This window comes from Paenarthrobacter sp. NPDC058040, assembly GCF_042885775.1.
Taxonomy (GTDB): domain Bacteria; phylum Actinomycetota; class Actinomycetes; order Actinomycetales; family Micrococcaceae; genus Arthrobacter.
Genome location: NZ_JBHVRN010000021.1, coordinates 1 through 57,195, shown reverse-complemented (window position 1 = coordinate 57,195; position 57,195 = coordinate 1). Strand labels below are relative to the sequence as shown.

General features: G+C 64.2%; 49 protein-coding genes (1 of these 49 only partly in view). 21 read left to right on the top strand and 28 right to left on the bottom strand.

The genetic code is table 11. The features are described 5' to 3' along the window. On the top strand, positions 1-860 hold the 3' end of the coding sequence (locus ACFVSJ_RS22755) for a SulP family inorganic anion transporter (RefSeq protein ID WP_387439388.1). Its footprint begins 1,441 nt before the window's first position; only the last 860 of its 2,301 coding nucleotides appear in the window; its start codon lies beyond the left edge, outside the window; its stop codon occupies positions 858-860. Positions 861-990: 130 nt separating this feature from the next. Here ACFVSJ_RS22755 and ACFVSJ_RS22750 read toward each other — a convergent pair whose 3' ends face one another. Genes ACFVSJ_RS22750 through ACFVSJ_RS22740 form a run of 3 tightly spaced genes read right to left on the bottom strand, consistent with a single transcriptional unit; the run spans position 991 to position 4,219 of the window. After that, complete coding sequence (locus ACFVSJ_RS22750; RefSeq protein ID WP_387439387.1) at positions 991-1,809, bottom strand: glycosyltransferase; 819 nt, start codon at positions 1,807-1,809, stop codon at positions 991-993. After that, a complete protein-coding gene (locus ACFVSJ_RS22745) occupies positions 1,806-3,170 on the bottom strand; it encodes a PIG-L family deacetylase (protein ID WP_387439386.1) in 1,365 nt (454 codons plus the stop codon). The genes ACFVSJ_RS22750 and ACFVSJ_RS22745 overlap by 4 nt, the downstream gene beginning before the upstream one ends. Continuing rightward, the gene (locus ACFVSJ_RS22740; protein ID WP_387439385.1) at positions 3,164-4,219 is read right to left on the bottom strand and encodes an acyl-CoA dehydrogenase family protein; all 1,056 of its coding nucleotides are present in this window, start codon (positions 4,217-4,219) and stop codon (positions 3,164-3,166) included. Before ACFVSJ_RS22740 ends, ACFVSJ_RS22745 begins: the two co-directional genes overlap by 7 nt. A 185-nt stretch (positions 4,220-4,404) precedes the next feature. Here ACFVSJ_RS22740 and ACFVSJ_RS22735 point away from each other — a divergent pair, with 185 nt between their 5' ends. Together ACFVSJ_RS22735 and ACFVSJ_RS22730 are read left to right on the top strand one after the other, a co-directional pair. Further along, the gene (locus ACFVSJ_RS22735; RefSeq protein ID WP_387439384.1) at positions 4,405-6,741 is read left to right on the top strand and encodes a SulP family inorganic anion transporter; all 2,337 of its coding nucleotides are present in this window, start codon (positions 4,405-4,407) and stop codon (positions 6,739-6,741) included. A gap of 173 nt (positions 6,742-6,914) precedes the next feature. After that, on the top strand, positions 6,915-7,529 hold the full coding sequence (locus ACFVSJ_RS22730; protein WP_387439383.1) for a DUF1992 domain-containing protein: 615 nt from the start codon (positions 6,915-6,917) through the stop codon (positions 7,527-7,529). Between the two features lie 122 nt (positions 7,530-7,651). Here ACFVSJ_RS22730 and ACFVSJ_RS22725 read toward each other — a convergent pair whose 3' ends face one another. Continuing rightward, complete coding sequence (locus tag ACFVSJ_RS22725) at positions 7,652-8,983, bottom strand: ammonium transporter (protein WP_387439382.1); 1,332 nt, start codon at positions 8,981-8,983, stop codon at positions 7,652-7,654. Between the two features lie 171 nt (positions 8,984-9,154). Continuing rightward, a complete protein-coding gene (locus ACFVSJ_RS22720) occupies positions 9,155-10,363 on the bottom strand; it encodes an MFS transporter (protein ID WP_387439397.1) in 1,209 nt (402 codons plus the stop codon). Positions 10,364-10,561: 198 nt separating this feature from the next. Here ACFVSJ_RS22720 and ACFVSJ_RS22715 point away from each other — a divergent pair, with 198 nt between their 5' ends. Further along, positions 10,562-11,293 (top strand): glutamine amidotransferase, encoded by a 732-nt coding sequence (locus ACFVSJ_RS22715; RefSeq protein ID WP_387439381.1) that lies wholly within the window; start codon positions 10,562-10,564, stop codon positions 11,291-11,293. Between the two features lie 207 nt (positions 11,294-11,500). Here ACFVSJ_RS22715 and ACFVSJ_RS22710 read toward each other — a convergent pair whose 3' ends face one another. The 8 genes from ACFVSJ_RS22710 to ACFVSJ_RS22675 form a co-directional block, all read right to left on the bottom strand. Then, positions 11,501-13,696: a transglycosylase domain-containing protein gene (locus tag ACFVSJ_RS22710; RefSeq protein WP_387439380.1), complete on the bottom strand. Its 2,196-nt coding sequence runs from the start codon at positions 13,694-13,696 to the stop codon at positions 11,501-11,503. A gap of 107 nt (positions 13,697-13,803) precedes the next feature. Continuing rightward, a complete protein-coding gene (locus tag ACFVSJ_RS22705) occupies positions 13,804-14,277 on the bottom strand; it encodes a sensor histidine kinase (protein ID WP_387439379.1) in 474 nt (157 codons plus the stop codon). Positions 14,278-14,513: 236 nt separating this feature from the next. Then, on the bottom strand, positions 14,514-16,073 hold the full coding sequence (locus tag ACFVSJ_RS22700; RefSeq protein WP_387439378.1) for a carbohydrate-binding domain-containing protein: 1,560 nt from the start codon (positions 16,071-16,073) through the stop codon (positions 14,514-14,516). A gap of 25 nt (positions 16,074-16,098) precedes the next feature. Beyond that, positions 16,099-16,887, bottom strand: coding sequence for a polyphosphate polymerase domain-containing protein (locus ACFVSJ_RS22695; protein ID WP_387439377.1), 789 nt, complete (start codon positions 16,885-16,887; stop codon positions 16,099-16,101). Next, complete coding sequence (locus ACFVSJ_RS22690; protein ID WP_387439376.1) at positions 16,884-17,564, bottom strand: DUF4956 domain-containing protein; 681 nt, start codon at positions 17,562-17,564, stop codon at positions 16,884-16,886. The genes ACFVSJ_RS22695 and ACFVSJ_RS22690 overlap by 4 nt, the downstream gene beginning before the upstream one ends. Further along, positions 17,561-18,727: a GtrA family protein gene (locus tag ACFVSJ_RS22685; RefSeq protein WP_387439375.1), complete on the bottom strand. Its 1,167-nt coding sequence runs from the start codon at positions 18,725-18,727 to the stop codon at positions 17,561-17,563. Before ACFVSJ_RS22685 ends, ACFVSJ_RS22690 begins: the two co-directional genes overlap by 4 nt. 2 nt (positions 18,728-18,729) lie before the next feature. After that, positions 18,730-19,692, bottom strand: a complete 963-nt coding sequence (locus ACFVSJ_RS22680; RefSeq protein WP_387439374.1) for a phosphodiester glycosidase family protein — start codon at positions 19,690-19,692, stop codon at positions 18,730-18,732. A gap of 101 nt (positions 19,693-19,793) precedes the next feature. Beyond that, entirely contained in the window at positions 19,794-20,378 is a 585-nt protein-coding gene (locus ACFVSJ_RS22675; RefSeq protein ID WP_387439373.1) for a DinB family protein, read from the bottom strand. Positions 20,379-20,541: 163 nt separating this feature from the next. On the opposite strand from ACFVSJ_RS22675, the gene ACFVSJ_RS22670 reads away from it, so the two are divergent. After that, positions 20,542-22,914, top strand: a complete 2,373-nt coding sequence (locus ACFVSJ_RS22670; RefSeq protein ID WP_387439372.1) for a polysaccharide lyase 8 family protein — start codon at positions 20,542-20,544, stop codon at positions 22,912-22,914. 136 nt (positions 22,915-23,050) lie between these two features. On the opposite strand, the gene ACFVSJ_RS22665 is transcribed toward ACFVSJ_RS22670, so the two are convergent. Then, positions 23,051-24,235, bottom strand: a complete 1,185-nt coding sequence (locus tag ACFVSJ_RS22665) for a substrate-binding domain-containing protein (RefSeq protein ID WP_387439371.1) — start codon at positions 24,233-24,235, stop codon at positions 23,051-23,053. Positions 24,236-24,367: 132 nt separating this feature from the next. Between ACFVSJ_RS22665 and ACFVSJ_RS22660 the strand changes: the two genes are divergently transcribed. Beyond that, positions 24,368-25,858, top strand: a complete 1,491-nt coding sequence (locus ACFVSJ_RS22660) for a sulfatase-like hydrolase/transferase (protein WP_387439370.1) — start codon at positions 24,368-24,370, stop codon at positions 25,856-25,858. A 53-nt stretch (positions 25,859-25,911) separates the two neighbouring features. On the opposite strand, the gene ACFVSJ_RS22655 is transcribed toward ACFVSJ_RS22660, so the two are convergent. Next, complete coding sequence (locus ACFVSJ_RS22655) at positions 25,912-26,952, bottom strand: Gfo/Idh/MocA family protein (RefSeq protein ID WP_387439369.1); 1,041 nt, start codon at positions 26,950-26,952, stop codon at positions 25,912-25,914. 252 nt (positions 26,953-27,204) lie between these two features. Here ACFVSJ_RS22655 and ACFVSJ_RS22650 point away from each other — a divergent pair, with 252 nt between their 5' ends. From ACFVSJ_RS22650 to ACFVSJ_RS22640, 3 genes are read left to right on the top strand one after another with little or no spacing between them, the layout of a single operon-like run. Then, complete coding sequence (locus ACFVSJ_RS22650; protein WP_387439368.1) at positions 27,205-28,542, top strand: ABC transporter substrate-binding protein; 1,338 nt, start codon at positions 27,205-27,207, stop codon at positions 28,540-28,542. Then, positions 28,542-29,540, top strand: a complete 999-nt coding sequence (locus ACFVSJ_RS22645) for a carbohydrate ABC transporter permease (RefSeq protein WP_387439367.1) — start codon at positions 28,542-28,544, stop codon at positions 29,538-29,540. Before ACFVSJ_RS22650 ends, ACFVSJ_RS22645 begins: the two co-directional genes overlap by 1 nt. Before the next feature lie 8 nt (positions 29,541-29,548). Continuing rightward, a complete protein-coding gene (locus tag ACFVSJ_RS22640) occupies positions 29,549-30,457 on the top strand; it encodes a carbohydrate ABC transporter permease (protein WP_387439366.1) in 909 nt (302 codons plus the stop codon). Positions 30,458-31,305: 848 nt separating this feature from the next. Here ACFVSJ_RS22640 and ACFVSJ_RS22635 read toward each other — a convergent pair. Next, a complete protein-coding gene (locus ACFVSJ_RS22635) occupies positions 31,306-31,665 on the bottom strand; it encodes a VOC family protein (RefSeq protein ID WP_387439365.1) in 360 nt (119 codons plus the stop codon). A 52-nt stretch (positions 31,666-31,717) separates the two neighbouring features. Here ACFVSJ_RS22635 and ACFVSJ_RS22630 point away from each other — a divergent pair, with 52 nt between their 5' ends. Next, positions 31,718-32,038, top strand: coding sequence for an MmcQ/YjbR family DNA-binding protein (locus tag ACFVSJ_RS22630; protein ID WP_387439364.1), 321 nt, complete (start codon positions 31,718-31,720; stop codon positions 32,036-32,038). Between the two features lie 83 nt (positions 32,039-32,121). After that, positions 32,122-32,418, top strand: a complete 297-nt coding sequence (locus ACFVSJ_RS22625) for a hypothetical protein (RefSeq protein WP_387439363.1) — start codon at positions 32,122-32,124, stop codon at positions 32,416-32,418. Between the two features lie 99 nt (positions 32,419-32,517). On the opposite strand, the gene ACFVSJ_RS22620 is transcribed toward ACFVSJ_RS22625, so the two are convergent. From ACFVSJ_RS22620 to ACFVSJ_RS22605, 4 genes are read right to left on the bottom strand one after another with little or no spacing between them, the layout of a single operon-like run. Next, positions 32,518-33,330, bottom strand: coding sequence for a bifunctional allantoicase/(S)-ureidoglycine aminohydrolase (locus ACFVSJ_RS22620; protein WP_387439362.1), 813 nt, complete (start codon positions 33,328-33,330; stop codon positions 32,518-32,520). 16 nt (positions 33,331-33,346) lie between these two features. After that, positions 33,347-34,609: a DUF6986 family protein gene (locus tag ACFVSJ_RS22615; RefSeq protein WP_387439361.1), complete on the bottom strand. Its 1,263-nt coding sequence runs from the start codon at positions 34,607-34,609 to the stop codon at positions 33,347-33,349. Then, positions 34,609-36,207, bottom strand: coding sequence for a malate synthase A (gene aceB, locus ACFVSJ_RS22610; protein ID WP_387439360.1), 1,599 nt, complete (start codon positions 36,205-36,207; stop codon positions 34,609-34,611). The genes ACFVSJ_RS22615 and aceB overlap by 1 nt, the downstream gene beginning before the upstream one ends. A gap of 34 nt (positions 36,208-36,241) precedes the next feature. Continuing rightward, positions 36,242-37,636: an NAD-dependent malic enzyme gene (locus ACFVSJ_RS22605; RefSeq protein ID WP_387439359.1), complete on the bottom strand. Its 1,395-nt coding sequence runs from the start codon at positions 37,634-37,636 to the stop codon at positions 36,242-36,244. A 220-nt stretch (positions 37,637-37,856) separates the two neighbouring features. Here ACFVSJ_RS22605 and ACFVSJ_RS22600 point away from each other — a divergent pair, with 220 nt between their 5' ends. Then, positions 37,857-38,612 carry an IclR family transcriptional regulator gene (locus tag ACFVSJ_RS22600; protein WP_387439358.1) on the top strand — a complete coding sequence of 252 codons (756 nt, stop codon included), beginning with the start codon at positions 37,857-37,859 and terminating at the stop codon, positions 38,610-38,612. Between the two features lie 113 nt (positions 38,613-38,725). Here ACFVSJ_RS22600 and ACFVSJ_RS22595 read toward each other — a convergent pair whose 3' ends face one another. The 3 genes from ACFVSJ_RS22595 to pucL form a co-directional block, all read right to left on the bottom strand. Continuing rightward, a complete protein-coding gene (locus tag ACFVSJ_RS22595) occupies positions 38,726-39,190 on the bottom strand; it encodes a DUF2867 domain-containing protein (protein ID WP_387439357.1) in 465 nt (154 codons plus the stop codon). A 138-nt stretch (positions 39,191-39,328) separates the two neighbouring features. Continuing rightward, positions 39,329-40,837, bottom strand: a complete 1,509-nt coding sequence (locus ACFVSJ_RS22590) for a nucleobase:cation symporter-2 family protein (RefSeq protein WP_387439356.1) — start codon at positions 40,835-40,837, stop codon at positions 39,329-39,331. A gap of 201 nt (positions 40,838-41,038) precedes the next feature. Next, positions 41,039-41,953, bottom strand: a complete 915-nt coding sequence (pucL, locus tag ACFVSJ_RS22585; protein WP_387439355.1) for a factor-independent urate hydroxylase — start codon at positions 41,951-41,953, stop codon at positions 41,039-41,041. 370 nt (positions 41,954-42,323) lie between these two features. On the opposite strand from pucL, the gene ACFVSJ_RS22580 reads away from it, so the two are divergent. Both ACFVSJ_RS22580 and ACFVSJ_RS22575 read left to right on the top strand, forming a co-directional pair. Continuing rightward, positions 42,324-42,500: a hypothetical protein gene (locus ACFVSJ_RS22580; RefSeq protein ID WP_014922716.1), complete on the top strand. Its 177-nt coding sequence runs from the start codon at positions 42,324-42,326 to the stop codon at positions 42,498-42,500. A 1,350-nt stretch (positions 42,501-43,850) separates the two neighbouring features. Then, complete coding sequence (locus ACFVSJ_RS22575) at positions 43,851-44,039, top strand: hypothetical protein (RefSeq protein WP_387439354.1); 189 nt, start codon at positions 43,851-43,853, stop codon at positions 44,037-44,039. 372 nt (positions 44,040-44,411) lie between these two features. Here ACFVSJ_RS22575 and ACFVSJ_RS22570 read toward each other — a convergent pair whose 3' ends face one another. Then, the gene (locus ACFVSJ_RS22570) at positions 44,412-44,990 is read right to left on the bottom strand and encodes a hypothetical protein (protein ID WP_387439353.1); all 579 of its coding nucleotides are present in this window, start codon (positions 44,988-44,990) and stop codon (positions 44,412-44,414) included. Positions 44,991-45,126: 136 nt separating this feature from the next. Between ACFVSJ_RS22570 and ACFVSJ_RS22565 the strand changes: the two genes are divergently transcribed. Beyond that, on the top strand, positions 45,127-46,086 hold the full coding sequence (locus ACFVSJ_RS22565) for a hypothetical protein (RefSeq protein ID WP_387439352.1): 960 nt from the start codon (positions 45,127-45,129) through the stop codon (positions 46,084-46,086). Between the two features lie 135 nt (positions 46,087-46,221). On the opposite strand, the gene ACFVSJ_RS22560 is transcribed toward ACFVSJ_RS22565, so the two are convergent. Continuing rightward, the gene (locus ACFVSJ_RS22560; RefSeq protein WP_387439351.1) at positions 46,222-47,559 is read right to left on the bottom strand and encodes an 8-oxoguanine deaminase; all 1,338 of its coding nucleotides are present in this window, start codon (positions 47,557-47,559) and stop codon (positions 46,222-46,224) included. 421 nt (positions 47,560-47,980) lie between these two features. On the opposite strand from ACFVSJ_RS22560, the gene ACFVSJ_RS22555 reads away from it, so the two are divergent. The 5 genes from ACFVSJ_RS22555 to ACFVSJ_RS22535 all read left to right on the top strand — a co-directional run bounded on the left by ACFVSJ_RS22555 (position 47,981) and on the right by ACFVSJ_RS22535 (position 55,359). Beyond that, positions 47,981-48,475, top strand: coding sequence for a nucleoside deaminase (locus ACFVSJ_RS22555; protein WP_387439350.1), 495 nt, complete (start codon positions 47,981-47,983; stop codon positions 48,473-48,475). A 6-nt stretch (positions 48,476-48,481) separates the two neighbouring features. Further along, positions 48,482-50,062, top strand: a complete 1,581-nt coding sequence (locus ACFVSJ_RS22550; protein ID WP_387439349.1) for an NCS2 family permease — start codon at positions 48,482-48,484, stop codon at positions 50,060-50,062. 317 nt (positions 50,063-50,379) lie between these two features. Then, on the top strand, positions 50,380-51,633 hold the full coding sequence (locus tag ACFVSJ_RS22545; protein ID WP_387439348.1) for an XdhC family protein: 1,254 nt from the start codon (positions 50,380-50,382) through the stop codon (positions 51,631-51,633). Continuing rightward, the gene (locus ACFVSJ_RS22540) at positions 51,624-52,559 is read left to right on the top strand and encodes an FAD binding domain-containing protein (RefSeq protein WP_387439347.1); all 936 of its coding nucleotides are present in this window, start codon (positions 51,624-51,626) and stop codon (positions 52,557-52,559) included. Before ACFVSJ_RS22545 ends, ACFVSJ_RS22540 begins: the two co-directional genes overlap by 10 nt. After that, positions 52,549-55,359, top strand: coding sequence for a molybdopterin-dependent oxidoreductase (locus ACFVSJ_RS22535; protein WP_387439346.1), 2,811 nt, complete (start codon positions 52,549-52,551; stop codon positions 55,357-55,359). Before ACFVSJ_RS22540 ends, ACFVSJ_RS22535 begins: the two co-directional genes overlap by 11 nt. A 75-nt stretch (positions 55,360-55,434) precedes the next feature. On the opposite strand, the gene ACFVSJ_RS22530 is transcribed toward ACFVSJ_RS22535, so the two are convergent. Further along, entirely contained in the window at positions 55,435-55,896 is a 462-nt protein-coding gene (locus ACFVSJ_RS22530; protein ID WP_387439345.1) for a GNAT family N-acetyltransferase, read from the bottom strand. 9 nt (positions 55,897-55,905) lie between these two features. After that, positions 55,906-56,544, bottom strand: a complete 639-nt coding sequence (nboR, locus tag ACFVSJ_RS22525) for a nicotine blue oxidoreductase (RefSeq protein WP_387439344.1) — start codon at positions 56,542-56,544, stop codon at positions 55,906-55,908. Between the two features lie 156 nt (positions 56,545-56,700). Here nboR and ACFVSJ_RS22520 point away from each other — a divergent pair, with 156 nt between their 5' ends. Then, positions 56,701-56,892: a DUF1508 domain-containing protein gene (locus ACFVSJ_RS22520; RefSeq protein ID WP_347108406.1), complete on the top strand. Its 192-nt coding sequence runs from the start codon at positions 56,701-56,703 to the stop codon at positions 56,890-56,892. 72 nt (positions 56,893-56,964) lie between these two features. On the opposite strand, the gene ACFVSJ_RS22515 is transcribed toward ACFVSJ_RS22520, so the two are convergent. Next, on the bottom strand, positions 56,965-57,195 hold a 231-nt coding region (locus ACFVSJ_RS22515), incomplete at its 5' end, for a hypothetical protein (protein ID WP_387439343.1).

The following is a 57,195-nucleotide window of genomic DNA, read 5'->3' as shown; positions in this document are numbered from 1 at the left end:
ATGCCTTCCGTGAAGCCTTGGTGGCGTGGCGGGCGCAGCGGGAGAACGCCGGCGCCGCAGTGACCTTCGAGGAGCATGGAACCACGGCTTTCGCGGATGCTGCCCACAGTGCTCCGCAGCGGCAGGATCCGCGGGAATTCCCGCTACCGCCGCGCACGTCCTGGCAGTCGTTGGAAGCCGCCGGGCAAACGGACGACGACGGTCAGCCGCCCTTGCGTTCGATCCTCCTGGGCATCGACAAGTACCACCGTCGCCACGCCGACAAGGTCCGGCCCTTGGTGCAGGATCTGACGGATGGCCAGAATCCCGACACGTTGTTTGTTGCCTGCGTGGACTCGCGGGTCAATCCGAACCTCATCACCAGCAGCGGTCCCGGTGACCTGCTGACGCTGCGGAATATCGGCAACGTGGTGTGCAGCGATGACCGCGATGCGTCCATCGATTCGACCCTGACGTTCGCGGTGAAGGCCTTGTCCGTGGATTCGATCGTGGTTTGCGGGCACTCCAATTGCGGCGCGATGAAGGCCGTGCTGGCAGATGCCGAGGGTTCGGCGCCGGCTTTGGGTTCGGGTTTCGATACCTGGCTGGAGCACGCCCGGCCCAGCTACCAAGCGCTGCAGGCCGATCACCCGGTGGGCCTGGCGGCTGCCGCAGCAGGGTTCAGCCGGCTGGACCAGCTCAGCATGGTCAACGTCGCCCTCCAGTTGGCCAAGCTGGAAGAGCACCATGCCACCGGGCCGGCTTTGGTTTCGGGGGACGTGCAGGCAACAGGCTTGTTCTTCGACATCTGCACGGCGCGGGTGGTCCTGGTGACGCCGGAGGGGATTGAACAGCTGGATCCGAGCATGGCCCTGCGCTGACCGCGTGCCGCTGCCACCCACTTTGGGGCGAACAGGCCCCGACACTCCGTGAGCTTCGGCGTGTCGGGGCCTTGGCTTGCCCAAAGTAGGTCGTGGCGGCACGCAGGCCGGGGCTCCGAGGGCCATGCCGTCAGGCCGGCTCGGCCACCACAGGGACGTCGTGGGCCAGCGAACGGAGGTACGCGGCGAATCCTTGTGGCGCCCGGGCGTGTGTCCGGCCCGAGGTGATCACGCGGATCGAGTCCGTGGCCAGGACGTTGTGTCCGAGCCGCCTCAGCCGCTCGGCCAGGAGACGGTCCTCATGGGCGCGAACGGCGGGGAAGCCCCCGGCCTGGAGGTACGCCGAGGCCCGGACTCCGAAGTTGGCGCCGTAGATGTGCGGGTGGTCTTCGTGAAAGGGATGCAATTCGCGCCACCGGCGCAGGATGTTCGGGTCCACATCTCCGGGGTCGGGCTCGACGGTTCCCAGGATGGCGTCGGCACCCTTGTTGGCAAGCTCCATCTGCCGGAGGAGCCAGCTTGCCGGGACTGTCGAGTCGGCGTCCGTATTGGCAAGCCATACGGTTTCGCGTTCCAAAGGTGCTTGTTCGAGGGCTGTTGCGATGCCAATTGCCCGGCTTGCCCCCGTGCTGCGCAGCCGGACCTCGACCACGGAGAACCTCGGATCCGCCGCCGTGAATGCAGCCGCGATCCGGGCCGAGCCGTCAGTGCAGCTGTCCAGCATCACCGTGACACTAGCGGCCACTCCGGGCAGATGGCGCTGAAGCACGTCGACGGCATGTCGAAGCGAAGCGACCGCGCGTCCCAAGTGCTGCTCTTCATTGTGCGCTGGAACAACCACGGCCACGTGACGGATTGCGGCTGGGCCGGGCATGTTCCCGGGGACGCAGCGATCATGGCCCACGCCCTGCTGCCGGCCCATGGTTTGCTGGCCACACCGGTCCGTCATGCTGGGCCATCCGGTGCGACGAGAACTTCAAGCAGGAAGTCCTTCTCGCGATACAAGCCCCGGCTCGGCCAGTCGAGTTGCTCTCGGGCCATCGCGTGGACCGTCTCGCCATCCAGTTGCCAGCCCGAGATCGGATGCCGCCAGTGGCACAGGAGCAGTGTTCCCCCGGGGTTGGTGGTGGCTTTGACATGTTGCAGGAGCCCGGCCAGTTCTTCCGGGGCCACGTAATAGCCCATCTCCGAGACCACCACCAGGTCGAAGCTGCCCTCCGGCCATTCCACCGGGACGGTCATCTGCTGGGTTCGGGCGTGCGGCGAGCCGGCAAGGCGTTCCACGGCGTGGGCCAGGGCTTTGCTGCTGGCATCGACGGCGAGGAAGCGCTCGCAACGGCCGGCCAGCTCTACGCTGAGGGTCCCGATGGAACAGCCGATTTCCAAGCAGGAGCCGTAGTTTTCCTCCGGAAGCGCAGCAAGGGTCAAGGCCCGCTTCCGGCGCTCGTACCAACTGGTGGCGTAATTCCAGGGGTCATCCTCGCGCGCATGCACCGCGTCGAAGATCTTTTCGGCGTCGCCGGCCTTGTTGGGCCCGGCAAGCGGTGGATGCCAGGCGAACGTCTCCCAAGACCGCGAAAAGTGTTCAAGGAACGTCTCCGAGAGAAGGGTTTCGTCTCCCGGCTGCGCGGAGAGTGGCTCCACTTGCGAAGCGTGCGCCAACATCGCCTGGGCCTTGGCTTCCCCTTCGGCCGGCGTCAGGGATACGCGGGTCCATGAAGTCCAGGCGGCGTCGTCCGGGCCAGCCCACAGCCAGTACCAGATGGGGTATTCCAGCAGGCCATGGCCATCCTCGGCGGCAACGTCGGCCGCTACGGATCCCAAGGCGTCGTGGTCCGTGTGCCCATCGGCACGGTACGGCGCAACAATTACCACGCGCCCAGCCGAAGCCCCGGATTCCTCGATCGCCTCCCGCACACCCTCGGCGATTCGCTCCCGCTGTGCAGCCAACTGACCGTCGGCCAGTTCCAAAAACCGCCACGTCGCAGCAGGAGCCAGCCCGGACACGGCCGTCCCGAACTCTGCGAGCCGGACAGCGGCAAGCCGTTCCGCCGTCGTCGTGGGTGAATCCGGGTGCGACGCCTCGCCGGCCGTGCACAACAGCACGTGTATCGATGCGCCCGCAGCGTGCAGTTTGGCCAGGAGGCCGCCGGCGCCGAGCGATTCGTCGTCGGGATGTGCGGCCAGCACCACGAACGTCATGGCAGCGAGCTCGTCGGCGCCGAGCGGGAGTTCGGGGAGCGTGCGCAGGCCGCTGGTCGCCCACGCAGCCTCGGACGTGCCGGTGTCCGTGTGGGAGAAGGTCACCATTCGCGGTCTCCCTTCAGTGCCAGGGAACCGAGCTGGGCATCGTCGCGCATCGCGTGATGCTGCCGGACGTAGAGGGCCAAATCCGCCATCCGCTTTGCGTAGCCTTCGTCGAAGGCCAGAGGTCCGGGCCCCAGGTTCTGGGTCACCAGGGCCTGGATACGTTCGACGGCGGCCGCTACCGTTCCGCGGGTCCGCTGGGCTTCGCTCCACGCACTTGGGCTTTCGCTGGATGGGTCGGCGTCGATCCGTTCCGCGGTCCGGGCAAGGAGCGCGGTGGCCGACGCGATGAGCCGATCGATTTCGCCGAGGTGGGCCAGCGCAATCTGGTCGGTTTCCCGGCCGTTGTCCGCAGCCTTGGCCAGCGAATCTGTGAAATGCCGGGCCAACGAGATGGCGCCACCCAGCCAGCAGGCCGCTACTCCGATGCCGCCCCACGCGAAACCGGGCCGTTGGTGGTACCAACCGGGGCCTTGCAGGATCGTCGCGGGGACGTGGTTGAAGTGGACGGTCCCGCTGGGGATTTCCCGGAGGCCTCGGCTGGTCCATTCCGGTGCCTCGCACGTGACGCCGTGCTGTTGCAGGTTGACGGCGAACGCTGCCCGCCCTTGCTCCGCCGGAAGGTGCGCCGTGATGACCGCGCCGTCCAGGAGTCCCGCGAGCGAGCACCATGGTTTGGAGCCATGGAGCACGTAGTTTCCGGCGTCGTCACGGGTGGCCTCCAACCTCGTTCCGGGGCCTTCTGCCGCGAAAACTCCCCATGCTCCCTCAGGCTCGGAGTGTCCGGCCTGGGCAAGGATGTGTGTGGCATCGACGTGGGGTTCCAGGATCCGTGCCGCTGCCACATCCACGGCGGCGACGGATGCGAGGAGTTCCCAGAGTTTGACCGTACTGCCTTGGCCGGGGTGGGGTGCTGTCTGGCCAATGTCCTTGGCGATTTCGAGGAGCGCAGGAACGTCGCCAACCAGTTCGCCCACCGCTTCGAGGACGGGATGGAGAGCTTGAAGCTGGGCCGGCTCCGAGCTGATGCGGACGGGCTGGATATCGCCCATGGACTGCCTCCAAACTGTCGATCCGTTTGGCTCCAACCTACCCTAAGTAGCCTTAGCTTTTGTTCGCAGTGAATTCGTGGACACCACTAACGATCCGCACCCCCGGGAAAGTTCCCCTTTATCGCCATGTGAAGCGGCCTATTCACAACTTTTGTCAAACGTGTCACATGCACTTGTCACTGAGTATGACAACTTTTCTACGCTGGGGGAGTCCACCTTTCCGAGCCAAGGAGAATCCCGTGCCCCAGGCATCCAAGACAGCGAACGACGCCCACAGCCCGCCCAGCACCAAGCCAAGCCACAAGCCAACCACGCCCAGCTTCCTCAGCAACCTCGGGGCGGACCTCCCCGCATCGTTGGTCGTCTTCCTCGTAGCCCTCCCGCTTTCCCTGGGCATCGCCGCCGCGTCGGGGGCTCCCATCATGGCCGGCCTCATCGCTGCCGCAGTCGGCGGCATCGTGGCCGGCACCCTTGGGGGATCCGTCCTCCAGGTGAGCGGCCCCGCGGCCGGCCTGACCGTCGTCGTCGCCGGTCTGGTTGCCGAGTTCGGCTGGCAGGTGACGTGCGCGATTACCGCTGCTGCCGGCGTCGTGCAGTTGTTGCTTGGCCTGAGCCGCGTGGGGAGGGCCGCGCTGGCAGTGTCGCCGGTGGTGGTCAAGGCCATGCTTGCCGGCATCGGCATCACGATCATCCTGCAGCAGGTTCACGTGTTGCTGGGTGGGCAGGCGGCTGGTTCTGCCGTCGAGAACCTTGCCGGGCTGCCTGCTGCCATCACGAATGTCGAGCTGCATTCCGCCCTGCTTGGAATCTCGGTGGTCGCCATCCTGCTTGGCTGGAAGTACCTTCCCTCAGCCGTGCGTAAGATTCCCGGCCCGCTGGCCGCCGTCGTGGCTGTGACGGCTGCGTCCGTGGCGGTTGCTCCCGGTGTTGAGCGCATCAGCTTCAGCGGATCGATTTTCGATGCCATTGCGTTGCCGAGCCTTCCCGAAGGCAACTGGCGTGGTGCCGTCATGGCCGTGATCACCGTGGCCCTGATTGCGAGCATCGAGTCGTTGCTCTCCGCCGTTGCCGTAGACAAGATGCACACGGGTACGCGGACCAACCTCAACCGCGAACTGGTGGGCCAGGGTTCGGCCAATGTGGTGTCCGGGATGCTCGGGGGCCTGCCGGTGACCGGCGTAATCGTCCGCAGCGCCACCAACGTGGAGGCCGGCGCCAAGAGCCGATCGTCCGCGATCCTGCATGGTGTGTGGGTGCTGGTGTTCTCCGCTTTGTTCGCCGGGCTCATCCAGTTGATTCCGCTGTCCGTGCTGGCCGGCTTGCTCCTGGTGATCGGTGCGAAGCTGGTGAAGATTGCGGATATCAAGACCAGTCTGCGCACCGGGGACTTCCTGGTCTATGGCGTGACGTTGGTCTGCGTGGTGGTGCTGGACCTGCTCGAGGGCGTGATCATCGGCCTTGCGCTGGCCGCCGTGTGCGTGCTGTGGCGGGTACTGCGCGCTCAAATTCAGGTGCATTCGCCGGGTCTGGCCGGGACGCCATGGCGGGTCACGGTGGCGGGGTCTTGCAGTTTCTTCGCCTTGCCGCGGCTCAACCGGGTGCTTCACGCAGTCCCCGAAAGCCAGGACGTAGTGGTGGAGCTCAACGCCGACTACCTGGATCACGCGTTCCGCGAAGCCCTTGTTGCCTGGCAAACCCAGCACCGGACCACGGGGGCAACCGTCACCATCGAGGAACACGGAACCACCGCCTTCACCGACGCTGCCAACAACGCGCCTCAGCGGCAGGATCTCCGGGAGTTCCCGCTGCCGCCCCGGGCCTCATGGCATTCGGCTTTCGAGGAAGCGGACGACGACGGCGACGGTCACCCGCCGCTGCGGTCCATCCTCCTGGGCATCGACAAGTACCATCGCCGCCACGCGGACAAGGTCCGGCCCCTGGTCCAGGACCTCACGGACGGACAGAACCCGGACACCCTCTTTGTGGCGTGCGTTGATTCCAGGGTGAACCCGAACCTGATCACCAGCAGCGGACCTGGGGACCTTTTGACACTGCGGAACATCGGCAATGTGGTGTGCAGTGATGACCATGATGCCTCGATCGATTCGACGCTGACTTTTGCGGTAAAAGCGCTCTCGGTTGACTCGATCGTGGTGTGCGGGCACTCCAATTGCGGGGCGATGAAGGCTGTCCTGGCCGATGCCGAGGGAACTGCTCCGGCCTTGGGTTCCGGCTTCGATACGTGGCTGGAGCACGCCCGGCCCAGCTACCGGGCGTTATTGGACAACCATCCCGTGGCCTTGGCTGCGGCGGCTGCCGGTTTCAGCCGCCTGGACCAGCTCAGCATGGTCAACGTCGCCGTCCAGCTTGGGAAGCTTGGGGAGCACCCCGTGACAGGACCTGCGATGACCCGCGGCGAGGTCCAGGCGACCGGGCTGTTCTACGACATCTGCACGGCCCGGGTGGTCCTGGTGACCCCCGAGGGGATTGAGCAACTGGATCCAAGCATGGCCGTTCGCTAAGCCGGCGTACCGCCACCACCCACTTTCAACAAAGGAAGGCCCCGACACGCCGTCCACCCCGGCGTGTCGGGGCCTTCCTCTGCCCAAAGCAGGTGGTGGCGGCACGGGTGTTTGGTGGCAGCGCCTTGGGGAATACTGGAAAGAAGGCCACGATTCCGGCAAAAGGACGATTCGTGAGAGGCGGTGGAGCCGTGGACAACGAGGGCAGCAGGCGTCGTTTGGAACGCGCCGCCGAACTTCGGGCCGGCCGCAGTACCGCCAGCAGCGCCCAGGAACGCGCCGAGCTCGACGCCGATGATGCACTCCGTGAGAAGCGCCGAAAGGTCAACGAGGCCGCCCGCGCCGACTACCTCGTCCGCGAAGCCATGGCCCAGGGCAAGTTCGACAACCTCGAATACGCAGGCAAACCCATTCCCGGCCTCGGCAAGGGCTACGATCCCGACTGGTGGGTCAAAGGGCTGATCCAGCGCGAACAGATTAGTGGCTTGGGACCACCGGCTATCCTCCTGCGCATCGAGGACGCCGAGCTGGACTCAAAGCTGGACCAGTACATCATGGAGAAACAGGTCCGCGAGACGCTCGAGGATTTCAACAAGCGGGTAATCGAGGCACGCCGCCAGTTGCAGGGCGGCCCGCCGGTCATCACCAAGCGCCGGGACGTGGACGCTGAGATCACCCGTTGGCGGGAACGGCGGGCTGCGGCCGCCCCGCCTGAAACCGAGCCCGAACCGCCGTCGAAACGCAATTGGTGGCAGCGCCTCTGGAACGGCGACGGCCCAACTAAGTAGCAGCAGAGCGCGTTTAGACCTCTCTAAACGCGCTCAGCTGCGACCTACTTGGGTGGGGACCGCAAAACAGCGGACGACGGCGGCACTTGAGTACCGCCGTCGTCGGCTGTTTTGTGGGGAGGCTAAGCGAAGCTGTCTTCCTTCGCAGGCCCGGCGGCGGGGGCAGCCTCGGGCTTCCGCTTGATGAGCGAGGACAAGTGCGCCTGCTGCTGGCGGAAGTGTCCGTGCGCGGTGAGGCCGAATTCGTAGGCGGACTCCGCGTGCTGGGTGAGGTCGACGCCGGTGACCTCGTGTTCGTGGGTGACGCGGAAGCCGATGGTCTTGTGGATTGCCCGGCCGATCACCAGTGTGCCCAAACCGGAAAGCAGGATCGTGACCACCACTGCGACGATCTGTGCGATCAGCTGCTGGGGTCCGCCGCCGTAGAGGAGGCCGCCGCCAACGCCGTCCTGGGGGAGGGCGATGAAGCCGAGGGACAGGGTGCCGATGACGCCGGCGCCGAAGTGCACTCCCACGACGTCGAGGGAGTCGTCGAATCCGAACTTGTACTTGAGGTCAACGAACACTGCGCAAGCGGCGCCGGCCACCAAGCCAAGGCAGAGTGCGGCGAGCGGGCTGATGTTCGCGCAGGAGGGCGTGATGGCCACCAATCCGGCAACGACGCCGGACGCGGCACCCAGGGAGGTGGGGTGGCCGTGGCGGATTTTCTCGGTAACCAACCAGCTGAGCATGGCCGCCGCGGGCGTAACCAGGGTGTTGATCCAGATGAGGCCGGCCTGCGCCGCGGTGGTTGCTGCGCCGCCGTTGAAACCGAACCAGCCGAACCACAGGATAGCCGCGCCGATCATGATGAACGGGACGTTGTGCGGGCGGTGGTTGGGGTCCTTGGCGAATCCGTGACGCTTTCCCACGATCAATGCGAGGACAAAAGCTGCGGTTCCGGAACTGACCTCAACCACTGCACCGCCGGCGAAGTCGATCACCTGGCCGAAGATGTCCGTCAGGGCGCCGCCCGCGCTCATCAGGCCGCCACCCCAGATCATGTAGGCGAGTGGGCAGTACACCACGGTGACCCAGATCGGCACGAAGACTGCCCAGGCGCCGAACTTGGCGCGGTCGGCGATGGCTCCGCTGATGAGGGCCACGGTGATGATGGCGAACGTCGCGGCGAAGCCGGCCTTGATGAGGTCGGGGGTGCCCACCAGATCCTGCAGGCCGACGTGCGCGAATGGGTTGCCGAACAGGCCGAGGATGCCGTCGCCCGTGGTCATCGAGTAGCCCCAGAGGACCCACACCACGCCGACGATGCCGGCCGAGATGAAGCTCATCATGATCATGTTCAGGGCCGCCTTGGCACGGGTCATGCCCCCGTAGAACAGGCCGAGGCCCGGGGTCATGAAAAGCACCATTGCCGATGACAACATCAGCCAGACGTTTTGCGCAGAGATCTCCACCTGCGTTTCCCTTCTGATCAAGCCTGTCCGTGACGGGCCTGTAGTCGGCCCTCGCATCCCCTCGATCAATACTCGGTGAGCTATGTTTCCGACTCAGAAGGGCTAAGTTGCAGGAAAGTTACAGAAATCGGGCGTGCGTGAAGATCGCGTGACTGGCATGTTTCGGCGATGTTAACGGCGCTTCTCGCGACCCCCTGCCGGGTATCCACCACGGCGGCTGGCGACGATGATGGCCAGGGCCACCGCCGTGGCAAGGGCAGCAGCCAGCGGCACCAACTGGGCGCCGAGCACGGTGAGCGCCAGCGCCCCGTACACGGCACCCACGGCGATGCCCACTTGGATGGTCACCACAGTGAGTCCGTTGGCAGCGTCCTTGTGCTCGCCGCCGGCCCGGAGGATCGCGGCCTGGTTGTAAATGCCCATGGCCCCAAAGGACACGCCCCACAGGACCATGAGTGCGAACATGCCCACCGTCGTGGTGCCCAGCACCGGCAACAGCGCGAACGCCAGGAGCAGAAGTCCGACGGCGGCAATCACCGAACGCCGCGGGTGGGAATCGGCAGTCAGGCCCGCAATCCAGATGCCCAGCAAACCGGAAACTCCTACCACGGACAGGGACACACCCGTGAGGGTTTCTGGCAATCCGGAGGCAAGCAGGAATGGGGCAATGTAGGTGAACAACGTGAAATGAGCCAGCAACAACAAAGGCCAGGCCGTGGCTACGGCGATGACCCCGGGCAACTTCAAAGCTGCACGGATGGAGGGTGCCTTGTGGTTTCCGGGATCGTGGGCGCCGGGGAGCAGCCACAGGGCGAGGAGCGCGAGCAGCACGCCCACTCCGGCCAGGACCACAAACGATGCCCGCCAGGTCATAAGCGTCCCCATCAGTGTGCCGATCGGGGCGCCGACGGCCAAGGCAATGCTGGTGCCACTGAACACGACGGCCATGGACTTGCCCACGGAATGCGCAGGGACGATGCGGGCCACGTAGGGTGCCATGCTGGACCAGAGCATGCCGTGGGCGATTCCGCCCAGCAACCGCGCCACGATGGCCACAGGCAAGGTGGGGCTTAGTGCCAGCAGGACGTTGCTGAGCGCGAAGGCCAGCACCGTCCCGATCAGGAGGGTCTTCCGGGGTACGCGTCCACCCAGGAGCCGGGACAAGGGCAGTGCAGTGAAAACGATGATCGCCGCGTAGGCAGCGGTCAGGGAGCCCACGGCAGATTCGTCGACGCCGAGGTCCCGGCTGATCTGGGGCAGCAGGCCCGAGGGGAGAAGTTCGGTTGTCACGGCGGTGAATCCGGCAGCGGCGAGCACCAGCAGACCGCCCCACGGGATCTTCGCAGGGCGCTGGCTGCGTGGGGCTGTGCGGGGTGTCACCTCTTCCGGCGAGGTGGCTTGCTGGGTTTCGACCGCGACAGGGTCCTGGTTCAAAAAGGGCTCCTTTGGGATGAATCACGCTTCGGGGCGTTAGCGCGAACAAATACTAACGCTACGCAATATCCGGCGTCGGAGGGAGTGTCTGTCAGAACCACCTTTTACTTGGAATGTCCGGGCACTCTCCCGCAAACTGGGCCTGTGAAGCCGTTCCTCCTGCTGGCGACCCGGGCCGAAGATGCTGCCGCCGACGACGAATACCAGGCCTACCTGCGCTACTGCGGGCTGGATGAGCCGGATCTTGTCCGTGTCAGGCTGGAGGCAGGACCCATGCCTGCCATTGACCTGGCCGATTATTCCGGCGTGATCGTTGGCGGAAGTCCTTACACGTCCAGCGATCCTGTGGAGGAAAAGAGCGCAGCCCAACGTCGGGTGGAGGCGGAACTCTCGAGCCTCCTGGACCGCATCGTGGAGCTGGACTTTCCGTTCCTCGGAGCTTGCTACGGCGTGGGAACCCTGGGCGTCCACCAAGGCGCCACGATTGATCGTCGTTTCGGCGAACCCGTGGGGCCCACGGAGATCAAGCTGACCGCCGAAGGCGAGCGTGATCCGCTGCTCGCCGGGTTGCCGCATACCTTCGAAGCGTTCGTGGGGCACAAGGAGGCCTGCAGCAAATTACCTGGCCACGCCACCCTCCTGGCCAGCTCTGCCGCGTGCCCTGTGCACATGTTCCGCATCAAGAACAATCTCTACGCCACGCAGTTCCACCCTGAGCTGGACGTGGACGGCTTGGTCACCCGTATCGGCATCTACAAGGACGCCGGGTACTTCCCACCCCACCAGGCCGATGAGCTCATCGAAACAGCCCGCTCAGCTTCGGTGACAGAGCCCATGAGCGTGCTCAGGAACTTCACGGAGCGCTACGCCCGCTAACGCCCCGTTGTGAGGCCTGCTTTGCGTGCTATGCGCGGGGGATGAGGCGCAGAGCAGGCCCCGCAACGTGGGTGCTGAATGTTGTGAGGCCTGCTTTGCGCGCTAAGCGCGGGGAATGAGGCGTAGAGCGGGCCCCGCAACGCCACCGCACGACGGCGGCAGGTCGCCGTCGTGCGTCAACTCGCCGTAGCGGACGCTCGCGTGAGCCTACTGCCCCGTCAGTCGGGGAACCGCAGGCGCCGTGGTGATGGGCGCCGGAGCCGGTGGTGGGGCCGGTGCGTTGAAGGCGCCGCTGGGGTAGAGGGCCGTGGCTTCCATCATGTAGTTGGCCCACTGCGGGCCGGCGATCATGTAGCCATCCAAGGACTTGTAGAACTTGCCGTTGATGGTGACGTTCTGCCCGGCGCGCTGTTGTCCCGCCGTCGTGTCCCCGAAGAACGAAGCCGTGGCGAGCCGGGTGGTGTAACCGGCCACCCAGGTGGCCCCGTTGTTGTTGGACGTGCCTGTCTTGGCCGCCACAGGTACCTGGTTTTGCACCTTCGGGTTGATGTACACGCCCGAGCCCATCTTCAACACATCCTGCAGCACCGACGTCACGCCCCTCGCCACTGCTGGCTTCACGGCGTCGCGGCACTCGGTCCTCTGGGCGTCGTACTGCCGGCCTTGGGAATCGGTGATGTCGGAGATGGCAATGGGTTTGCAGTAGGTGCCGTCGTTGGCGAAGGTCGCGTAGGCGCTCGCGAGGACCAAGGGTGCAACGCCGATGGAGCCCAACAGGTTGCCGATCTGGTGCATGTTCACGGGCGCGTTGTCCAAGCCACTGTGCAGGCCAACCGTGTCCACCATTCGCTGGATGCCACAGAAGTCCAGCTGCGCGGCTGTCGCAAAGGTTGCTGTGTTGATGGAGTTGTAGAGGCCGTAGTTGATGGGCATGGGGCGGTAGTAGCCGGCGTCGTTGTTCTGCAGGTCATCGTCGGCTCCGAGGTTTTGGGCCTTTTGTGCCGAGCTGTAGCCGCCCAGGACCCGGCCGCAACTGTCACGCCACGGGAAACCGACCGGGTAGACCCTTCGGGAGGCATCCACGACGGCGGTGGGATTCTTTCCTTCGTTGAGCCACTCTGCGTAAATGAAGGGCTTCATGGTGGAACCGGGCTGGAATCCACCGGCGCCGTTGAGGTCGTAGCCATTCTCGTCCTTGGCATCGACGTTGAAGTTCAGTTGGGTATCGAACTTGCCGGGCTCGGGAACGAACACCGTGTTCTGGGCCATGGCCAGGATCCTGCCGCTGCCGGGCTCAACGGTGGTCATCGCGGCACCCCATTTATCCGGGTTGTCTCCGGCGGAGGCATCCACCTGGGCCTGGGCCGCAGCCTGCAGCCGGCTGTCGAGGGTGGTCTTGATGGTGAGCCCGCCGCGGTACAGCAGGCGCTCGCGGTCGGCAAGGGTGGCGCCGTAGGTCTCGTTGTTGAGGATGAGGTGGGAGACGTAGTCGCAGAAGTAGGTGGCGATCACGGCCCCGGCGCAGCCCTGGAAGGACGGTGTGATCTTCAGTTCCACGGGAGTGGCCACGGCGGCATCATGGTCCGGCTGGTTGATGACGTGCTGCTCCAGCATCCGGTCCAGCACCAGGTTGCGACGTGCGATGGCGGCGTTCGGGTCCACGGTGGGGTCGTAAATACTGGGGCCGTTGACCAGGCCGGCCAGCATGGCGGCTTGCGGAAGGTTCAGGTCCTTCGCTGAAGTGCTGAAGAAGTATCGGGAGGCAGCCTCGATCCCGTAGGCGTTGCGGTTGAAGAACACGATGTTGAGGTAGCCCTCGAGGATCTGGTCCTTGCTGAACCGCTTCTCCAATTCCAGGGCCAGCTTGATTTCGCGGAGTTTGTCGCCCATGGTCTTCTGTCCGCTGAGCACCACATCCTCGGGCCTGCCCTGGGACAGCCGGGATTCGTTGAGGACGTTGGTGACGTACTGCTGGGTCAGCGTCGAAGCCCCTTGGCGGGTGCCTTTGGTGAGGTTGGACGTCAGGGCCCGCATGATGCCCTGCGCGTCCACGCCGGCGTGCTGGTAGAAGCGGTTGTCCTCAATGGCAACGATTGCCTGCCGGATGAACGGCGACATCTGGTCCAGCGGAACCTTGACGCGGTTCTCGGCGTAGAAGGTGGCGATGGGCGTTCCGTCGGAGGCCACCACGGTGCTGGACAGGGAAGGGGAACTGACGTCGAGTTGGCTGGGGAGGCTCTCGTAGAAGCCGATGGACCCACCCACTGTGGTGCTCGTGAACGCAACCACCGGCACCACCAGGCCGGAGATCAACACGCCACAGAGGAAGCTGATGAAGAAGAACCCAAAGAGCCTGAACAGGAACCTGCCCAAACCGATGCGTTGACCCTTGTTCCGTGCCATTTTCCTGCCGTTCCGTCCGGATTCCTGGCTGAAAAGTAGCTACAGAATACGTCCGGTCCGGCCATCGATCCATGGCAGGGGCGCCGAAACAAGGTCCCAATAAGGACTCAATCCAGCGGCAGCGTCACCCTCACACTGGTGCCCTGTCCAAGTTCGGATTCGATGTCCACTGTCCCTCCGGCGTCGTGCACTGCCAGGGACATGAGCAGCAGGCCGAAGCCGTGGCGGCGGCCACTCGGGGCGGCATGGATCTCGAAGCCGTTGCCGTCGTCGGAAACCGTGAGCTGGATGCCGTGGTAAACCGCGTTGAGCCGGATGGTGAGCTGGCCGGCGTCCGCGTAGTTGAGGGTGTTGCTGAACGTCTCCTGCGCCACGTGGTAGAGGAGGCCAGCGGATGCCGAGGAGATCTCGATGCCGTGGTGGGGGATTTCCCAATGGACTTCAACGCCGGAGCGCCGGAGTGGTTCGGCCAGCCGGTCGATGCACCCGGCAACACCCAGCGCGTGGAAATCCACGGGGTGCTGGTCCTGGATGATGCCTTTCACGGCCATCACGTCTGTTTGAGCTTCTGCCTGTTCCATTTCTTCCCCCACGTCATTGTGTCCTGCTGGTTGTTCGTAGCCGCTGCCCCTCGGTATGGGCTTCGCCTGAATCCAGAGTCACGCTGCTACATCAAGGAACAGGTCCGTTTTGCTCAATTTCCCATCAAGTTTGCGGGGCAGGCTTGCGCCGCCCAGGCACCTCACGCGCCCCCACCCAACAGCGCCCGACGGCGGCACTTGCGTACCGCCGTCGGGCGCTGTTTTCGTGTCCCGGACTAGCGGCGTCCTCCCGGTCCCTGTGCCTGGGTGTACTGGCCTGCGGTGACCGTGCCCATGGACTCGGCGCCGTCGATGGAGCCCGACGTCAGTCCGGCCTGGGCGTCGGCGCTGCCTCCCGTATAGACCGTGTAGCTCTGGCCGTCCACGATCGCCGGGGACGAGTACACCAACGAAGCAACGCTCTTGGTGGTCACGAACGTCGCCACTACCTTGCCGGATGAATCGACGATGTGGATGGCCGTCCCGGCGGCAACGGACGAGTTGAAGGTCAGCTGCACCCCGGACTGCGTTGAGGTGGTCCCCGGGGTCACCGCCATGCCCGCACTGCCCGAGGCCGCGACGGTGCCGCCGGTGACGGTGAGGTCTCCGTTCACGTCCAATGCTCCGTTGCCGTCGTTGGTGGGCCCGTTGACCACGATGGTTCCGCCGGAGATGGTGGCGCTGCCGTTGGAGTCCAGGCCGTCGCCTTCGGAGCTGATGGTCAGTGTTCCGCCGGAAACATCCACGGTGTAGTCGCCCACTTCCTGGGATCCTCCGCCCATGCCGCCGCCGGGACCGCCCATGCCGCCCGTGTCACCGGAGGTGGCGGCCGAACCGCCCGCCGCATTCACGCCGTCGTCGTTGGACGTGACCGTGGTGCCGCCTCCGGAGATCACGATGTGTTGGGCTTCAAGTCCTTCCTCGGACTTGGCCACGGTGACGGTTCCGCCGGAAACGGTGAGTGTGTTGTACGCCTTGACCCCGTCATCGCCGGCATTGACCGTCAAGGATCCGCCGCTGACCAGGAGCCAGCCGCGGCCTTGGTCGGTGTCGTTGTCTGATTTCACGCCGTCGTCGCCGGCCGTGACGGTGTAGGTCCCGTCCAGCAGGGCCGTGTAGTCCTTGCCCCGGATGCCGTCGTCGGCGGCATCCACGGTGACGTTGCCCGAAGCCAGGACCAAGCCGTCCTTGGACACGATGCCGTCCTTGTACTTCCCGTTGACACTGAGCGAGCCGGGGCCGGCAATGGTCAGGTCGGCCATGGAGTAGAGGGCGGCATTGGCTGCGTCCTCGCCCTGGTCGGCGTAGGTGGAGGCGTCCGTCAGGGTGTTGTTGGTGCCGTCCTGCAGGTACAGGATTGCCTCGTCGGCGCTTTGCACCACGAACGGCGAGCCTGTTGAGTTGGCCAACTCCACGCCGTCGAGGATGATCCGCACGGTGTCTGAATCGCCGGCGGCCACCACGATCCTGCCGTCGGTCAATGAGCCGCTCAAGCGGTGGGTGCCGGCCGCACTGATGGTCACGGTATTGCCGTCCACAGCGACTCCTGTGGAGGACGACGACGTCACTTTACTGCCGCCGTCGGACAAGCTGACCGCAATCTCGGACGCAGCGTCCCATGTGAGGTCATCGCTGTCGAAGTGGGTGTCCTCGGAGATGGTGGACGCACTGACCACCTGCTGCGTGGACGAGGTGGAGGTGGTGCCGGTGGATGAGGTTGCGGCGGACGAGCAGCCGGCCAGCGAAACAGCAAGGGCGACGGCGGCAACGGAAAGGTACGTACGGAGGGAGCGCATGGTGTGTTCCTAGGGTTCGAGGGGGTCAGTTGGCGGGCCGCAGGGGCAGCCGGCGCCGAAGGGTCTGGTTCCAGCGGTTGGCCGGGAGTTCGGGGTGGAGGGCTGCCATGCCGGTGGCGAATTTGGAGATCCGGCAGGGACGGACGCCGTGGGCCCACAAGTGCCTGTCCAGCGGGCCGGGGGCGGAGCCGGACTTCGTCTCCACCACCACGGCGTTGTCCAGCACCCAGGGTTGGCCGTCCGGGCGTTGCCACGTGACATCCGCATCGATGGTCGCGCGGCTGCCTGACTCCGGAAGGTACAGCGTGATGCGGTGGTAGGCGGTGGACAGGACGGGTTCCATGGGGCCGAACTCCACGTCCCCGATTGCCGCGGCCAGTGTTTCGTTGACGTAGGCCACGCCTTCGTCGGTGAGCCGGTCACGATCGCCCGGTTCGTAGGGGATCCGTTCCTTCACGGTGGCTTCGCGGGCTCCTTCGGTCTTGACTTCCAGGAAACTCACGGCGCTGTCCACATACGTGCGCGTCCGGACCTTGAACCGCCGGCGCCTGCCGTACGCGGCCATCAGGTAGCTGTCCAGGTCCGGGGTGTCGAAGTAGACGGAGTCGTAGGCGAACGTGCGGCTGCCTTCCATCTCGAGCACCCGGGCCTCGGTGGTGAAGCCGGCAAAAATCAGGCGTGCGGTGGCCGAGGGGACCAGGTACTTGCGGTCCACCCGGGTCAGCAGCGCGGCTTCGGTGGTGAGTTCTTCGAGCCCGACGGCGGGAAGCTGGCTGAGGTGCGGGATGACCGGAGCTGTGTTCGGGCTGCTCATGCGACACCTGCCGGGGTGTGCTGAGCGGTTTCCGGGAGTGCTGAACCCGGGAGTTCCCGCGGTGCGGGGGCCAGCGCGCCGGATGGCCTGTCGAAGCCGAGCTGTGCGTTGGCGTCAACGTGCCGTGCCTGGCCGGGCCTGACGGCGTAGCGGACATCCACGATCGTCTTGTCATTGACCAGGTCCAGCTCCTGGATGGTGGCCGAGTGGACGGTGCCGTTGAGGACCTCCTCCAACCGTGCAGTGAGTTGGTTCTCGTCGCTGATGGCCCGGTCCAGGACCACGGTTTGGTGGCGGTAAGCGGGAAGGACGGCCGGGTTGTCGCCGATGAACATCACCAGCAGCACCAGGCCCATAAGGGACAGGGTGAGCCACAGGGGTTCGACACCGATGCCGGCGATCAAACCCAAAGCAAGGGCCGAGAAGTAATAAGCCACCTCGTGCTGGGCCAGTTCCGTGGACCGGAGCCGGATGATCGACAGGACACCGAAGAGCCCCAACCCCAGTCCAACGCCGGCCGCGGAACCGGACAGGGCCGTGGCTACTGCGAGGACTCCCACGTTCATGCCGAGGTAGGAGACCACCAGGTCACGGCGCCGGTGGCGGCGGAGGTAGAGGGCCAGTGTGAGGACAGTGATGGCGATGAGGTCCGCCGCTATGAGGATGATGGTGTTCATCGGATTCTCCGGAATCTGTTGGTGGGCTGGTTTCCACGATTCCCGGTGGTGCTGTGCTGAAACTGTGCCGGGACCAAGGCGGAGATATGACTTTCGACGGCGGCGGTGCGGCTTGCGCTCGTGGGTGCCGTTGGCGCGGTCCGGACCCTGCCCGCAAAGAGGAAGCGCTGTTGGACGGCGTAGCTCACGCCGAGCAGCGTCAGCTCCGTGGCGAGCTTGGCCGGCAGCTCGGGCACAGCGAGGGATGTCAGCGACCACATGATGGCGTAGTTGGCCGTGAGCAGGACCAGCACCAAAGCCATGTAGCCGGTGATCGCGGAACGGAGGGTTTTTTCCCGGCCGTGTTCAAAGACCAGGCTGCGGTTCACCATGAAGTTCACGGCTGCGCTGAGGGCCCTGGCTCCAACCACCGCCAGCAGGAGGGAATCTGTCAGCGCCGTCAGCAGCAGGAACATCACCGTGTCCACGAGGAACGCCGAGAACGATGATCCCAGGAACTTCAGCAAGGGCGCGTAGATCCGGACCGAGTCGGCCACGGGCCTGAAATGGGATCCCGAGTTGTGGTCCAGGTAGACGGTGGCGATCTCCACGGTGTCTATCCCGTAGCCCGCCTGCTTGGCTTCAAGCAGCAGGTTGAGTTCGTACTCGTAACGTTGGCCGCGGACGGTCAGCAGCCACGGAATCATGTCCGCCCGGTAGGCCCGGAGTCCTGTCTGCGTGTCCGGGACGCTTTGCCCCGTGGCCAGCTTGAACAGCCAGCGCGTCACGGTGTTGCCGAACTTGCTCCTCGCAGGAACATCGCCGCCGAATGAACGGCAGCCCAGGACCATCGAAGCCGTCACGCCCCGGACCCGGTCCGCGACAGCAAGGATGTCCGCCACTCCGTGTTGCCCGTCGCCGTCCGCACACACCACGTCGTGGCCGGGGAACCGTTGCGCGATGAACGCGAAGCCGCTCTTGAGGGCGCCCCCCTTTCCGCCGTTCACTGCGTAACCGAGCACATGGCACCCAAGCCGGGTGACGGCGTCGAACGTGTCCTGGAAGGTGGGACCGGAACCGTCGTCAACCACCACGATGGTGATCCATGGATCGGCTTCCCGGAGGTTGCTGACAAGGGAAATGAGCTGCTGGTCAGGCTCGTAGGCCGGTATCAGGATGATCATGGCTACTGGGCGATGTAGAGGATGTCCGAGGTGCCGCGCTCTTTGTTTTGGCCGAGCGGGTTGTTCACCAGGGATCCGTTGAAGTACATGGTGGAGGAACCGCCGCCGTCGATGTTGTACGCGGTGGTGGCGCCCAGGTCCTTCATGATCTGGGCCAGGCCGGTCATGGTGACGCCGGCGGAGTAGCCGGGGCTGCGGCCATCCACCACCACGAACACCAAGTGGTTTTGGTCGATCACCCCGACTGCCGTGCGTGGCTGCTCACCCTGGATGGAGTGGTTGCCGAAGTTCGTGTCCACCTCCACGTCCTCGATCCCCGAGGCGATCCCGCCGTTGTCCAGCAGGGACGGGCCGAAGGAGAGCGTGTTCCACACGCCATCGGCGATGAGCTGGTCCGCGGTGGTGGTGGTCTCGTCGTACACCTTCACGGTGCCGTCCTTGTAGAACGCCAGGCCCTGCCGCGCCCCCTCGTCGCGGTACACCACTCCGTTCCGGATCACGATTCCCGTGTCCCGGAAACCGTAGTAGTCGCCGTTGATCGCGAAGACCGCATTGTTGTCGGCGGCGATGTCCGAGGTGTTTTCGGTGATGTTCTCCCCGAACGTGTCCTGCGCGAACGCCGACTTCAGCGTGGTTGCGTCATCGAGTACGACGTCGGCAACGTAGTAGGTCACGGTGCTGTCGCCGCTGCCGGTGGTCACCTTGGAGATGGTGACGCCGGTGCCGCCGTTGGTGTAGGTGGTATCCGTGACGGTCGCGCTCGCCGAAGTGTCCGACGTCGTGGTGGTGCCCGCCTGCGCGGCCTCGTATTCCGACACGTTGGTGATCTGTGCGTGCGGGATGACGAAGCGGTCCAGTGCCCAGGCGGCGGCCCCTCCCGCAGAGAGAGTGACCGCCAGGACAGCGGAGACGACGGCGCGCCGGGTCCGGCTGCCCTTACGGTGTTGGGTCTGTGGAGGAGTCATGCCTCTTTTCTACGGAGGCAGGCTACGCCGGAGGTTTGCTGGGCTTATGCGCGGGCTGTGAAGGTTACTTCTTGGCTGTGAAAGTTTTGCCAGCGCAGGTGTCAGCGCCCGCGGTCTGCCCGCAGCGCCGCCTCTTCGATCCGGTAGCGGTGGGCGGCCAATTCCTCGGAATTCCGCACAGGAATGTTGGGATCGTTCGGCCGCTGCCCCGCCTGGCCGTCGATAAATTCCCGGATGATGTCGGCGTGGCCTGCGTGCCGGGCTGTCTCGACGCACATATGCACCAAAATTTGGTGCAGGGTCACGTGCTTCTTTTCTTCGGACCACCACGGCACCACGCCGGGGGCGTCCAGTGGCAGTTCCTCGATGGTGGCGTCGCTGTGCTTGGCAGAGAAGTGGTGCAGTTCGATGATGTCCTGCCTGCTTTCGTTCGCCGGAACCCACATGTCGGCATCCGGCTCGGCATTGTCCTCGTACCAGGGGAGATCTTTGCCGTGGGGCCGACCAAAAGTCTCCCCGAAGTACCCAAGTTCCACGCTGGCCACATGCTTCACCAGCCCCAGCAGGTTGGTTCCCGTGGGAGTCATCGGCCGGCGGGCATCGTATTCGCTGAGGCCCTCTACTTTGCCGAGCAGGTCCGCCCGGCGGGTCCGGAGGTAAGTGAGCAACGTCGCTTTGGCATCCATGGGAGCACTCTACCGATGGCCACTGACAGGGGGCCGCAGGTTCGCCGGAACCCTGTACTGCTTTATTCCTCCCTTCCACGTCGCGTTGACTTCTTCGCAAGCCAATGGCGGACCCGGCGAAAGGCGCTGAACCTGTCCAGCCATGAGTGTTAGGAGCAATTCCTTGTCACTTCAATTTCCCCGCCGGACCCTGCTCCAGGGCGCCGGCGCATTGTCCCTCGCGGCCGTCGTCAGCTCGATGTTCGCGCAGAACGCCTGGGCCGAAACCGGACCGGGCACCGCGGAGTTCGCAGCGCTGCGAAACCGTTGGGTGGACCAGATCACGGGCCGCACTGTGATCCAGGCGGGCGATCCGGACTTCGCCAAAGCCGTCACAGCCCTGAACAACAAAGCCGCTGACTCCCTGGCAAAAATCAACCGGGCTCCAGGCCGAACCTCGGTGTTCACGGACTTGTCCTTCGCCAAGGACCCGGATGTGGTCACCACCTACACGCGGTTGTCACAGCTGGCCACCGCCTGGGCAACTCCCACCTCGGCAGTGTTCGGAGACGCTGCGGTGCTCGCCGACATCAAGGCCGGACTCGCCGACGCCAACACCCTCTGCTACAACGACACCCGGGAAGAGTTCGGCAACTGGTGGTCTTGGGAAATCGGCGTGCCCCGGGCCCTCGCGGATGCCATGGTGCTGCTCCATTCCGAGCTCTCCGCAGCCGAGATACAGGCCTACTCCGCGGCGATCGACCACTTTGTGCCCGACCCTTGGCTGCAGTTCCCGCCCAAGCGGGGCAAGATCACCTCGGTCGGTGCCAACCGGGTGGACCTCTGCCAGGGCATCATTATCCGGTCCCTGGCCGGAGAGGACACCGCGAAACTGCAGCACGCCGTTGCCGGGCTCAGCCAGGTGTGGCAGTACGTGACCAGCGGGGACGGCATCTTCCACGACGGTTCCTTCATCCAGCACAGCACCACTCCCTACACGGGTTCCTATGGCGTAGTCCTGCTCACCGGACTGTCCAAGTTGTTCTCGCTCCTTGGGGGCTCGGCATTCGAGGTCAGTGACCCCTCCCGCAGCATCTTCTTCGACGCCGTGGAGGGCTCGTTTGCGCCGGTGATGATCAACGGTGCCATGGCGGATTCCGTCCGCGGAAGGAGCATCAGCCGGGAGGCCAATACTGGATACGACCTCGGGGCCTCGGCGATTGAGGCAATCCTGCTCTTGGCCCGTGCCATGGATGCAGGCACGGCTGCCCGATGGCGGGGGCTTTGCGCCGGCTGGATTACCCGCAACACCTACCGTCCCATGCTTTCAGGAGCGAGCGTGCCAAGGACTGCCCTGGTCAAAGAGGTGCTGGCCAGCGGCATCGCGCCAGTTGCCGAGACGATGGGACACCGGCTCTTCCCCGCCATGGACCGCACCATGCACCGCGGGAAGGGGTGGGCTTTGTCCATCGCCATGTCCAGCAACCGCATTGCCTGGTACGAATGCGGCAACGGAGAGAACAACCGCGGCTATCACACGGGCTCCGGCATGACCTACTTCTACACGTCCGATCTGGGCCAGTACGACGACGGCTTCTGGGCCACCGTCAATTACAACCGCCTGCCCGGAACCACCGTGGACACCACTGCCTTGCCGGACAAGGTTGAGGGTGAGTGGGGTGCCGCAGTTCCGGCGAATGAATGGAGCGGCGCCACAGCCCTGGGCGAGGTGGCCGCCGTCGGGCAACACCTGGTGGGTCCGGGCCGGACTGGCCTGTCCGCGAGGAAGTCCTGGTTCGTCAGCGATGAGGTGACCGTGTGCCTTGGTGCGGACATCAAGACAGCAAGCGGCGCACGCGTGGAAAGCATCGTCGACCACCGCAGTCTCCACCAAGGGAACAATACGTTCACGACGGCGGCAGGCACCGTCGCTGCCTCGGCGGGCAGCCCTGAGGTGCTGGGCGGTGGGCGCTGGGTTCACCTGGAAGGATTTGGCGGCTACGCCCTCCTGGACGATTCACCCCTCCACGTGCTCCGCGAAACCCGCTCCGGCAGCTGGTCCGGGGTCAATATCAACGGCAGCACCGCCGTCCAGCAGAGGAACTTTGCCACGCTGTATATCGACCATGGTGCGGGACCCTCCGCCGGCAACTACGCGTATGTGGTTGCGCCGGGAGCGTCGGTGGGGTCCACGCAGAAGCTGCTTGAGGGCAACAAGTACAGGGTGATCCGCAACGATGCCACGGCGCAGTCGGTGGAGTTCAAGACGGAGAAGACCACTGCGGCAACGTTCTGGAAGCCCGGAACGGCAGACGATCTGGGCGCATCCGGACCTGCGTGCATCGTGTACTCAAGGCACGGGAACGAGCTGGACTTGGCAGTCAGTGAACCGACCCAGAAAGCTTCCAGCCTCACGGTGACGCTGCCCGAGGGGACGTGGACCACTGTGCTGGAAGGAGAGGGCACACTGGCGACGGACGGGGACGGCAAGAGCACCCTGACCGTCCAAACGGCAGGGCTCGGCGGACAGACGGTTACCTTCAAACTCCGCCGCTGATTCCTCCCGTTGTGGGGTCTGCTTTGCGCCCTACATCGGGCCCAAAGAGCGCCGAGCGGGCCCCACAACCCAGTTCCCCATCGTTGTGGGGCCTGCTTTGCGCCCTATTTCGCACGCAAAGAGCGCAGTGCGGGCCTCACAACGCCTTTGATCCGCAGGAATCCCGGACCACTATTCGTGGCCGCAGCCTGATTTGGTACAGCGGGCACGCGTCCCCTTCGGTCAGCCGCCGCAGCAGCACATCTGCTGCCATGACCCCCAGCCGGTGTTTGGCCGGCGAAACAGCGGTGAGGGGGATCCGCGCGAGGTCGGCCATTTCGTCGTCGTAAGAGACCAGGGCAAGATCCTCCGGCACCCGGATCCCGTGCCGTGAGGCGGCACCTTCCAGCAAGGCAGCTTCCCTGTCACCGAATACCAACGCGGCGGTTGCACCACTGCCGGCCAACAGTTGGAACATGTGCTCGGCTTGGTCGGCCTCCCACTCGGGCTTCGTCGCGCTGAAGGCCATGCCCGCGCCGGCCGCGACTGCCAGCGGCCCTCCGGCAAGACCCAGCGCCGCCATCGCTGCCGAGTATCCCGCAATCACAGCCGCCTGGGTTGGATTGCTGCTGCGTGCGGCTTCGTTGGCCCGCGTGAGCAGCCCAATCTTCCGGTGACCCAAACGGTGCAGGTGCATCACGGCGTCGTACGCTCCGCCTTGGTGATCCGAGCAGACGTGCTCTGTCAGGTCTCCCGGGCCCAAGTCGTCCAGGCTCCGCTCAAGGAGTACAACCGGCACCGGCAGGGCCATGAGTTCGGCGGCCCTCGCCTGGGGATTGTCCAGGCCGGTCAGCGTCGGCACCAGGATGAGGCCATCCACGCCTGCATCCAGGAGGAATTGGATGCTCGCGTTCTCGCGGGTGAAGTCGTAGTGGTAGGTGGAGAGTTGGAGGCTCGCGCCGTGGGCCGAGAGGTGCTCCTCGATTCCTTGCAGCACGCGCGGGTAATAAAGTTGTGTGTCCGGCAAAAGGACGCCGATCACAAACCGTGAGCGCTTCTGCGTCCTCTGGGGTGCCGCGACGAAACTGCCCGCACCCTGCCGCCTGACCACCAGTCCCTTGCCCACCAGGTCCTCGAAGGCACGCCGCACGGTGGTGAGGGAGAGCCCCGTCTCCGTAGCGAGCTGCTGCTCGGTTGGAAGCTTGGTGCCCACAGCCCAGGTCCCGGCGATGATGTCGCGGCGGAGGTCATCGCTCAAGTCCTGGAATTTGAGGTTGGCCTTGGCGGTGTCGCGAAGGGCGGCGTTGCCGGTCTGATGGGATCCGGTTTTCCTCTTGGGCATGATGCAGCTCCACATGTGGATGAACGATTCCTCTCTATCTTGCACCCGCAGTTAGGGAGTATTCAGGTAGTAATCCCCGAATAATGCCAATGCTCCTTGATTCCTCGCTTGCACGCCGCATAGCAATGAAGCGTGTCCAACAAGAAGCCAAACATCCTTTTCATCCTGAGCGACGACCAAGGCGCGTGGGCCCTGGGGGCCGCAGGAAACCCCGACATCCACACTCCGCACCTGGACGCGCTCGCCGCCCGTGGCACACGCCTGGAGAACTTCTTCTGTGTTTCTCCGGTCTGCTCTCCGGCACGGGCGAGCCTGATGACCGGGGACATCCCCTCGCGCCACGGAGTCCACGACTACCTGGCAGGCGTCGAAACAGGACAGGGAGCCGTCGACTACCTGGGCGGGCAGCGTCTGTTCACGGATGACCTTGCAGCCGCAGGCTATCGTCTGGGGCTGTCCGGGAAGTGGCACCTCGGCGCCAACGATGTTCCGCGCTCCGGTTTCACGCACTGGTATGCGTTGGAAGGCGGCGGCAGCCCGTACCACCGGTCCACGATGTACAGGTCCGACGCCGGCACCAGCCACCGGGAACTGGTCACCGATTACCTGACGGACGTCATCACGAACGACGCTTTGGGCTTCATCGATGAAGCATCCCGGGGCGCTGAGCCGTTTTTCCTCGCCCTGAACTACACGGCACCCCACAAACCGTGGAAGGGCCAGCACCCGCCGGAGTTCGAGGAGCTCTACCGCGACTGCGGCTTCGAAAGTTGCCCGCAGGAAGCCACGCACCCGTGGACCCCGAGAGTGGACGGTGTACCGATCGGCGGCGAAGCGGATGTGCGGGCCGCGTTGGTGGGGTACTTCGCCGCCGTCAGTGCAATGGATGCCGGCATTGGCATGGTCCTTAGGCGGCTCGAGGAACTCGGGATCCAGGAGAACACCCTGGTGATCTTCAGCAGCGACAACGGCTTCAACTGCGGACACCACGGAATTTGGGGAAAGGGCAATGGGACGTACCCGCAGAATGTCTACGATTCCTCCATCAAGGTCCCCGCCATCCTTGCTTTGCCGGACCGGATCCGGCCCGGGGCCGTAGTGACCGGGTTGTTGTCCGCCTACGATCTCGCCGCCACCGTGCTGGAACTGGTCGGTCTGGACCCGGCGCCCTTCGAGGCCGGACCGGGACGGTCCTTCGCGGAGCTGCTGGTGGCGTCGGCGGACACTCGCGGCCGGGTAACCACCCGGAACCCCGACGACGGCGGGCGGCCCACCAGAACCGGGGAACGCGCCGTCGTAGTTTTTGACGAGTACGGACCCGTGCGGATGATCCGCAGCATGGACTGGAAGTACGTGCACCGCTATCCGCACGGCCCCCACGAGCTGTATGACCTTGCGGCCGATCCGGAGGAACGCGTCAACCTCGTGGCCCAGGGTGCCCATGCGGCACGGGTGGCTGCCATGCGAACCCAGCTCCACGAATGGTTTGAGCGCCACTCTGTGCCGGGCATGGACGGTCGATGGCTTCCTGTTGCGGGGGCCGGCCAGACTGCGCCCGTCCAGCAGGATCCGTTGGGTGCCTTCACTCCGCCCAACTGGGACGGCACGCAGGGCCGGAAGTGAACCACCGGCCCGGACGCCCCGGCGGGGTGTCCGGGCGCAGCAGGAACGTCCAGTTAGACGGCGTCGCTCAGCACACGGGCGGCATCCGTAGCCCCAACGGGATACTCCCGCGTGGTCCGCTCCAGTATTACAGCGCCGCCGGTCCGGGCAGATTCGTAGGAGGCAAGGACCACCTCCACGATGTGGCGGGCGTGGTCGATGCTGACCTTGGGCACACCGCCGTCGAGCACTTTGACGAAGTCCTGCAACTGGAGGAAGAAGCCCTCCTGGATGTCCTCGGGCCGGGGTTCCCAAGCTGTACGCGTCACGCCGTCGCTGCGGACCAGGGTCCCGTTGGCCGGGCTGCAGGAAACGGTGCCGCGTTCGCAGACGATGATGACCTCGTCCATGCGCTGGGCGGCGTCGGACACCACGGTGATGCTCACGTGGACGCCGTTGGTCAGCCTCAAGGCAATGGTGCCGTCCGTTTCCACCGGAACCCCGAAGCGCTTGAGCGTGGCTGCGTTCACTGAATCCACCTCGCCACCGCCAAACCAGATCGAGCGGTCCAGGCAATGGCCGCCGATGTTCATCAGCGCACCGCCGCCTGCCATGGCCTGGCTGAAGAACCAGTCCGGCCGGCTCCCGGGACGGTAATCGGTGGTCCGGTAATCGCGGATCATGAGGACCCGTCCCAGGTCACCGCTTGCCAGAACCCGCTCGGCGGCCAGTTTTTCCGGCAGGAAATGCTGGATCTGTCCGATCACCAAGGCCACTCCCGCCTCCCGGCAAGCCTGGATCATGAGATTGCAGTCTTCCACGGTGGTGGCCATGGGCTTTTCCACCAGCACGTGCAAACCGTGTTCTGCCGCGGCCAACACCATTTCCAGATGGAGAGCGTGCGGGGTATTGATGACCACTGCGTCCAGGCGGGCGTCGCGGAACATGGCCCGGTAGTCCTCGTAGACCGCAGCTGCCCATGGGGCTGCGACCCACGAGGCCGCTTCGGTCCGGAGGTCGCAGACAGCAGCCAACTCGACGGCGCCGATCCTGGCGGCGGATTCTGCATGGAAGTGTGCCACGGCGCCTGCGCCAATGATTCCAAGTCGTCTCAATTTCCCTCTTTAGCTCGGAGCCGGAGCGCGGGTGCCGGGAAAACGGAACGCCGCGCGCGTTTCCTCGATTGTTGGGGAGGCCGAAAAGAGGAATAAATGCCTAATCCGTCCCGGGCGGCGTGAACCAGCAGCCACTGCGACGGAAGGCCCGGGAAAGTTCCCGAATACTCATTGAATCCTGCTTTTGGGGACTGTGAGAGTCGATTCACTGAACCGCATCCGGCCGTTCCCCTCACTCGAAAGGTGATCCCCATGGGCAAAACAGCCCGTCATCTTCGCCCGCTGGCCGCCCTGTTGGGTGCAGCGCTGGCCTTGTCCACTACTGCCTGCGGCGGAGCCAATGATGCCTCCACTGCCGCTGAGGCCGTGGATCTCTCAGGCTCCATCTCGGGCCAGAGCATCAATTACTGGTCCATGTGGAAAGAAGGCGAACCCCAACAAAAGGTGATTGCCACGGCGATTGCGGATTTCGAAAAGGAAACCGGAGCCAAGGTCAGCGTCCAATGGCAGGGCCGCAGCAACACGGAGAAATTGGTTCCGGCCCTCAACACCAACAATGTCCCCGACCTGGTGGACGGAACCTACGCGAAGTTGGCCCCCGTCATCGGCGACACCGGCCAGGCGAGCCCCCTGACCTCCGTATACTCCTACACAGTGGACGGGAAAGCGGTTAATTCCCTGATCCCGGAAAAGTTCACCAGCAACGGTGCCTTCAAGGGTGAAGACGGGCAGCCTTGGATGGTGCCCTACAGCATCAGCTCCGATGGCATCTGGTTCGATGCCGCGAAGCACCCCGAACTGAAAGCGAAGCCGCCGGCAACGTGGGACGAGTTCATGGCCGTCCTGGACAAACTGAAGGCAAGTGGCGCGGCTCCCATCGCCGCGGACGGCGACATTGCCGGCTACAACTCAACGTGGTTCGTCACGGCGCTGCTCCGGCTCAAGGGGGCGGGTGGTTTCAAGGCCTTGGTCGAGGACAAATCCGGTGATGCCTGGGACGATCCCGCAGTCCTCGATGCTGCCCAAAAGGTGGAAACCCTCGTGAAGGGCGGATACCTGAACAGCGGCTACAACGCCAGCAAGTTCCCCGCCCAACAGCAACTATGGGCCAACGGCAACGCAGCCCTGATCCTGAATGGCTCGTGGACGCCCACGGAAACCGGATCCTATGCGGCACCCGGGTTTGAATACTCGTCCTTCCAGTTCCCGGCCATTGACGGCCGTCCGGCGAGCGCCCGCGTGGACTTCATCGGATTCGCTGTGCCGGCCAAGTCGCAGAACCAGGCTCCCGCGCAGCGGCTTGCGGCGTTCCTGCTGGGTGCGAAGTACCAGAACGCCCTCGGAACGGAAGCCAAGGTGCTCCCCGTCAGGCCGGACGCTCCGGTGGATCCCGCCGTCGCCTCCGTCAAGGCTGCCATCGACGCCGCCCCCGCCACGCACCTGCAGAACGACGGCGTGACCTTCCCCGGTTACATGGAGAAGGTCTTCTTCCCGAAGGATGACGAACTTTTCCTGGGCAAGTCCAGCGCCTCCGACTTCGTCGCCAAGATGAAGGCCGCGCAGATCCAGTACTGGAAGGACAACGGCTGATGTCCCTGGGCCTCAAGGAGCGCCGCGCCGGCAAAGCGGCAACGCAGCATTCCGCCTCCCGCAAGCCTGCTGCCCGAACGGCATCTGCCCGCGGAAGCCAGCCGGGAAGTTCCATCGATGTGCAGCGCAGGAAGTTGTTGATTCCTTTCGTGGGGCCCGCGTTTGTGCTGTACACGGTCCTCTTCATCGTCCCGGCGCTTGGTGCTGTGTGGATCAGCCTCCACAAGTGGGCTGGTTCGGGTCCAATGAAGTTCGTTGGCCTGGACAATTACGCCAGGATCTTCCGGGACCGGCTGTTCCTGTCCTCGTTCGGCAACACTTTGCTGCTGCTGTTCGTGGTGGGCGCGGCGATCTTCGTCCTTGCCTTTGCCATGACGCTCGTCCTCAGGGACATGGCGGGGAAGAAGATCGTCCGCAACGTCATCTTCTTCCCGCACCTCATCAACGCCCTGGTGTTTGGGGTCCTGGCGGGCTTCATCTTCAACCCGGGCGGCATGGTGAACAGCCTCCTGGCACCACTGGGAGTTACGGATCCTCCAAAGTGGCTGGCGCAGGACAACATCTTTCCACTCATCATGGTCACGCTGGTGTGCACCACCACCGGCTACTTCACCACCATCCTGATGGCCGGCGTCGACCGTATTCCGCCTTACTACTACGAGGACTGCGCCCTGGCAGGGGCCTCGGCCTTCCAGCGGCTGCGGTACGTGATCCTGCCGCTGACGTGGGACGTGTTCGGTACCTGCGCCGTGTTGTGGACCATTTCTTCAGTGAAGATCTTCGAGATCGTGTGGGTCTTTGGCGGGAGTTCCGGTGCAGGGGTGCCACCGACGCAGAGCTGGACGGCCGCCGTCTATACCTATGTCAATGCCTTCTCCGGGCAGTCGACGCCCGCATATGGGGCTGCCACAGCGTCTGCCGTGTTGTCGCTGGCGCTGATCTCCGTGCTTGTTGTCCTGCTGCGCCGGGCCATGCGCCGCGACGCGGTTGAGTTCTAAGGAAAGCCATGAGCGAATACAAACTGCTGGAACCCGCTGTTGCCACGCGCAGGCGGGAGAGGCGCGGTGTCAGCCCTGCCCTGCGCGGGGAGCGGAACATTGTCCGGGGGATTGGCGTGGGCTTGCTGTGGCTGGTGGTAGCCATCAGTATCGCAGCCCTGGTGTGGATGGTGGCGCAGGCCTTCCGGGATACCCGGGCCATCCTCGATGATCCCTGGGGTGCGCCTGCGTCCTTGGACTTTGGGAACTTCGTTCGGGCGTGGACCGTAGGGGACTTTGCTGTCGCGACGTGGAACAGCCTGCTCACCACCGTGGTTTCCTCGGTCCTCACCGTCGGCATCGCGGCGCCGTGCGCGTACTACCTGAGCAGGGTGGACAACAGGCTGACGCGTGGCCTGAGCCTGTACTTCATCTTGGGGCTCGGCATACCGGCACAGGTCATCCTGATTCCCCTGTTCGTGATGCTGAACAAGGTGTACCTCACGGACAGCATCATCGGCCTGAACCTGGTCTATATCGGCGTCTCCATGCCCTTCACGGTGTTCCTGTTGACCGCGTTCTTCCGGTCCCTTCCCCTGGAGATGGAAGAGGCCGCGGCACTGGACGGAACTACGGCCTTCGGGACGTTCTGGCGTATCACGTTGCCGTTGGCGAAGGGCGGCATCCTGACGGCGTTCATCCTGCAGGTCATCTCGCACTGGAACGAGACACTCCTTGCGCTGACTCTCCTGCAATCCACCGAGAAGTACACCTTGCCGGTGGCCCTCATTTCCTTCGTGCAGCAGCAGACGTACTCGGGTGCCGATTGGGGCGGGCTGTTCGCTGGCCTGGTCATCGTGGTGTTGCCCATGCTTGCGATCTACGTATGGTTGGGCCGCAGGTTGACGGAGGGACTGACGTTGGGGATGGGCAAATAGGCAACATAAACACCATTTTTCGGTGGTCGTCACGCATGCAGGATCGACGCCGTTACGGTTTCGAAGCAATCAGGCCAGCGACGCGGCTGTGAGCGCGCACGTGTGCTTGAACGTCCTTGTCCAGAACACTGAGCAACCAAAACAAGTCACGATGAGCCTTGCTGGCGACTTTGAGATTGGGTTCGTGGTGGGCGAGCCGATTTCTGACCTCGTTGAGTGTGCGCAGGCGGAGATAAATGTCGTGGCGGGCCACCCCCGGCAAAATGCATTCCGCAGGGCCTTGGTCCAAAGGGTGGGCTCGAATCTCGGATGCAGCAGATCGACCCAGACGCCGAAGGTCAGATCTGCAACGATCCTGCCTTCATCCACTGCTGAGATTCGCTGACCCGATGCGCTGGTAACGATCTTCGAGCGGGATTCTTCGATTCTGCGCCTCAGCCAATTGTTGGCATCGAACGCCGCTCCTGTTTTTGGATTCCTTGATGCCGTCGCCGGAAACAACTGCCGCGTAGCAGACGATGAAAGCCAGGTACCAGAGCTCTGGTGGGCATTCAATGCGCGGTGGAGGGCATTCCGGAGCGCTACTTCGAGATGAGCGAAGTCGTGGAGGAGTGCCGAGTTCAGCGCTGTGTTCCACTATGCCTGTACCCATGGGGCATAAATGGACGCGTTGGGATGCAAACCCTGTGCCTTTCCGATAAGCTCGAGGAGCAAGTTCAAGATGGCCTCTGGCAGATCCTATCTGGCACGTTACTTGGACGCTAACGTGGTCACCCCGGTATTCCGTCATTGAGCGGACCCGGGGTGTTCCCATTCCGGGGCCTGATTTCCTGTGTCAATGAACGGCGCTACCGCGGGCTGGTGTCGATGACGCAGAAGCGGTTGCCGTCAGGGTCCTCCAGGACCACGAAGTCCGGGTCTTCCGGGTAGAGGTCCCAGTCGACGTGCCCGGCGCCGAGTTCCATGAGCCGCTCGATCTCGGCGGCCTGGTCATCCGCGTACAGGTCCAGGTGGATCCGGGGGTGTTCCTGGACAGGGGTTTCGCTGAACATCAGGGCGAGTTGGGCGCCCGGACCGGAGGCCGGAACAAGGATCACCCACGTGTCATCGCCGGGCTCCCGGGGTACATAGCCCAGTGCGGCCTGCCAGAATTCCGTTGCGCGGGCTATGTCATTGACGCCCAAAACCGTGCTGCCAATGGTCAACATGTGCCCAGCGTAGTCCCTTGTTTGGGCGCTGGGCCCGGTGCCACAGTGAACCATGGCGACAGAAGGGGATGTCCGCGAGATCTGCCTGGGCCTGCCCGGCGTCACCGAACGGCCCAGTTGGGGGAAGGCCGCGTGGTTCGCCAAGACCCTCGTGGCCCGGATCTGGGAGGACGGGGTTGTCACCGTCAAGACCGATGAACGCGAGGCGCTCGCAGCCATGGAGCCGGACACCTACTTCTGGACCCCGCACCACGATCGGTCCCCAAATCTCGTTCTCATCCGCTTGAACAAGATCGAAGTGGGAGAACTCGACGAGTTGCTCCGGGAGTCGTACCGGATCGCCGGAGCACCCCGCCCAACAAACCCCAAGTAGGTCGCATTAGTGCGCGTTTTGAGAGCTCAGAACGCGCACTACTGCGACTCAGTTGGGTCGTTACACGGGCTAGACTCGGCCGCATGGGGGACAACAACACACTTGGGGAACACCACACACCGCAGCCTTCTCGGAAACTGGCCGCCGTCGTCGTGCCTTTGCTGGGCCTGATCGCCGTGGTGGTCGGGCTGATAGTGGCGTGGAGCAACAGGGATGCCGGCTTCGGTTGGTTCGCCTATGCGCCGCTGAGCAACACAACCTTCACAGGCAGTGGAGCCGCATTCGTCAGCCAAGGCACGCAGCTCGGCCTGGCAGTATCCATGGCGGGCCTGCTTATCCTCGCGTTCTGGGCCGGGCTCGCCATCGGCCGCCGCCGGTAAGCAGCCGCACCGCCAAACCGCCGACTTCGCCGGAAAACGCACGAAATCGCCGGAACGTTCCCTGCGAAAGGGCAGCGTTCCGGCGATCTCGAGCGAAAATCAGGTCAGTTTCACCTGGCGGTTCATGTCCTTGTACAACAGGTAGCGGAACTCGCCCGGCCCACCCGCGTAGCAAGCCTGCGGGCAGAAAGCACGCAGCCACATGAAGTCACCGGCCTCTACTTCCACCCAGTCGTTGTTGAGCAGGTACATGGCCTTGCCCTCAAGGACGTACAGGCCGTGCTCCATGACGTGGGTTTCCGGGAAGGGGATCACGCCGCCGGGCTGGAACGTGACGATGTTGACCTGCATGTCGTGCGCAAGGTCGCTGGAATCCGTGAAGCGCGTGGTCTTCCAGACGTCGTTGGTGTCCGGCATGGACGTCGGCTCGATGTCCTTCTCGTTGGTCACGAAGGACTTGGCCTCGTAACCCTCAAGCCGCTCGTAGGCCTTGCGGATCCAGTGGTAGGAGACGATGTCGTCGGAGACGTTCTCCACGCCCCACTCGGCGCCGGCGGCGAGGTAGGCGTAGCCACCCTCTTCGAGGTGGTGCAGTTCGCCGTCGAGGGTCAGGTTGAGCTGGCCCTTGGTCACGAAGACGACGCCTTCAACGCCGGACTCGAACTCTGCCTTGGGAGCGCCGCCGCCCGGAGCAATCTCCACGATCAGCTGCGAGAACGTGGTGGCGAAGCCGGAGATCGGACGCGCGATGATCCAGGAACGGGTGTTGGTGAAGCCCGGCAGGTTGCTGGTCACGATGTCCGTGAGGACACCCTTGGGGATCACGGTGTAGGCCTCGGTAACGATGGCCCGCTCGGTGGTCAGGTGGGTCTGCGGCGGCAAGCCACCTGTCGGGTAGTAGTAGTTGCCCATCAGTGTGTGCTCCTCATCAGTGCGAAGTTGGTTGTGCGAGCCGCGGGTGCGCCAGTGCGGTCAGCTGTGGAAGTTCGACGCCGGCAAGCGCCTTGACCTCGTCCGTCCCCACTGCGCCGCATTGGACGCCCCGGAGGACGAAGCCGGCCAGGGCCCGCGCGGTGGCAGGCTCGTCCATGACGCCGCCCTCGGTCCGCTCGACGTAGTTGCGCAGGCGCAGCGCCGCGGCCGGCAGGCCTTCGCGGTAGAAAGCGTACGACGCCGAGAAACGGCTGGGGAGCTGGGCAGCGTGGAGATCCCAACCCTGGTAGTAGCCGTTTTCCAGGGACCGGCGGACCAGTCGGCCGTGCAGCTTCCAGGCGTCCTCCACGGCGTCACCCACGGGGATGATGTTGGTGGAACCGTCGGAGAGGCGGATGCCTGTTCCGGCAACGGCGAGCTGCATGACTTCCTTGGCGAAGTCGGCCACGGGGTGTTCCATCGACTGGTACTCCGCAGAGATTCCCAAGGAGGCGCTGTAGTCGTATGTGCCGTAGTGCAGGGCGCTGATGCGGCCGGGAACCACGTGGGGAAGTTGCGCCACGGGAGAGGTTCCGTCCGCACCGAGGATGAGCTGCGGGGTCTCCACCTGCACCTCGAAGCGCAGCCGGCCTGCGGGGAGTCCGTGGACTTCCTCGAGGCGGGACACCGCGTAATCCATGGCCTGGACCTGGGCCACCGTGGTGACCTTGGGCAGGGTGAGGATCAATCCAGCGGGAAGCTCCCCAGCCTCAGCCAACGTGGACACGAACAGGTCCAACGTCCGAAGGCCCCGTGCCCGCGTCGGGGCCTCGAAGCACTTGAACCGGATGCCGATGAAGGGCGGAGTCGTTCCGGCCGCAACCGCAGCGGCAACGGCGTTGGCGGCAGCAACGACGTCGGCATCTTCTGCCTCGTCGCCGCGGTCGCCGTAGCCGTCCTCGAAGTCCAGGCGCAGGTCCTCGATGGGCTCGGAGCTGAGCTTGGAAGCAACCCGGGCCGCGACAGCGGCAGCCAGGTCAGGTTCCTGGCCCAGAAGCTGTCCCAGCTTTTCGAGTCCGCCGTGGGCCTCCGCCGTCGCGAGTGCCTGGGCGCCCCAATCGGCCGCGAAGGTGGGCGTGAAGCGGTCGGCGGGGACGTAGACGGTGTGGATCGGTTGGCGGGAACCGTCGTCGCCCGGGTAGTTGCGGTCCAGCAACTGGTCCGTGGCGGCAAGCTGGTTCTCGATCGCCGAGAGGTCAGCGGGAGTGAAGGAACCCATCAGCCCACCAGCTCATACGCGGGCGTGGTGAGGAAGTCCGTGTACTCGTCGGAGAGGCAAATGTCCTCGATCAGCTTCGATGCCGGCTCGTAGTACTTGGTGAAGTTCTCGTCGCCGAACTCGATGCGCAGGCGTTCGGTCTCTTCGCCGAGGATGCGGGTGACGAGTTCGCGGGTCACGGTGTTGCCCGTATCCGCGAGGACCGACTTGTTGCGGAGCTGCTGCCAGACCTGCGAGCGGGAGATCTCCGCAGTCGCGGCGTCTTCCATGAGGTTGTGGATGGCCACTGCGCCGCTGCCGGAGATCCAGACGCCGGTGTAGGCGACGGCCACGTACAGGTTCAGGCGAAGCCCGGCTTCGGTGACCTGGCCCTGGGCAGATGCGACGTCGATCAGCTGCTCGGCGGTGACGTTCACCTCGGGACGCTGCTTGTCGAGCTGGTTCGGGCGGTCACCGAGCACTGAATCGAACACTTCGCGACAGGTGGAAACCAAGTCCGGGTGGGCAACCCAGGAGCCGTCGAAACCGTCGTTTGCTTCGCGGGTCTTGTCTGCGCGGACCTTGTCGAAGGCTGCTGCGGTGACATCCGGCTGCTTGCGGTTGGGGATCACTGCGGCCATGCCGCCCATGGCGAAGGCGCCGCGCTTGTGGCAGGTCTTGACCAGGAGTTCGGTGTAGGCGCGCATGAACGGGGCTGTCATGGCGACGGTGGCGCGGTCCGGGAGGACGAATTCTTCGCCGGCGTCACGGAAGTACTTGATGATACTGAAGAGGTAGTCCCAGCGGCCGGCGTTGAGGCCCGAGGCGTGGTCGCGGAGTTCGAAGAGGATCTCGTCCATCTCGAACGCAGCGGGGATGGTCTCGATCAGGACCGTGGCACGGATGCTGCCCTGGGGTATGCCGAGGTAGTCCTGGGCGAAGACGAACACGTCGTTCCAGAGCCGGGCCTCGAGGTGGCTTTCCATCTTGGGCAGGTAGTAGTACGGGCCGTGGCCGTTGAGCAGGAGCTGTTTGGCGATGTGGAAGAAGTGCAGGCCGAAGTCCACCAGGCCGCCGACGGTGGGTTCGTCGTCGATCAGGAGGTGGCTTTCTTCCATGTGCCAGCCACGGGGGCGGGCCACAACAACGGCCAGGGGGGCGTCCGTACGGAGGCGGTACTCCTTGCCCTCGGGGGAGGTGTAGGCCAGGGTACCCTGGGCCGCGTCGCGGAGGTTGAGGATCGCGTCGATGACGTTGGGCCACGTGGGAGTGGAAGCGTCTTCAAGATCGGCGAGCCATACCTTGGCGCCGGAGTTCAGGGCGTTGATGGCCATCTTGGCCGGGGTGGCCGGGCCGGTCATCTCAACGCGGCGGTCCTGCAGGGCTGCCGGTGCTTCGGCAACCTTCCAGTCGCCGTCGCGGACTTCCTGGGTTTCCGGGAGGAAATCCAGGCGGCTGGTCTCGGCAACCGTCTGGCGCTTGGCCTTGCGGGCCTGGAGCAGTTCGTTGCGGGTGCCGGCGAAGCGCTTGTGCAGTTCCTCGATAAAGGCCAGGGCTTTGGGGGTGAGGATTTCCTCGGCGCGTTCGATCGGCCGGGGATCGGTGACTGTAATAGCCATGGGAGCGGATTCCTTTGTCTATAGTGCGCTGGTGCTAGCGAGCTGCGTTTGCGTGGGCTGCTGCAGCGACGGCGGCAGCCACGTCGGCGGCAACATGGGGATCGAAGACGCTGGGGATAATGTAGCTCGCGTTGAGCTCGTCGTCAGCCACGCGGTTGGCGATTGCTTCCGCGGCGGCCACGAGCATGTTCGGGGTGATGTCCGATGCTCCGGCGTCCAGCAGGCCCCGGAAGAAGCCCGGGAAGGCCAGCACATTGTTGATCTGGTTGGGGAAGTCGCTGCGGCCCGTCGCCACCACTGCTGCGTGCTTGGACGCGATGGTCGGATCGATTTCCGGAGTCGGGTTGGCCATGGCGAACACAATGGCGTCTTCTGCCATGGAGGCAACCTGCTCTTCGCCGATCACGTGCGGGGCGCTGACGCCGATGAACACGTCCGCTCCCTTGAGGGCGTCGTGGAGGCTGCCGGAGAAGCCTTCCTCGTTGGTGTTCGCGGCAATCCAGCTGCGGTGTTCGTCGTCGTACTTGTCACCCGAGTGGATGGCGCCGGAGCGGCCGGCTGCGATGATGTGCTGCGCGCCCTGGGCCTTCAGGAGCTGGATGATGGCGGAGCCGGCAGCGCCGACGCCCGAGACCACGATCTTGACCTCGGACAGCTTCTTGTCCACCACGCGCAGCGCGTTGACCAAGGCAGCGAGCGTAACGATCGCGGTGCCGTGCTGGTCGTCGTGGAAGACCGGGATGTCGAGTTCTTCGCGGAGGCGGTTCTCGATCTCGAAGCAGCGCGGGGCGGCGATGTCTTCGAGGTTGATGCCGCCGTAGACGGGGGCCATGGCCTTGGCGATCTTGATGATTTCTTCGGTGTCCTGGGTGTCCAGGCAGACCGGCCAAGCGTCAACGTTGGCGAACTGCTTGAACAGCGCAGCCTTGCCCTCCATGACCGGAAGCGCTGCAGCGGGGCCGATGTTGCCCAGGCCCAGGACGGCGGAACCGTCGGTGAGGACGGCGATCGTGTTGCGCTTGACCGTCAGGTTGCGGGCAGCGGCCGGGTCTTCTGCGATCGCCAGGCAAACACGTGCGACGCCGGGAGTGTAGGCGCGCGAGAGGTCGTCGCGGTTGCGCAGGGCTACTTTGGGGACGACCTCGAGCTTGCCACCGAGGTGCATCAGGAAGGTGCGGTCGGAGACGTGCTGGACCGTGACGCCGTCGAGGGCGTTCAGGGCATCCTTGACGCGGCCTGCGTGGGCATCGTCGGTGGTGTTGCAGGTGACGTCCACGACGATGGTCTCGTGGTGGGATTCCGTGACGTCCAGCGCGGTGATAGCGGCGCCGGCCGCGCCAACGGCAGCTGCCAGTTCGCTGGTGGCGGTGAAGCTCGACGGCGCGGAGACGCGCAGGGTGATCGAGTTACCGGGGCTCGGATTCGCCATTGAAATTCCTCCTGTTAGGCCCGTTCCCGGGCCGCCGTTACAACCGAATGTTTTCGTATTATGGATATTATTATCTACAAAGTGGAAACACAACCCCTGGCTCGGTCATGTTCGGTGTCGTCGCGCGGGTGTCCGACGTGCTGTATCTTGGGTGTTCTAAGCAATTCTTTTCACGATGCGGATAAGAGTTGTCGGAATCTGAGTCATTGGAGACAAGGGAATGGCTGAAAAAGCCTCCGGAGGCGTGCAGTCCGTTGAGCGCGTCTTTGAACTGCTGGAACTGATCACGGATGCAGGCGGAGACGTCACGCTCAGCGAGCTGTCGTCGTCCACCGACCTGCCCTTGCCTACCATCCACCGGCTGCTGAGGACCCTCGTGGCACTCGGCTACATCCGCCAGCTGCCCAACCGCCGCTACGCCTTGGGCCCACGGCTCATCCGGCTCGGCGAGGCCGCCAGCAAGCAGCTCGGTGCCGTGGCCCGTCCCCAGCTCAAGACCCTCGTGGAACGGCTCGGGGAAACGTCCAATATGGCCGTGCTCGATTCCGACATGGTCATCTACGTTGCCCAGGTCCCGTCCATGCACTCCATGCGCATGTTCACCGAGGTGGGCCGCCGCGCCCACACGCACGACACCGGCGTGGGCAAAGCCATCCTGGCCCAGCTCGACGACGAGGTTGTCCGCGGAATCGTTGCCCGCACCGGCATGCCGACCCCCACGGCCAAGAGCATCGGCGACATCGATTCCCTGCTCGCCGACCTGAAGCTCATCCGTGAACGCGGCTACTCCATTGACGAGGAAGAGCAGGAGCTTGGCGTACGCTGCTTCGCCATGGCCGTGCCCAACGCACCCACCCCCACGGCCATTTCCGTGTCCGGCCCGATCACCCGCGTGGACCAGACCTTCGCCGACCGCGCCGTCCCGATGCTGCGGGAGGCCGCCCTGGCGATCTCCGCGGAGCTCAACCAGAACTAGTCTTCCTCCCGTCGCCTCCCGCCGAGTTGCCGGCGCCTGCCGCCGAGTTGCCGGCGCCTGCCGCCGAGTTGGCAAAAGATGGCAATGTTTCCCTGGAACATTGCCATCTTTTGTCATTTCGGTGATTTCTTTGGGCTCGTGTGCCGTTTCAGCATCGAGTTCACGACGATCGGATGCAGCGGACGTACGACGCCAAAGTACAGCTTCCCCCGCCACCCTTTGAGTTCGACGGCGGTAGTCACCCGGATGATCCGGCTCACCGCATCCACACCCACCCCAACGGCGAAGTCCAGGTGCTTGTCCTGAAAGTAGATCAGCGCCTCGTCGCCTTGCTGCTCGGTCACTGCGAAGGTGTTCCTTGGTGCCTGGGGAACACCGATCAGCGGCACCAGGACCTGCCGAATCATCAGCGCCGCGGCAACCCACCTGGGCATGGATCCGAGGGAAAAGAGCCGGTTCGCCCAGAACGTTGGATCCGTATCCGACCCCTCGGGAAGCGTGGCCAGGCAAACGTCCGCGTAATCCGGCTTCGGGATTTCGCGGAGGGCAAGTGAACGGAAGCAGGGTAGCTCGGTCATGGGCTGAGCCTAACCGCAGCGGGGCCCGGTGGCGCGTGCCGCCGTCGTACGTCCTACCCATGGTGACCAGTCCTTGAGCCGGCGAAAGACGGCAGTGCCCCCAAGGAAACACTGCCGTCTTGCCCGGTCAGCCGTGCGTCAGTGCTCGGACGCCGAGGTGCTCTTGAGCGGGACTTCATTGCCGTCCGCGTCGATCAGCTTGCCGTTCTCGAAACGGTCGCCATGTTCCAGGCACTTGACGTCCTCGGGGGTGACCACGCGCTCCGTGCCTGCAACGAACACCGACTGGTTGTCCGAGTTGCCGGCCTTGAAGTGGTTGAACAGGATGTTCAGGAGGATGGCCATGACGGCTGCCGAGCTGATGCCGGAGTGGAAGATCGTGGAGAACCAGGACGGGAACTGGTCGTAGAACTTCGGGGCGGCGATCGGGATCATGCCGAAGCCAATCGAGGCAGCCACGATGATCAGGTTCATGTTGTTCTTGTATTCGACCTTCGCGAGGGTGCGGATACCGCTTGCGGCCACCGTACCGAAGAGTACGACGCCGGCACCGCCCAGGACGGGCGTCGGCACCGCTGCGACCACTCGCCCGAGGATGGGCAGGAGGCCCAGGACCACGAGGATCACGCCGCCGGCGCTGACCACGAAGCGGCTCTTGATACCCGTGATGGCCACGAGGCCCACGTTCTGGGCGAAGGCGCTCTGCGTGAAGGAGTTGAACAGCGGGGAGATCGCGCTGGAGAGCATGTCTGCGCGGAGGCCGTTGCCGATCCGGCGGGAATCAACCTTGGTGTCCACGATCTCGCCAACAGCGATGATGTCCGCAGAGGTTTCCGTCAGCGTCACCAGGATGACGATCAGCATGGAGATGATGGCGGCGATTTCGAAAGTCGGAGCTCCGAAAGCGAACGGTGTGGGGAAGGCAACGATGTCGCCCTGGCCAACCTTGGAGAAGTCAGCCATGCCTGAAACAGTCGCGATGATGGTGCCGATGACCATGGCCAGCAGGATCGAGAGGCGCGAGATGGCAGCGTTGCCGATCTTGCTGAGGAGGAGCACGACTCCCATGGTCAGCGCTGCGAGGCCGATGTTGGCCATGCTGCCGTAGTTGTCAGCCTTGGCGTTGCCGCCCATGGCCCAGTTGGCCGCGACCGGCATGAGTGTCAGGCCGATGGTGGTGATGACCGTTCCCGTGACGACGGGCGGGAAGAACTTGATGATCTTGGAAAACAGGGGAGTGATCGCCAGGCCGATGAGCGAGGCAACGATCACCGACCCGAACACCGCCTGGATGCCGCCGCCGCCCTGGACGATCGCCACCATGGTGGAAACGCCGGCGAAGGAGACGCCCTGGACCAAAGGAAGCTGTGAGCCGAAGAACGGGATGCCCACGGTCTGCAGGATGGTGGCCAGGCCGCCGACGAACAAGCAAGCTGCGATCAGGAGCCCGATGTCCTGCGAGGACATCCCCGCGGCCGCGCCGATGATCAGTGGCGGAGCGATGATGCCGCCGTACATGGTGAGAACGTGCTGGAAGCCGTATGCGAAGGTGCTTCCGATCGAGAGCCGCTGGTCCTCCGGACGCTGTGACTTTTGCGCCTGGGAGGAGGTGGTATTGGCGGGGCGGGACTTCTTCTTGGTGTTCATGGCAGACTTTCTGGGTTCATGGCAGACGTCTTCGTCTGGCTAACTGTGTCTGGCTAACAAAAGTATGGAGTTTGGGGTGTTTTTGGGGTCGGGTTTGTGTGCAGGTTCTGCCTTTGTGGGGGCGCCTCGCGGCGGAACCTGCACACAAACTCCGGAGGCTTTTGCGTGCGCTTTCTTCGCGCCGCCTAAGCCGGGTAGTGCTTAGCAGAAGCCGGCGATGCCGCTCCAGGCAACGGGCGCGGCCGTGGTGTTGTCGCGCTGGACGGTTGCTTCGATGAGGCCGTACGGGCGGTCCGCGGCGTAGAAGACCTCGTTGGGGTTGTCCAGGCCGAACGGGCCCAGGTCAACCAGGAAGTGGTGCTTGTTCGGCATGGAGAACTTGATCTCGGCAACTTCGCTGTGTGCTTCGAGGACCTTCTTGCCCATGTCGAAGAGGGTCTGCTGCAGTGCGTGCGAGTAGTTCTCCGTGAAGCCCTCAAGGAGGAGGGCCTTGATGTCCTCGTAGCTCTTGTTGAAGTCCGTGGCCGAGGCGTCCAGGTTGGTGTTGTAGCGCCAGCGGGCAGAGACGTCCGTTGCGAGGATACGGTCGGTGGTCTCGGGCAAGGTGGTGTACTTGTCGCGCGGGTAGCCGACGAAGCCGGACTGCGTGGTCTTCAGGACGGTCAGGTCCTTCAGGCCGGAGACGATGTGCGTGGTTGCGCCATCACGGACGACGACGGCGGTGCGCACCTCTTGTCCGTTGCGGACGAAGCTGTGGTCGTGGGCCTCGCCGTGTGCCTGGATGCGCTCCCAGCTGTACGACTCTGCTTCCCAGCGGCCTCCGGTGACCCAGGAGAATTCGCCGGTGAAGTGGTCAGCGAGGCGCAGCAGGAAGGCCTCAGGGGAACCGACGCCTTCACGAGCGAACGCGTAGACGGTGTTCTTCTGGGTGTCGGTGGCAACCACGTGGCCGTTGTCGCCTTCGAGGTGGGCTGCCTCGAAGTCGCCGCGGAGCTGCGAGGTGACGTTCAGGTCTTCGATCTGGTGGCGGTCCGTATCCCGGGTGACCTTGACGACGCGGACTTCTGCTTTGCCGTACTGGTTTTCGCCGAGGACGATGTTGTTGCTCATGGTCATATCCCAACTTCTGTGAGGTGGAACCTACGTTCCATCAATGAAATTAAGCGCGTGTTTCCACTGCGTTTCTGGTGGAGCCGACCCCAACAAAAAAGAGCCGGCATCCATGGATGCCAGCTCATTACGACCCTGCCTGCTGCTCTCAGGTTACGTGACCTACGCCACGAACTCATTCGAGAGTAGCGCATGGTTTCGGCTTGTGTATACGGGTCCGGGGTAACCGTATGAACAATCCGAATGTGACCGGGGCAACTCGCTGGGCCTGAAAGTGGGTCTTGACGCTTGGTTTCAGATTCTTCTAGACTTTCCACATATCAATAAAAAGTTTCCGAAATGCGGAAATCGATGCAACCGGAAAGAGGAGGAACAGATGGACTCGAAGGATACGAACAACGTCGTGGAATTCCCGGCGCCGGGCCAGGAACTGTACCTGCCCTTCGGTGCGACGGATCCCGACTTTTATATTCCGGCCGACTGCGACCGCAAGGCCGGCGGGTTCTCCCGCTGGCTTCGCGCGCTCCCTGTCTTCGGCCGGCAGCGCCCCTGAGATTCCTGCGTCATAGGGGCGCGGACTCTGCGCAACAGAGCCAACGAGGCGGGCGGTACCTGGGGAGGTGCCGCCCGCTTTGCAGTCCCTCTCCGCCCTCCATTTCGATGCGCCGTCCGGCCATTTCGACGGCTTCCTGCACGGTAGACGGTAGGAATCGTCTGGCACGCAGGAAGTCGTCGATCTGGGGCCGGGCCGCTAGGCTGGCCGGGCTAGTCGATAGGGGAGAACCCTCCCAGCATGCAGTCGCTGGATGTATAGGCTTCGAGGATCGGTAAGAGATTCTCCAGGTCGCTCCTACCCAGCGAGCCCTCGGTTGGTGGCAGAACCTCGTCGGGAAAGCCAGCTTCTGAGTCACCTTCCGATCCCAGAACTGCCTCCCAGCGAAAGCATGGGGGCAATTCATGGCCTTCGATGATAGGTCCGCTAAGGCGGACGTTCTTCCGTGCGGCGAGAGCGGACCAGGGCAGCAGCATCCAATCGGCAGGAGGATGAATGCCAAATCCAAACCCTGTACTGCCTTGGCTTACTTCTTGAGAGTTAAGTGGATGATCGCCGGGAGGGCGGAGGTACTGGTTGTGGAGGATCCACGTACTGTCCCTGTGTCCCGGCGGCAGCAAGCTACCCTCGGGATGTGCCCTGAACTCAGCGCCCAGCCATGCGATGCGATTCGTCAGCGCGCCTTCCCATGACCACCCGGATGGCAGGTCTCGACGATCGTTGGGCAACTCCACGCGGTCAGTCTAATGGGCGGCGTGGGCGCGTGCGCCCGAATTCTCCACATAGCACGAGCTGTCTATTCGCGGGAGGCGAAACCTCCACCAGGCTGATTGTATGGCCAACCAAACTCCCCGTGAACTCCTTGCCGGCAAGGATCTCTGGAGAACCAGTGAGCTGGAAGCTGCGGGCTTCAGCGCCCGAAGCATCGCGTAGCCGCCATCAACTGTCTCGCACGGGCAGGATGTCGTTGCGCATACACGAAGCCTCGGGGGCGGGGAAGTGGTTGTGGTTGACGGTCTTCCATGCACCAGTTTGGAACGCACGGTAATGGATTGTTGCCTCATGATGAACTACCGGCAATCCCTGATCATCGTGGATCACGCTCTCCGAAAGGGAGTCAGCGCAAGCAAGCTGTGGGAAATGTGCGGTTCGCTGACTGGTCGGCCTGGGGTTGCAGCTCTCCGTCGTGCGCTCGAGAATGCTGATCCAAGATCTGAGTCGCCAGGTGAGACCCTCACTCGGGATCTCATCACTCGCCTACGGATCGAACCGCCTGAGCTGCAGGTGGAAGTGCCCACCAGCGAGGGAGCATATCGGATAGACCTGGCGTGGAGGGAGAGGAAGCTTGCTTTGGAATTCGATGGCAAGGTCAAGTACTTCGACTACGCACCCACGGATGAGGTGATCTATAAGGAGAGGCAGAGGGAGAACGCGCTGATTGAGCAGGGTTGGACGGTCATTCGCATCGAATGGCGGGATTTGTTCAATGAGCAAGAGTTCAAGACCAGGGTGCTTCGGGCTCTACGCCGGACCGATTAGACGATTTCCTGCGCGTTAGACGTTTCTCGCCGTCTAATACGCAGGAAGCCGTCTAAACGGGATCCGCAGCGGGGCGTCGAGCGGGGCCGATGTGACGTACGTAACAATCGGCAGGCTGCTGAGAGGTTCGCGTATGCTGGTTCGACGACTCGACCCTCGGGTACTTAAGAGTCGTCACCACCCGTTGAATGGGTTGTAACTTGCTGGCTCGATGGCGCAGGGCGCACGCCCGTTGGCGTCCTCACGCAGCATGCTGAGCAATAAATGACGCTCGTCATCGAGCTGTGTCGGGACACTGATGCCCGGCTGATAATCCCTGCCCTGGCAGGTGACAGAAAGAGCCGGAACTGGGGGTCTGGCGCCGCAGCAGCATCATTCAGGCTGCCTCCCCAAAGGAAACAAAGTCATGAAACGCACCTTCATCACGCTGGGGGCGGTGATCGTGGTGGCCCTTTCCGGCTGCACGGATCCCGGTACGCCGCCGCCTACAGAAAGCCCAAGCGTAACGTCGACGGCGGAACCGACGTCGACTCCCACAGACCCGACCGAGGAGCCGACGGCTACGGCGAGTCCGAGCCCTACGCCAACGCCGACTGACGAGCCAACGTCGACGCCGACGCCAACTCCGACGTCGACCCCAACGGCAACGCCTACGCCGACATCAACGTCGAGCCCGACGCCGACCGCGACGCCGACTGGCGAACCGACGTCAACCCCAACCCCAACCGCGACGCCGACATCAACATCAACCCCGACCCCATCCGCGACGCCGACTGGCGAACCGACGTCGAGCCCAACCCCAACCGCGACGCCGACTGGCGAACCGACGTCGAGCCCAACCCCAACCGCCACTCCGACACCCACACCAACCCCCACCACGCCTCCGAGCTCGGGCAGCCTCGCAAACCTGGCCCGGATCCCGTGGGACGGCGGACCGGCATACTGGGCCAAGTTCCCCGGCGCGGCGAAGCTCAATGATCCGAATCTGTTCCCGATCGGCGTCTGGTACGGTAAGCCGGGTCACGCAGCGCAGCTGAAAGACATCGGCGTCAACGTTTACCACAACGCTGAGCATGACGGTTCAACCATGAAGTCCATCACCGACACCGGAATGCTCGTGATTCCGGGTGGCGAATGGAGCCAGTCCGAGGTGGGATCCAACCCGGGCGTTGTTGGTTGGGATACTGACGATGAATGTGAAATGGTCGGCCTGGGCTGCGGCAATGTATCCGCCGCGCAGAACCTGACGATCATGAAGCAGCTCGTAGCCAACATCAGGGCAAAGAACGATGGACGGCCTGCCTTCGCGAACTACAGCAAAGGCATCTTCGGAACTTACTGGGCTCCCGGCCTGATGGACGACTTCATGGCGGCCGTGGACGCGAGCAGCAACGACCAGTACTTCTACACCCGCGCCGACCTGCAGTTCGAGGTTGACCGCACGCCTTCGTGGCCGGCTGGTGCCAAGGCAGCGAGAAGCGCAGCCTACGGCTGGACTGCTGACAGGATGCGGGTCTTCCAGTCGAGCCCGGGCATCCAGCCGAACTGGGTCTTTGTGGAATCGGCCCGGCCGTTCCTCGAAAGCAGCTCGGACCGGACCATTACGCCGGAGCAGATGGAAGGTGCCATGTGGTCAGCCATCATTCACGAGGCTCGTGGCATCAATATCTTCCAGCACAACAACGACTCCCAGTTCGGGACGTACAGCTTGGTTGATATCCCGGCAGATCGCAAAGCGAAGATCAAGGCCGCACTGGCCGGGATCCAATCGCTGGCTCCTGTATTGAACACGCAGAGTTATGCCTGGAATGCCGGTGCCGCGGGTACCGACACCATGTTGAAGGCCAAGGACGGCAGCGCCTACGTGTTCGCAGGCATCGGCCTCAACGGGGCCACGGGTTCGAAGACCTTCACCCTCCCGGCTGGAATCACCGGAACCCAGGTGGAAGTTGTGGGGGAGAACCGAACCCTTACCGTCAGTAACGGCAAGTTCACGGACTCTTTCGCAAACGAGTACACGCACCACATCTACAAGATCGCGATCTAGCAGGGCCGCGTCGACGCTGGAGATTGACGCGACAGCAAAGAACGATTTAGCCGGAATGGCGCCAAAACGCCGGAACGTTCCCCACGAAAGGGGCGCGTTCCGGCGTTTTCGCACGTGGAAACAACCAGCAGGAACCTACCCCACCACCAGCTTCCGTGCCGCCGCAGAGTGCTCTGCAATGAGGCCGGCCACGTCCAGGTCCGGAATCGCCCCGTCAATCACGCGCCACGAACCACCAACCATCACACGGTCGGCCCGGTCGGCGCCGCACAGCAACAAAGCGGCCACGGGGTCGTGGCTGCCGGAGAACCGCAGTTCATCGGGCTTGAACAGAGCCAGGTCTGCCTGCAAGCCCGGAGCCAACTGCCCAATGTCGGAACGCCCAAGGACCGCAGCGGACCCACGCGTCGCCCATCCCAGTGCGCGTGAAACGGGAACCGATGCGCCATAGCGCAGCCGCTGCAGGTAGAGGGCTTGACGTGCTTCGAGGATCATGTTGGAGGCGTCATTGGATGCGGAGCCGTCAACGCCTAGGCCCACGGGCACACCTGCGTCCTCAAGTTCCAGCACCCGCGCGGTCCCCGAGGCCAGCCTCATGTTGGACGTTGGGCAATGCGCGACGGCGGTTCCGGCGGCTCCCAGCCTGGCGATCTCCTCGTCGTTGAAGTGGATGCCGTGGCCCAGCCAGGTCCGCGATCCAAGCCAGCCAACGGATTCCAGGTAATCCACGGTTCGGAGGCCGAACATGGAGCGGCAAAAGTCTTCTTCGTCGATGGTTTCGGCAAGGTGGGTGTGGAGCCGCACGTCGAATCGTTCAGCCATGGCGGCGCTCTCGGCCATGATTTCCTTGGTCACTGAGAAGGGGGAACAAGGAGCCAGTGCGATCTGTACGGAGGCGCCAGGACCTGACTCGTGATAGGTGCGAATGAGCCGTTCGCTGTCGGCAAGGATCGCCTCGGGCGACTGGACTGTGGTCCTGGGCGGCAGCCCGCCGTCGTCCTCTCCGAGCGTCATGGATCCGCGCGTCAGTGTTGCCCGCATTCCCATGGCACGGACCGCCGCCACCTCGATGTCGATGGCGTCTTCCATACCGTCAGGGAACAGGTAGTGGTGGTCCGCGGCCGTGGTGCAGCCGGAGAGCAGCAGCTCGGCGAGGGCAACCTGCACGGCGAGTTCAAGGCTTCGGGGAGTGAGCCGCGCCCACACGGGGTACAGATTCTGCAGCCAGGGGAACAGGGGGACGTTGGCCACGGGTCCCCAGGCGCGCGTGAGGGTTTGGTAGAAGTGGTGGTGGGTGTTGATCAAGCCCGGCAGCACCACGTGGCCGGATGCGTCGAACTCGGTGCAGGGCATGCTCGGGCGCGCCCCGGATGGCACGAGTTCAACGATTTTCCCGTCGGAGACCACAAGGCCGTTGCCGGCGTCGAGGTGGTTTGCGGTGAAGATACCCAGCGGGTTTTTGATCCAAAGCATGGAGGGCTCCTTGTCTGGTCGGCATGAATGCGTTCCAGCTCAGTTCTGCCCTGTCTGCTGATCCAGGAACCGGCCGCCCAGAAAGGCGCCGGTCCACAAAAGCGTAAAAGGCACGACGGCGGCAGTCAACGGCCGCGGGAAGGTCGCCGGTCACATTGGCGCGCCAGCGAAGCATCCGGCACGCTGGATTCGTAATTTCGCATGACGAAATTAAATTTTCAAAAAACTATGGCGCGGCTCACAATCGTGGTGCTACGCTCTTACTGCCAAAGGCGGGCACCCGGACCTCGGGAAGCTATCTACCAGGCGCAACTTAACCTTCATCGCACATGCTGAAGCCTGGTAACCAAGCTAACTGGAGCTCTTTTTGGAGCGCCCCCAACAGGTCACCCGGCTTCCAAGCACTAAAGGAAGTCGCAACATGAGTACAACCGTCACGGCCGAGCAATTCCTGGCCACCTCCATTGAGCTGGCAACGGCCAATGTCCTCAACAGTGGGGGCCCCTTCGGCGCCGTCATTGTTACCGCGGACGGACGAGCCTTCGAAGGCGTCAACCGCGTTACCGCCTCAAACGATCCCACTGCACACGCAGAAGTCACGGCCATCCGCAACGCTTGCCGCGAACTGGGAACCTTCGACTTGAGCGGTGCAACCCTCTACACCAGCTGCGAGCCGTGCCCCATGTGCCTGGCGTCCGCACTCTGGGCACGCGTTGATCGCGTGTTCTTCGCCGCAGACCGTCACGACGCCGCATCCGTCGGCTTCGACGACGCCGTTTTCTACGAGTACTTCGAAAACGACAACCGGGACGCGCTGATGCCGGTAGCCAAGCTGGAACTGGGCGACCCCCAGGCACCGGCGGCCCTCCAGCCGTTCAACACATGGAACACGCTTGATTCCAGGATTGACTACTAGGGCCCGGTGGCTGACATGGAAATCCTGGATACCGCAGAAATGCAAAAAGCAGCTGAGAAGCAGGCTGCGCTCTTCCCCAACGGAGGCGCAGAGCCCACAGCAGCACATGCCAAGCACACGGCAACCGGCCTCGCCCAGCAAGGCAACGGCCAGAAGCCACCGAACTTCCTGGACAAGTTCTTCCAGATCACCAAGCGTGGTTCCACGCTGGCCCGCGAATTCCGCGGTGGCCTGGTCACGTTCTTCACCATGGCGTACATCGTCATCCTCAACCCGCTCATTTTGGGTGGCTTCTCGGCCGAGAACGCCCCCACGGATGTTGCCGGGGGCTGGCTCTCCGCAGCACAGGTGGGTGCCGTCACCGGCCTGACCGCGGGTGTCATGACGATCGTCTTCGGCCTGGTGGCCAACCTTCCCTTCGGACTCGCGGCAGGCCTGGGCATCAACTCCTTCCTGGCCGTCGCCGTGATCCAGGAGGTCACGTGGCCTGAAGCCATGGGCCTGGTGGTCATCAACGGCATCCTGATCGTCCTCTTTGGTGCCACGGGTGCCCGGACGGCGATCTTCAAGGCAGTGCCCAAGGAACTCAAGGCCGCCATCACCGTTGGCATCGGTCTGTTCATCGCCTTCATCGGCTTCGTCGACTCCGGTTTCGTCCGTCCCACCAAGGGCGGCCCGCCGGTCCAGCTCGGCAATGATGGATCCATCACGTCCATCCCCACACTCGTTTTCATTGTCGGATTGCTGGTCATGGGTATCCTCGTGGCACGCAAGATCCAGGGCGGCCTGCTCATCGGCATCGTCGCTACAACCGTCCTCGCCGCAGTTGCCGAGGCCGTGTTCAGGATCGGTCCCGGCACAGCAGACAACCCCGGCGGCTGGCACCTCAACACGCCGGTGCTTTCCGGCCAGCTGGTTTCCGCTCCGGACCTGAGCCTGGTGGGCCAGTTCGACCTCTTCGGTTCGTTCGCCCGCATTGGTGGCCTGGCCGCCACGATGTTGGTCTTCACGCTGGTGTTCACCAACTTCTTCGACGCCATGGGCACCATGACCGGCCTGGCCAAGAGCGCCGGCGTGGCCCATAAGGACGGCACGTTCCCCAAGCTGAAGTCCGCGTTCATTGTCGAAGGCATGGGCGCAGTGGTGGGCGGGGCAACCTCGGGTTCGTCCAACACCGTGTACATCGACTCGGCTGCGGGCATCGGCGAAGGAGCCCGCACAGGCTTGGCCTCCGTAGTTACGGGTGTGCTGTTCCTGGGCTCGATGTTCTTCACGCCCCTCACGTCCGTGGTCCCGCTGGAAGTTGCCGCTGCAGCCCTGGTGGTTGTCGGCGCGATGATGATGGCCCAGATCCGCGAGATCAAGTTCACCAAGTTCGCCATCGCGTTGCCGGCCTTCCTGACCATCGTCACCATGCCGCTGACGTACTCCATCGCCAACGGCATCGGCGTTGGTTTCATCTCCTTCGCTGTGGTGAACGCGGCGTCGGGCAAGGCGAAGAAGGTCCATCCGCTCATGTGGGCGGTCACGGCCGGCTTCATCATCTACTTCGCCCGTGGTCCCATCAACTCCCTGATGGGCGTCTGACCCGGACCGAAAGAACCCGCGCCGGCGGGCAAACCGGCATTCCGAACGGCGGTCCGTCGGAACCCACCGCACGAATAGGCGTCCGACGTCGTTGTCCCGCTCCATACGGGAACGACGGCGGGCGGCGGCTGGGAGCCGATGCTCCGCTATGGAGCGGGGGCAAGGGAGATGAAGCCCTTGCCCCCGCACCTATGACATCCCACTGATTAATCGCGACTACCCCTCAACAACCTCACGAAATGAGAATATGGGGCAAGATCGCGCACTGCTCCGGCCGGGCCACCTGGCCGGGACACCTGGAAAAAGGACGTGTTGCCATGCTGGATCTGATGCCTTCACTGGGCAGCTGGCGGCCTGCGGTCTCTGGCCAACGATGCGCTGTGGCCACGATCGTCGGGACGGGCGGCTCAGTGCCGCGGCCCATGGGGACCTCCATGATGGTCTCCGAAACCGGCGAAATCCTGGGCAGCTTGTCCGGCGGTTGCGTGGAAGGCGCCGTGGTTGAAGCGGCCCTGGAAGCAATGCGCGACGGCGGACCTCGCCTTGAGTCGTTCGGTTACAGTTCCGAGGACGCCTTCGCTGTTGGGCTTACCTGCGGAGGGGAACTGGAAGTCCACATCCAGCCGCTCCAGGCCGGACTGCCGGAGTTCTCGATGTTTGCGGGGGCATCGGCTGCGGCCCTTGATGACCAGGCCCCAGCTCCCTTGGCACTCATCCGCAGGCTGGACGCGGAAGGGGGTGCCGTCGTCGTGCATGATCCCGTGCGCTTCCGCGCCATGGAATCGCCGGAACTGGCCAAGCTGGTGGGCGACCACCCCGCAACACTTTTTGCCGCGGCAGCCCAAGTGGAGCCCCTGCTTCAAGGCGGCCGCGCGGGCCTGGTCCGCTTGGCACCGCCTGAAGGCTGCATCGACGGTTGGGTCACTCTCGACCGGTGGGACAACCCCCGCGAGGAACCCGAACCCCAGCCCATCACCCTCTTCGTCGAAAGCCGCCTGCCCGCGGCCCGGATGCTGGTCTTCGGTGCCAACGACTTCGGAGCCGCGCTGCTCCCTGCCGGGCAACTGCTCGGTTACAACGTGACCCTGTGCGATGCTCGCCCCGCCTTTGCACAACAGAGCCGCTTCGCTGGTGCTGACCACGTGGTCACCGATTGGCCCCACCGCTACCTTGAAGGCGAAGCCGCTGCAGGACGCATCGATCACCGCACTGTTGTCTGCGTCCTGACCCACGACCCCAAATTCGATATCCCCCTGCTTGAAACCGCACTGAACCTGAACCTCGCCTACGTTGGCGCGATGGGTTCGCGTCGCAGCCACCGGCAACGCATCGACGCCTTGCTGGACAAGGGAACACCGGCAGAAGCCCTCGAACGCCTGCATTCACCCATCGGTTTGGATCTCGGCGCAGTGACGCCCGCCGAAGTCGCGGTTTCCATCACGGCGGAAATCGTTGCCGAACGCGGGAGCCAGCCGACCAAGGGAGCTTTCCGTTCCCTCAAGGACAGCTCCGGGCCCATCCATTCCACCGCTACTGAACACCCTGAAACCCAGGAGGACCCATGGACATGAACACCATCGAGGCCGTGGTACCCACCACGGACCCAGCCGAATGGCGTGAAGGTGACGCCTGGCTGGCCGGCGGCACGGTCCTTTTCTCCTATGGAAGCACCGTCCTGCAGCGCCTCCTTGATTTGGGAAACGCAGGCTGGCCAGCCATCACGGTCACAGACGAAGGCATCGAACTCGCCGCAACATGCACCGTCGCCGAGCTCTACGCCCTCCCGGAATCGGCCGAAGCGGCTGACCGCGAATGGCCGGGCCTGGCGTTGATCCGCCCCAGCTGCGATTCCTTCGTGGCCTCGTTCAAGATCTGGAACATGTCCACCGTGGGCGGGAACATCTGCACGTCCTTGCCCGCTGGGCCAATGATCTCGCTGTGCGCAGGACTCGACGGCGTGGCCACCATCCTCAGGCCGGACGGCACCAGCCGCACGGTGGCAATTGCCGACTTCGTCACGGGCGAGCTGGAGAACGTCCTGGCGCCCGGCGAACTCCTGCGCAGCATCCACCTCCCTGCCGAGGCCCTGTCAGCCCGCGTGGCCTTCCGCCGCTTGTCGCTGAGCAACCTTGGCCGTTCCGGCGTGCTGGTGATCGGTCGGCTGGATCCAGTCTTCGGCCTGGTCATCACGGTCACGGCGTCCACCAAGCGGCCGGTCCAACTGAGGTTCCCCGGCGACAAGGTTCCCGACGCGGCATCGCTGGCTGCCGCCGTCGAACGTTCCATTCCCTGGACGCTGTACCACGATGACATCCACGGACTTCCGGCGTGGCGGCGGGACATGACCATCCGGCTTGCCGAGGAAATCCGGGCCGAGCTGCTGGACGAATCCATGACCGTCTCCGGCGACTTCTGGCCGCCGCATGCCACCTCGCCGCAGCCGTCCACGCAACCCGAAGTTTCAGGCACCCAGAAGGAGGCCTCCCATGGCAATTGAGATCAACGGCACCGCCTCGCAGGCCACACCCCGCCCCGGCCAGTGCCTGCGCACGTTCCTGCGGGAGCAGGGCAATTTCGGCGTCAAGAAGGGCTGCGACGGCGGCGACTGCGGAGCCTGCACCGTGCACGTCGACGGCACACCCGTCCACAGCTGCATCTACCCGGCGGTCCGCGCCGACGGCAAAGCCGTCACCACCATCGAGGGCCTCGCCACCGCGGAGGGGCTCCACCCCGTGCAGGAACAGTTCATGGAGGGCCAAGGCTTCCAGTGCGGTTTTTGCACCGCAGGCATGATGATGACCGCCGCGACGTTCGACGACGAACAGCGCGCCAACCTGCCCCGCAGCCTCAAGGGCAACCTGTGCCGTTGCACCGGCTACCGCTCCATCGCGGACGCGGTCTGCGGTCATGGGCAGGACGGCCACGCGCACGACGCCGGATCCTCCGTTTCCGGCGCAGCGGCACCTGCCGCTGTGGAGGCCACGTCCGGACAGCTCGGAGACAACGTCCCGGCTCCGGCGAGCCACGCCGTAGTGACGGGAACAGCCCGCTACACCTTGGACGTCCCGGCCGAACAACTCCCCGGCTTGCTGCACCTCAAGCTCCTCCGTTCGCCGCATGCGCACGCACGGATTGTGTCCATCGACAAGACTGCTGCGCTGGCCGTTCCAGGAGTGGTGGCAGTCTTCACGCACGAGGACGCACCGCAGGAACTCTTCTCCACGGCCCAGCACGAGCATTACACCGACGACCCGGACGATACCCGGGTGCTGGACAATGTGGTCCGCTTCATCGGCCAGCGCGTAGCCGCCGTCGTGGCGGAATCCGTGGGCGCCGCGGAAGCCGGGACCCGTGCACTGGAGGTGGAATACGAACTCCTGGACGCTGTATTTACGCCACACGAAGCAATCCTTCCCGGAGCTCCTGCCATTCATGGCGAAAAGGATGCGGTTGCTTCCAGGATCGCCCGGCCGCAGGACAACGTGGTGGCCGAGGTGCATGCAGAACTCGGCAGCGTGGAGGACGGGTTTGCCGCCGCCGACTTCATCCACGAGCACACGTACCAGACCCAGCGCGTGCAGCACGTTGCCCTGGAAACCCATTCGTCCATTGCCTGGGTGGATGAGGAAGGCCGCTTGCTGGTTCGTTCGTCCAGCCAGGTTCCGTTCCTGGTGAAGCGCACGCTGATCCGCTTGTTCAAGCTGCCTGAGGAGTCTGTCCGCGTGGTGGCAGGCCGGGTGGGTGGCGGTTTCGGCAGCAAGCAGGAAGTGCTGACGGAGGACCTGGTGGCGCTTGCGGCCCTCGCATTGAAGCGACCCGTTCAAGTGGAGTTCACCCGGACCGAGCAGTTCACCGCCACCACTACACGGCACCCGTTCACCATCAAACTGAAGGCCGGCGCCAACAAGGACGGGTACCTGACCGCACTGCAGCTCGATGTCATCACCAACACCGGTGCGTACGGAAACCACGCCCCGGGCGTGATGTTCCACGGTTGCGGCGAATCCTTGGCAGTGTACAAATGCGCCAACAAGAAGGTGGATGCCCAGTCCGTGTATACCAACACGGTCCCGGCCGGAGCTTTCCGTGGCTATGGCTTGAGCCAGATGATTTTCGCCATGGAGTCGGCCATCGACGAGCTCGCGGTGGGCATTGGGATGGATCCCCTCGAGTTCAGGCTGAAGAACATGGTCCGGCCGGGCGACCACATGCTCTCCACCACTCCCGAACCCGAAGAGGACGTGCATTACGGGAGCTATGGCCTGGACCAGTGCGTCGCGCTGGTGCGGGATGCGTTGGACCGTGGCAAGGAGAGGTACCGTGCAGCCGGCCTCGACGACCTTGGCCCGGAATGGGTCACGGGCGAGGGCGCGGCACTGTCCATGATCGATACCGTGCCGCCGCGCGGCCACTTCGCCCACACCCGGGTGAGCCTGGAAGCGGACGGCCGGTTCGCCGTCGACGTCGGAACTGCCGAGTTCGGGAACGGCACCACCACCGTCCACGCGCAGTTGGCCGCTACGGCACTGGCCACGTCCGCCTACCAAATTTCGGTGCGTCAATCGGACACGGATCTCGTGGAGCACGACACCGGTGCCTTCGGCTCGGCCGGAACCGTTGTGGCCGGCAAGGCCACGCTCGCGGCGGCACTGGAACTCGCTACCCGTATCCAGACCGTCGCCGCATCGCTGACGGGTGTCCCCGTGGCGGAGTGCCGGCTGGTGGATGGAGCGGTGGAGTGTGGAGACCGCTCGGTGCCGCTCAAGGAGATTTACGACGCCGGTACTCTCCAGGGCATCCGGCTCGCCACGGATGGAAACTGGGGCGGCACGCCGCGTTCAGTCGCGTTCAACGTCCACGGGTTCCGTGTAGCCGTGAACACGGGAACGGGGGAGTTGCGCATCCTGCAGAGCGTCCAGGCTGCTGACGCAGGTGTGGTGGTGAACCCGCGCCAGTGCCGTGGCCAGATCGAGGGCGGCATCGCGCAGGCCCTGGGTGCGACGCTGTATGAGGAAGTGAAAGTGGACGACTCCGGCAGGGTGACCACCGACATCCTGCGCCAGTACCACATCCCGTCCTTCGCGGACGTGCCGCGCAGCGAGGTGTATTTCGCCACCACCAACGATTCCACCGGTCCGCTGGGTGCCAAGTCCATGAGCGAGAGCCCGTTCAACCCCGTGGCACCCGCCTTGGCCAACGCAATCCGGAACGCCACCGGGGTGCGCTTCGGCGAACTCCCCATCGCCCGGGACAAGATCTACCTGGCGTTGAGGGATCGCACCCTCATCCCCAACTAACCCCCTCAACCCAACTAGGTCGCACTTCAGGTCGTTCTCAGCGCTGGGAACGACCTGATCTGCGACCTACTTGGGTTAAAGGGGGAGCTCCATGAACACGCTGTTCGGGTCCAGGGTGTAGTCGGCAAAGGGGGCGCATTCCGTGAATCCGTGCTTGGCATACAAACTGCGGGCAGGAGCGAAGTAATCCTCAGTACCCGTTTCCAGGGCAACCCTCGAATACCCGCGATTCCGCGCTTCGGCCACGATGTGCTTCAGCAACATCGTGGCCACTCCGCGTCCACGGGCACCCGCCGTGGTCCGCATCGACTTGAGTTCCGCCTGTCCGGGCACGCCCAGCACTTTCAGCGCGCCGCAGCCCAGGAGCACTCCGTCTTCCCGGGCCGTCCAGAACGTGATCGATTCGTGGGACAACGCCGAATGATCCAGCGCGTGCACGCTCTCGGCCGGCGACGTCGCGAACATGTCGGCCAGGTGTTCGCTCAAGAGGGCGTGGACGTCCGGGCGCGCGGGATCATCAATTTCGACGCGGATCATGCACCAAATCTACCCTTCCAGCAGGTGCAACTGGTCCTTGGTGTCCAGGTCCTCGCCGGAGCAGAGATCACTGCAATCCACCAGGTCCACGAGTCCCGGATGCGCTTTGAGGAACGACCGCGCGCCGGTATCGCCACTGGCCGCCGCGGCGGCTTCGTCCCGAAGTCCGACGTCGATAATCACCGGGTGCCGACGCTTCAGGTGCCCCGACTCGTCCGGATAGGCGGCTGCGGTGATCCGCCCCGGCCGGTGGCTTCCCAGTAGCCTGCTGACCGCTGTCGGAGTTAACCCGGGCTGGTCCACCAGCGCCACCATGATGCTGTTGCCGGGCGAGGCGGCCTCGATTCCAGCACGGAACGACCCCGACATGCCCTTGGCCCAGGCGGGGTTCTCCACCAGGGAGTACGGGCCCAGATCGGTGCTGGACCTGATCTGCTCGGCTTCGGCACCGAGCACCACCACAACTTCACGGCAGCCGCCGTCGAACAGGGTATCGGCCACCACTTCAACCAGCGTACGCCCGCGGAAAGGCAGCAACGCCTTCGGGCCCCGGCCCAGTCGCGTGCCGGCCCCGGCAGCAAGCAGGACGCCGGTGATCGGTGCCGTGCCGGATTGAGTCATAAACACACCATACGCGCGGGGTTCCATGCGGTCTCTAGCTCCTTGGAGGCTTTCGGGGACATCTACCAAAATCGGTTGCAAACTACTCACGGGTAGGCCTTTTGGTGGGGTCCCGGGGCGATTACTGTCTGAAGGGAATTGTTCAAATCAGCTCTAGTGCAATGATGCGTGGAGGTCAGCAAGATGGCGGGCAGTTTCGAAATTCTCAAGGCAGGAACCAACACCTTCCGTTTCCGCCTCACGGCGGACGACGGAACCGTTGTGGCAGTGTCGCCACAGTTCCCTAACCTGGCCGCAGTGGTAGCCGGGATCAACGCGGTCCGAGAGAATGCAGCCACCGGATTCGTCGTGGACCGGAGGAATCTGGGGACGTAGTTTCTCGGTAGAACGCAAAGGTGGCGGCAGTGTTCATTGGGAACACTGCCGCCACCTTTTTCATGCGGATTTCTAGGCGTCGCCGCCTGCGCCACCCGTGGTGCCCGCGTTGACGTCGAGCAGCTTGTAGCGGTCAATCGCGTACGACGGCGCGCCCTCCTCCACCTCGCCCCTCGCCGCCAGCATCTGCAGGGTTTTGGTGACGATTGAGTGGGTGTCGTTTTTGAAGTAGCGGCGTGCGGCTTGGCGGGTGTCGGAGAAGCCGAAGCCGTCTGCTCCGAGGGAGGCGAAGTCGTTGGGGAT

What these genes read in the sequence shown, in the direction of transcription:
- ACFVSJ_RS22750 (WP_387439387.1), bottom strand. Translation starts at nt 1,809, where the DNA reads ATGACGGACCGGTGTGGCCAGCAAACCATGGGCCGGCAGCAGGGCGTG.
- ACFVSJ_RS22745 (WP_387439386.1), bottom strand. Translation starts at nt 3,170, where the DNA reads ATGGTGACCTTCTCCCACACGGACACCGGCACGTCCGAGGCTGCGTGG.
- ACFVSJ_RS22740 (WP_387439385.1), bottom strand. Translation starts at nt 4,219, where the DNA reads ATGGGCGATATCCAGCCCGTCCGCATCAGCTCGGAGCCGGCCCAGCTT.
- ACFVSJ_RS22735 (WP_387439384.1), top strand. Translation starts at nt 4,405, where the DNA reads ATGACAACTTTTCTACGCTGGGGGAGTCCACCTTTCCGAGCCAAGGAG.
- ACFVSJ_RS22710 (WP_387439380.1), bottom strand. Translation starts at nt 13,696, where the DNA reads ATGGCACGGAACAAGGGTCAACGCATCGGTTTGGGCAGGTTCCTGTTC.
- ACFVSJ_RS22705 (WP_387439379.1), bottom strand. Translation starts at nt 14,277, where the DNA reads ATGGAACAGGCAGAAGCTCAAACAGACGTGATGGCCGTGAAAGGCATC.
- ACFVSJ_RS22700 (WP_387439378.1), bottom strand. Translation starts at nt 16,073, where the DNA reads ATGCGCTCCCTCCGTACGTACCTTTCCGTTGCCGCCGTCGCCCTTGCT.
- ACFVSJ_RS22695 (WP_387439377.1), bottom strand. Translation starts at nt 16,887, where the DNA reads ATGAGCAGCCCGAACACAGCTCCGGTCATCCCGCACCTCAGCCAGCTT.
- ACFVSJ_RS22690 (WP_387439376.1), bottom strand. Translation starts at nt 17,564, where the DNA reads ATGAACACCATCATCCTCATAGCGGCGGACCTCATCGCCATCACTGTC.
- ACFVSJ_RS22685 (WP_387439375.1), bottom strand. Translation starts at nt 18,727, where the DNA reads ATGATCATCCTGATACCGGCCTACGAGCCTGACCAGCAGCTCATTTCC.
- ACFVSJ_RS22680 (WP_387439374.1), bottom strand. Translation starts at nt 19,692, where the DNA reads ATGACTCCTCCACAGACCCAACACCGTAAGGGCAGCCGGACCCGGCGC.
- ACFVSJ_RS22675 (WP_387439373.1), bottom strand. Translation starts at nt 20,378, where the DNA reads ATGGATGCCAAAGCGACGTTGCTCACTTACCTCCGGACCCGCCGGGCG.
- ACFVSJ_RS22665 (WP_387439371.1), bottom strand. Translation starts at nt 24,235, where the DNA reads ATGCCCAAGAGGAAAACCGGATCCCATCAGACCGGCAACGCCGCCCTT.
- ACFVSJ_RS22650 (WP_387439368.1), top strand. Translation starts at nt 27,205, where the DNA reads ATGGGCAAAACAGCCCGTCATCTTCGCCCGCTGGCCGCCCTGTTGGGT.
- ACFVSJ_RS22645 (WP_387439367.1), top strand. Translation starts at nt 28,542, where the DNA reads ATGTCCCTGGGCCTCAAGGAGCGCCGCGCCGGCAAAGCGGCAACGCAG.
- ACFVSJ_RS22640 (WP_387439366.1), top strand. Translation starts at nt 29,549, where the DNA reads ATGAGCGAATACAAACTGCTGGAACCCGCTGTTGCCACGCGCAGGCGG.
- ACFVSJ_RS22635 (WP_387439365.1), bottom strand. Translation starts at nt 31,665, where the DNA reads ATGTTGACCATTGGCAGCACGGTTTTGGGCGTCAATGACATAGCCCGC.
- ACFVSJ_RS22630 (WP_387439364.1), top strand. Translation starts at nt 31,718, where the DNA reads ATGGCGACAGAAGGGGATGTCCGCGAGATCTGCCTGGGCCTGCCCGGC.
- ACFVSJ_RS22625 (WP_387439363.1), top strand. Translation starts at nt 32,122, where the DNA reads ATGGGGGACAACAACACACTTGGGGAACACCACACACCGCAGCCTTCT.
- ACFVSJ_RS22620 (WP_387439362.1), bottom strand. Translation starts at nt 33,330, where the DNA reads ATGGGCAACTACTACTACCCGACAGGTGGCTTGCCGCCGCAGACCCAC.
- ACFVSJ_RS22615 (WP_387439361.1), bottom strand. Translation starts at nt 34,609, where the DNA reads ATGGGTTCCTTCACTCCCGCTGACCTCTCGGCGATCGAGAACCAGCTT.
- aceB (WP_387439360.1), bottom strand. Translation starts at nt 36,207, where the DNA reads ATGGCTATTACAGTCACCGATCCCCGGCCGATCGAACGCGCCGAGGAA.
- ACFVSJ_RS22605 (WP_387439359.1), bottom strand. Translation starts at nt 37,636, where the DNA reads ATGGCGAATCCGAGCCCCGGTAACTCGATCACCCTGCGCGTCTCCGCG.
- ACFVSJ_RS22600 (WP_387439358.1), top strand. Translation starts at nt 37,857, where the DNA reads ATGGCTGAAAAAGCCTCCGGAGGCGTGCAGTCCGTTGAGCGCGTCTTT.
- ACFVSJ_RS22595 (WP_387439357.1), bottom strand. Translation starts at nt 39,190, where the DNA reads ATGACCGAGCTACCCTGCTTCCGTTCACTTGCCCTCCGCGAAATCCCG.
- ACFVSJ_RS22590 (WP_387439356.1), bottom strand. Translation starts at nt 40,837, where the DNA reads ATGAACACCAAGAAGAAGTCCCGCCCCGCCAATACCACCTCCTCCCAG.
- pucL (WP_387439355.1), bottom strand. Translation starts at nt 41,953, where the DNA reads ATGACCATGAGCAACAACATCGTCCTCGGCGAAAACCAGTACGGCAAA.
- ACFVSJ_RS22580 (WP_014922716.1), top strand. Translation starts at nt 42,324, where the DNA reads ATGGACTCGAAGGATACGAACAACGTCGTGGAATTCCCGGCGCCGGGC.
- ACFVSJ_RS22565 (WP_387439352.1), top strand. Translation starts at nt 45,127, where the DNA reads ATGAAGTCCATCACCGACACCGGAATGCTCGTGATTCCGGGTGGCGAA.
- ACFVSJ_RS22560 (WP_387439351.1), bottom strand. Translation starts at nt 47,559, where the DNA reads ATGCTTTGGATCAAAAACCCGCTGGGTATCTTCACCGCAAACCACCTC.
- ACFVSJ_RS22555 (WP_387439350.1), top strand. Translation starts at nt 47,981, where the DNA reads ATGAGTACAACCGTCACGGCCGAGCAATTCCTGGCCACCTCCATTGAG.
- ACFVSJ_RS22545 (WP_387439348.1), top strand. Translation starts at nt 50,380, where the DNA reads ATGCTGGATCTGATGCCTTCACTGGGCAGCTGGCGGCCTGCGGTCTCT.
- ACFVSJ_RS22540 (WP_387439347.1), top strand. Translation starts at nt 51,624, where the DNA reads ATGGACATGAACACCATCGAGGCCGTGGTACCCACCACGGACCCAGCC.
- ACFVSJ_RS22535 (WP_387439346.1), top strand. Translation starts at nt 52,549, where the DNA reads ATGGCAATTGAGATCAACGGCACCGCCTCGCAGGCCACACCCCGCCCC.
- ACFVSJ_RS22530 (WP_387439345.1), bottom strand. Translation starts at nt 55,896, where the DNA reads ATGATCCGCGTCGAAATTGATGATCCCGCGCGCCCGGACGTCCACGCC.
- nboR (WP_387439344.1), bottom strand. Translation starts at nt 56,544, where the DNA reads ATGGAACCCCGCGCGTATGGTGTGTTTATGACTCAATCCGGCACGGCA.
- ACFVSJ_RS22520 (WP_347108406.1), top strand. Translation starts at nt 56,701, where the DNA reads ATGGCGGGCAGTTTCGAAATTCTCAAGGCAGGAACCAACACCTTCCGT.